General features: G+C 68.5%; 57 protein-coding genes (1 of these 57 running past the window's edge). 18 read left to right on the forward strand and 39 right to left on the reverse strand.

The genetic code is table 11. The annotated features are described in order from the left end of the window. Positions 1-1271: lipopolysaccharide biosynthesis protein (locus AX709_RS00780; protein ID WP_066545733.1), on the reverse strand; the 1271-nt coding region annotated here is incomplete at its 3' end. A gap of 92 nt (positions 1272-1363) precedes the next feature. Between AX709_RS00780 and AX709_RS00785 the strand changes: the two genes are divergently transcribed. Both AX709_RS00785 and AX709_RS00790 read left to right on the forward strand, forming a co-directional pair. After that, positions 1364-1900: a GNAT family N-acetyltransferase gene (locus AX709_RS00785; RefSeq protein ID WP_066545734.1), complete on the forward strand. Its 537-nt coding sequence runs from the start codon at positions 1364-1366 to the stop codon at positions 1898-1900. 29 nt (positions 1901-1929) lie between these two features. Further along, a complete protein-coding gene (locus tag AX709_RS00790) occupies positions 1930-3279 on the forward strand; it encodes a cytochrome P450 (protein ID WP_066545736.1) in 1350 nt (449 codons plus the stop codon). 178 nt (positions 3280-3457) lie between these two features. Here the strand turns inward: AX709_RS00790 and AX709_RS00795 are convergent, their stop codons facing one another. From AX709_RS00795 to AX709_RS00855, 13 genes are all read right to left on the reverse strand, one after another. After that, positions 3458-4867 (reverse strand): UdgX family uracil-DNA binding protein, encoded by a 1410-nt coding sequence (locus tag AX709_RS00795; protein ID WP_066545747.1) that lies wholly within the window; start codon positions 4865-4867, stop codon positions 3458-3460. 11 nt (positions 4868-4878) lie between these two features. Then, entirely contained in the window at positions 4879-6126 is a 1248-nt protein-coding gene (locus tag AX709_RS00800) for a putative DNA modification/repair radical SAM protein (RefSeq protein ID WP_066545749.1), read from the reverse strand. 46 nt (positions 6127-6172) lie between these two features. Further along, positions 6173-6694, reverse strand: coding sequence for a DUF2306 domain-containing protein (locus AX709_RS00805; RefSeq protein ID WP_066545751.1), 522 nt, complete (start codon positions 6692-6694; stop codon positions 6173-6175). Between the two features lie 62 nt (positions 6695-6756). Continuing rightward, positions 6757-7158 carry a hypothetical protein gene (locus AX709_RS00810; protein WP_066481498.1) on the reverse strand — a complete coding sequence of 134 codons (402 nt, stop codon included), beginning with the start codon at positions 7156-7158 and terminating at the stop codon, positions 6757-6759. Between the two features lie 39 nt (positions 7159-7197). Then, complete coding sequence (locus AX709_RS00815; protein WP_066545758.1) at positions 7198-7734, reverse strand: demethoxyubiquinone hydroxylase family protein; 537 nt, start codon at positions 7732-7734, stop codon at positions 7198-7200. Beyond that, positions 7731-8207 (reverse strand): disulfide bond formation protein B, encoded by a 477-nt coding sequence (locus tag AX709_RS00820; RefSeq protein ID WP_066545761.1) that lies wholly within the window; start codon positions 8205-8207, stop codon positions 7731-7733. Before AX709_RS00820 ends, AX709_RS00815 begins: the two co-directional genes overlap by 4 nt. Positions 8208-8226: 19 nt before the next feature. Continuing rightward, on the reverse strand, positions 8227-9606 hold the full coding sequence (locus tag AX709_RS00825; RefSeq protein ID WP_066481492.1) for a S41 family peptidase: 1380 nt from the start codon (positions 9604-9606) through the stop codon (positions 8227-8229). 100 nt (positions 9607-9706) lie between these two features. Continuing rightward, entirely contained in the window at positions 9707-10903 is a 1197-nt protein-coding gene (locus tag AX709_RS00830; RefSeq protein WP_082731562.1) for a murein hydrolase activator EnvC family protein, read from the reverse strand. A gap of 6 nt (positions 10904-10909) precedes the next feature. After that, complete coding sequence (locus AX709_RS00835; RefSeq protein WP_066545764.1) at positions 10910-11332, reverse strand: 23S rRNA (pseudouridine(1915)-N(3))-methyltransferase RlmH; 423 nt, start codon at positions 11330-11332, stop codon at positions 10910-10912. Between the two features lie 22 nt (positions 11333-11354). Then, positions 11355-11675 carry a ribosome silencing factor gene (gene rsfS, locus AX709_RS00840; protein ID WP_066481486.1) on the reverse strand — a complete coding sequence of 107 codons (321 nt, stop codon included), beginning with the start codon at positions 11673-11675 and terminating at the stop codon, positions 11355-11357. Between the two features lie 77 nt (positions 11676-11752). Next, positions 11753-12397, reverse strand: a complete 645-nt coding sequence (locus AX709_RS00845; RefSeq protein ID WP_269450290.1) for a nicotinate-nucleotide adenylyltransferase — start codon at positions 12395-12397, stop codon at positions 11753-11755. Positions 12398-12553: 156 nt separating this feature from the next. After that, positions 12554-13591 carry an aldo/keto reductase gene (locus tag AX709_RS00850; RefSeq protein ID WP_066545769.1) on the reverse strand — a complete coding sequence of 346 codons (1038 nt, stop codon included), beginning with the start codon at positions 13589-13591 and terminating at the stop codon, positions 12554-12556. A gap of 117 nt (positions 13592-13708) precedes the next feature. Then, positions 13709-14986, reverse strand: coding sequence for a glutamate-5-semialdehyde dehydrogenase (locus AX709_RS00855; protein ID WP_443026160.1), 1278 nt, complete (start codon positions 14984-14986; stop codon positions 13709-13711). Between the two features lie 35 nt (positions 14987-15021). On the opposite strand from AX709_RS00855, the gene AX709_RS00860 reads away from it, so the two are divergent. Continuing rightward, positions 15022-16098, forward strand: a complete 1077-nt coding sequence (locus tag AX709_RS00860) for a DUF3667 domain-containing protein (RefSeq protein ID WP_066545775.1) — start codon at positions 15022-15024, stop codon at positions 16096-16098. A gap of 33 nt (positions 16099-16131) precedes the next feature. Here AX709_RS00860 and AX709_RS00865 read toward each other — a convergent pair whose 3' ends face one another. The 6 genes from AX709_RS00865 to galE all read right to left on the reverse strand — a co-directional run bounded on the left by AX709_RS00865 (position 16132) and on the right by galE (position 21968). Beyond that, the gene (locus AX709_RS00865; RefSeq protein WP_231727375.1) at positions 16132-16527 is read right to left on the reverse strand and encodes a hypothetical protein; all 396 of its coding nucleotides are present in this window, start codon (positions 16525-16527) and stop codon (positions 16132-16134) included. Positions 16528-16586: 59 nt separating this feature from the next. After that, entirely contained in the window at positions 16587-16907 is a 321-nt protein-coding gene (locus AX709_RS00870) for a hypothetical protein (RefSeq protein WP_156454088.1), read from the reverse strand. An 86-nt stretch (positions 16908-16993) separates the two neighbouring features. After that, entirely contained in the window at positions 16994-18946 is a 1953-nt protein-coding gene (gene ftsH / locus AX709_RS00875; protein ID WP_066545781.1) for an ATP-dependent zinc metalloprotease FtsH, read from the reverse strand. Between the two features lie 67 nt (positions 18947-19013). Next, a complete protein-coding gene (gene tilS / locus AX709_RS00880; RefSeq protein ID WP_066545784.1) occupies positions 19014-20015 on the reverse strand; it encodes a tRNA lysidine(34) synthetase TilS in 1002 nt (333 codons plus the stop codon). Between the two features lie 4 nt (positions 20016-20019). Continuing rightward, positions 20020-20907 (reverse strand): tetratricopeptide repeat protein, encoded by an 888-nt coding sequence (locus tag AX709_RS00885; protein WP_082731564.1) that lies wholly within the window; start codon positions 20905-20907, stop codon positions 20020-20022. Positions 20908-20966: 59 nt separating this feature from the next. After that, positions 20967-21968, reverse strand: a complete 1002-nt coding sequence (gene galE / locus AX709_RS00890) for a UDP-glucose 4-epimerase GalE (protein ID WP_066545842.1) — start codon at positions 21966-21968, stop codon at positions 20967-20969. A gap of 237 nt (positions 21969-22205) precedes the next feature. On the opposite strand from galE, the gene msrA reads away from it, so the two are divergent. Continuing rightward, positions 22206-22751 carry a peptide-methionine (S)-S-oxide reductase MsrA gene (gene msrA / locus AX709_RS00895; protein WP_066545789.1) on the forward strand — a complete coding sequence of 182 codons (546 nt, stop codon included), beginning with the start codon at positions 22206-22208 and terminating at the stop codon, positions 22749-22751. A 78-nt stretch (positions 22752-22829) separates the two neighbouring features. Then, positions 22830-23105 (forward strand): hypothetical protein, encoded by a 276-nt coding sequence (locus AX709_RS00900; RefSeq protein WP_066481452.1) that lies wholly within the window; start codon positions 22830-22832, stop codon positions 23103-23105. A gap of 17 nt (positions 23106-23122) precedes the next feature. On the opposite strand, the gene AX709_RS00905 is transcribed toward AX709_RS00900, so the two are convergent. Beyond that, positions 23123-24058 (reverse strand): L-threonylcarbamoyladenylate synthase, encoded by a 936-nt coding sequence (locus tag AX709_RS00905; protein ID WP_066545790.1) that lies wholly within the window; start codon positions 24056-24058, stop codon positions 23123-23125. A 45-nt stretch (positions 24059-24103) separates the two neighbouring features. On the opposite strand from AX709_RS00905, the gene AX709_RS00910 reads away from it, so the two are divergent. Beyond that, positions 24104-25828 (forward strand): acyl-CoA dehydrogenase, encoded by a 1725-nt coding sequence (locus AX709_RS00910; RefSeq protein WP_066545792.1) that lies wholly within the window; start codon positions 24104-24106, stop codon positions 25826-25828. 25 nt (positions 25829-25853) lie between these two features. Beyond that, positions 25854-26174, forward strand: coding sequence for a quaternary ammonium compound efflux SMR transporter SugE (gene sugE / locus AX709_RS00915; RefSeq protein ID WP_066545794.1), 321 nt, complete (start codon positions 25854-25856; stop codon positions 26172-26174). Between the two features lie 12 nt (positions 26175-26186). Here sugE and AX709_RS00920 read toward each other — a convergent pair whose 3' ends face one another. From AX709_RS00920 to AX709_RS00930, 3 genes are all read right to left on the reverse strand, one after another. After that, positions 26187-26414, reverse strand: coding sequence for a hypothetical protein (locus tag AX709_RS00920; protein WP_066481434.1), 228 nt, complete (start codon positions 26412-26414; stop codon positions 26187-26189). 116 nt (positions 26415-26530) lie between these two features. Beyond that, complete coding sequence (locus AX709_RS00925) at positions 26531-26887, reverse strand: GntR family transcriptional regulator (protein ID WP_066481431.1); 357 nt, start codon at positions 26885-26887, stop codon at positions 26531-26533. 38 nt (positions 26888-26925) lie between these two features. Then, positions 26926-27507 carry a nitroreductase family protein gene (locus AX709_RS00930; RefSeq protein ID WP_197418941.1) on the reverse strand — a complete coding sequence of 194 codons (582 nt, stop codon included), beginning with the start codon at positions 27505-27507 and terminating at the stop codon, positions 26926-26928. 115 nt (positions 27508-27622) lie between these two features. On the opposite strand from AX709_RS00930, the gene AX709_RS00935 reads away from it, so the two are divergent. The 6 genes from AX709_RS00935 to AX709_RS00960 all read left to right on the forward strand — a co-directional run bounded on the left by AX709_RS00935 (position 27623) and on the right by AX709_RS00960 (position 35389). Then, the gene (locus AX709_RS00935; protein ID WP_066481429.1) at positions 27623-29422 is read left to right on the forward strand and encodes a peptide MFS transporter; all 1800 of its coding nucleotides are present in this window, start codon (positions 27623-27625) and stop codon (positions 29420-29422) included. Between the two features lie 37 nt (positions 29423-29459). Beyond that, positions 29460-30146: an NnrU family protein gene (locus AX709_RS00940; protein ID WP_066545796.1), complete on the forward strand. Its 687-nt coding sequence runs from the start codon at positions 29460-29462 to the stop codon at positions 30144-30146. 94 nt (positions 30147-30240) lie between these two features. Further along, positions 30241-31734, forward strand: a complete 1494-nt coding sequence (locus AX709_RS00945) for an efflux transporter outer membrane subunit (protein ID WP_066545804.1) — start codon at positions 30241-30243, stop codon at positions 31732-31734. After that, a complete protein-coding gene (locus AX709_RS00950) occupies positions 31734-33140 on the forward strand; it encodes an efflux RND transporter periplasmic adaptor subunit (RefSeq protein ID WP_066481418.1) in 1407 nt (468 codons plus the stop codon). Before AX709_RS00945 ends, AX709_RS00950 begins: the two co-directional genes overlap by 1 nt. After that, positions 33130-33852: an ABC transporter ATP-binding protein gene (locus AX709_RS00955; protein ID WP_082730919.1), complete on the forward strand. Its 723-nt coding sequence runs from the start codon at positions 33130-33132 to the stop codon at positions 33850-33852. The genes AX709_RS00950 and AX709_RS00955 overlap by 11 nt, the downstream gene beginning before the upstream one ends. Before the next feature lie 328 nt (positions 33853-34180). Next, on the forward strand, positions 34181-35389 hold the full coding sequence (locus AX709_RS00960; protein WP_066481415.1) for an ABC transporter permease: 1209 nt from the start codon (positions 34181-34183) through the stop codon (positions 35387-35389). A gap of 27 nt (positions 35390-35416) precedes the next feature. Here the strand turns inward: AX709_RS00960 and AX709_RS00965 are convergent, their stop codons facing one another. After that, on the reverse strand, positions 35417-36277 hold the full coding sequence (locus AX709_RS00965; RefSeq protein WP_066481414.1) for a DMT family transporter: 861 nt from the start codon (positions 36275-36277) through the stop codon (positions 35417-35419). 132 nt (positions 36278-36409) lie between these two features. On the opposite strand from AX709_RS00965, the gene AX709_RS00970 reads away from it, so the two are divergent. Further along, a complete protein-coding gene (locus AX709_RS00970; RefSeq protein WP_082731563.1) occupies positions 36410-37465 on the forward strand; it encodes a glycerophosphodiester phosphodiesterase in 1056 nt (351 codons plus the stop codon). A 15-nt stretch (positions 37466-37480) separates the two neighbouring features. Then, positions 37481-37738: a hypothetical protein gene (locus AX709_RS00975; protein ID WP_066481411.1), complete on the forward strand. Its 258-nt coding sequence runs from the start codon at positions 37481-37483 to the stop codon at positions 37736-37738. On the opposite strand, the gene pulA is transcribed toward AX709_RS00975, so the two are convergent. The 6 genes from pulA to AX709_RS01005 all read right to left on the reverse strand — a co-directional run bounded on the left by pulA (position 37735) and on the right by AX709_RS01005 (position 45311). Beyond that, positions 37735-40416 carry a pullulanase-type alpha-1,6-glucosidase gene (gene pulA, locus AX709_RS00980; RefSeq protein ID WP_197432002.1) on the reverse strand — a complete coding sequence of 894 codons (2682 nt, stop codon included), beginning with the start codon at positions 40414-40416 and terminating at the stop codon, positions 37735-37737. The genes AX709_RS00975 and pulA overlap by 4 nt on opposite strands. 159 nt (positions 40417-40575) lie before the next feature. After that, a complete protein-coding gene (locus AX709_RS00985) occupies positions 40576-41046 on the reverse strand; it encodes a GNAT family N-acetyltransferase (protein ID WP_197418969.1) in 471 nt (156 codons plus the stop codon). A 192-nt stretch (positions 41047-41238) separates the two neighbouring features. Next, positions 41239-42000: a FadR/GntR family transcriptional regulator gene (locus tag AX709_RS00990; RefSeq protein WP_066545813.1), complete on the reverse strand. Its 762-nt coding sequence runs from the start codon at positions 41998-42000 to the stop codon at positions 41239-41241. After that, entirely contained in the window at positions 41997-43127 is a 1131-nt protein-coding gene (locus AX709_RS00995) for a CaiB/BaiF CoA transferase family protein (RefSeq protein WP_066545815.1), read from the reverse strand. Before AX709_RS00995 ends, AX709_RS00990 begins: the two co-directional genes overlap by 4 nt. 6 nt (positions 43128-43133) lie before the next feature. Next, on the reverse strand, positions 43134-44294 hold the full coding sequence (locus AX709_RS01000; RefSeq protein WP_066545816.1) for an acetyl-CoA C-acetyltransferase: 1161 nt from the start codon (positions 44292-44294) through the stop codon (positions 43134-43136). Between the two features lie 102 nt (positions 44295-44396). Then, positions 44397-45311, reverse strand: a complete 915-nt coding sequence (locus tag AX709_RS01005; protein WP_331709692.1) for an ROK family protein — start codon at positions 45309-45311, stop codon at positions 44397-44399. A 122-nt stretch (positions 45312-45433) separates the two neighbouring features. Here AX709_RS01005 and AX709_RS01010 point away from each other — a divergent pair, with 122 nt between their 5' ends. After that, complete coding sequence (locus tag AX709_RS01010) at positions 45434-46438, forward strand: LacI family DNA-binding transcriptional regulator (RefSeq protein ID WP_066545817.1); 1005 nt, start codon at positions 45434-45436, stop codon at positions 46436-46438. 6 nt (positions 46439-46444) lie between these two features. Here AX709_RS01010 and AX709_RS01015 read toward each other — a convergent pair whose 3' ends face one another. The 7 genes from AX709_RS01015 to AX709_RS01045 all read right to left on the reverse strand — a co-directional run bounded on the left by AX709_RS01015 (position 46445) and on the right by AX709_RS01045 (position 53495). Beyond that, complete coding sequence (locus tag AX709_RS01015) at positions 46445-47569, reverse strand: glycoside hydrolase family 68 protein (protein WP_066545857.1); 1125 nt, start codon at positions 47567-47569, stop codon at positions 46445-46447. A 35-nt stretch (positions 47570-47604) separates the two neighbouring features. After that, positions 47605-48945: an MFS transporter gene (locus AX709_RS01020; protein ID WP_066545820.1), complete on the reverse strand. Its 1341-nt coding sequence runs from the start codon at positions 48943-48945 to the stop codon at positions 47605-47607. 107 nt (positions 48946-49052) lie between these two features. Further along, the gene (locus AX709_RS01025; protein ID WP_066545822.1) at positions 49053-49505 is read right to left on the reverse strand and encodes a MaoC family dehydratase; all 453 of its coding nucleotides are present in this window, start codon (positions 49503-49505) and stop codon (positions 49053-49055) included. A 19-nt stretch (positions 49506-49524) separates the two neighbouring features. Beyond that, positions 49525-50487 carry an NAD-dependent epimerase/dehydratase family protein gene (locus AX709_RS01030; protein WP_066545824.1) on the reverse strand — a complete coding sequence of 321 codons (963 nt, stop codon included), beginning with the start codon at positions 50485-50487 and terminating at the stop codon, positions 49525-49527. A 5-nt stretch (positions 50488-50492) separates the two neighbouring features. Beyond that, on the reverse strand, positions 50493-50951 hold the full coding sequence (locus AX709_RS01035) for a GNAT family N-acetyltransferase (protein ID WP_066545826.1): 459 nt from the start codon (positions 50949-50951) through the stop codon (positions 50493-50495). A gap of 127 nt (positions 50952-51078) precedes the next feature. After that, a complete protein-coding gene (locus tag AX709_RS01040) occupies positions 51079-53016 on the reverse strand; it encodes an acetyl/propionyl/methylcrotonyl-CoA carboxylase subunit alpha (protein WP_066545828.1) in 1938 nt (645 codons plus the stop codon). Further along, positions 53013-53495 carry a hypothetical protein gene (locus AX709_RS01045; RefSeq protein ID WP_066545831.1) on the reverse strand — a complete coding sequence of 161 codons (483 nt, stop codon included), beginning with the start codon at positions 53493-53495 and terminating at the stop codon, positions 53013-53015. Before AX709_RS01045 ends, AX709_RS01040 begins: the two co-directional genes overlap by 4 nt. A gap of 167 nt (positions 53496-53662) precedes the next feature. On the opposite strand from AX709_RS01045, the gene AX709_RS01050 reads away from it, so the two are divergent. Beyond that, a complete protein-coding gene (locus AX709_RS01050; protein ID WP_066545832.1) occupies positions 53663-54088 on the forward strand; it encodes an endonuclease domain-containing protein in 426 nt (141 codons plus the stop codon). Between the two features lie 14 nt (positions 54089-54102). Here AX709_RS01050 and AX709_RS01055 read toward each other — a convergent pair whose 3' ends face one another. Next, a complete protein-coding gene (locus tag AX709_RS01055) occupies positions 54103-55881 on the reverse strand; it encodes a carboxyl transferase domain-containing protein (RefSeq protein WP_443026169.1) in 1779 nt (592 codons plus the stop codon). A 16-nt stretch (positions 55882-55897) separates the two neighbouring features. Here AX709_RS01055 and AX709_RS01060 point away from each other — a divergent pair, with 16 nt between their 5' ends. After that, a protein-coding gene (locus AX709_RS01060; protein WP_066545833.1) for a hypothetical protein crosses the window boundary here: on the forward strand, positions 55898-55994 show its beginning. Its footprint extends 251 nt past the window's final position; the window shows 97 of its 348 coding nt (coding positions 1-97); it begins with the start codon at positions 55898-55900; its stop codon lies off the right edge, out of view.

Below are 55994 nucleotides of genomic sequence, written 5' to 3' on the forward strand. Positions count from 1 at the left end.
GCGACCACCGATCCGGCCAACACACCGATACTCGCCCCCAACGCCCCCGCGCGCGGCAGCAGGGCGAAGGTCAGGCCAAGCTGAACGATCACCGCGACCATGCGGGCCGCCAGCGCCAGTCCCGCGCGATGCACCGCCATCAGCACTGGCTCGAACCCCACGACCGCGAGGTCGACGCACCCCGCTGCCGCCAACCAGAGCAGCAACACATAGGCGCCGGCATATTCCGGCCCGCCGACCAGGACGAGCACCGGCCGCCCCGCCAGCGCGACGAGCGCGAGGATCGCGACCGCTGCGATCGACGATGCCGCGAACACGCGGCCGAGCATCGCCGACAGCCGAGCGGGATCGGCGGCACGTGCAATCCGCACGACTTCGGGAAAGGCGGCGCGCGCGATCAGCTGGGACAATTTGGCGAGCGCGTTGGCCAGCTGCACCGCCAGCCGAAACGCGCCTGCCGCGGCCGGGCCGACATAGCCGCCGACCAGCAGCAGCGGCAGCTGCTTGGCTGACAGGCCCAGCGTCGCGTTGAGGTTGGTGCTGGCAACGAAGCGCAGCAGCCCCGGATTTTCAGCCGCCAGCCGTCCGGTCGGCGGCGGGCGGCGGAACAGCGCAAGGTCGCCGGTACGCGCCAGGATCCGCCAATAGGCCGCGGCCGTCGCCAGCTCGGCGAGTGCCCAGGCGATCAGGAAGCCGGTCACCGTCGGCATCGCGATTGCCGCCGCCAGCGCACCCGCAAAGCGCACCGCCGGCGTCACGCTGTCGGCCAGCGCCGACAGTGCAAAGCGGTCCTTCAGCCGCAGCAGGCCGAGCGGGGTGGCACGGATCGTCACCAGCTGCACCAGCGTGAAGGCGATCGTCGCCCCGGCCAACTCGGGCGTGATGCCCATGCGCGGGCCGAACGCCGCGACGATGCCGATCGCCACCGCCGCGCCCACTCCCGCGCTCAGGATGTCGAGCCCCAGACAGGCGCGCATCAGCCGAGCGAGCGCGGGCCGGTCGTCGCGGGCGAGATGGTCGACGCCATAGCGCACGATCACCTGCCATGTCTGGAAGCCGACCAGCACCGCGATCGTCTGGCCCGCCCCGACGATCAGCGCGAAACGCCCGAAGTCCGCGATGCCCAGCGTGCGTGCCGCCACCGCCAGATAGACGAGCGACAGCACCGCCAGCACGCCGCGGCTGGCGAGCAGCCAGCCAAGATTGCGCGCGACCGCGCGCGCGGCGGATGTCAGCGGCGCATCGGGGGCGGAGGGCGGCGGCAGAGCCATGATCGCCCCCGCCTATCCGCGCCGCCGGTTGCGGACAAGGGTCGCGGCGGGATCCTTGAGCTGCGGCACCAGATACGGGCATAGCGTGCGCCATGCCCATCGACACGCCCAGCCTGCGCATCGCCACCGCCGCCGACGTCGCCGCACTGCATCGGCTGGTCGAGGGCGCCTATCGCGGCGACAGCGCGCGGCGCGGCTGGACGCACGAAGCCGACCTGCTCGACGGCCAGCGCACCGATCCGCAGGTGCTGGCCGACATGATCGCCGACCCGCACCAGCGTGTGCTGCTCACCGAGGTCAACGGTGCGCTGATCGGCTGTGTCGGCGTGCGCTTCGAGCCGCCCGCGATCGGCTATCTCGGGATGCTGAGCGTCGATCCCGCGCACCAGGCGGCTGGGACCGGGCGTCAACTGATCGCCGCGGCGGAGGCGCTGGCGCGCGACATTTTCGGCGCGACGGTGATGGAGATGACGGTGATCCGCCAGCGCGGCGACCTGATCGCCTATTACGAGCGGCGCGGTTATCGGCTGACCGGCGAGACGCGCGCGTTTCCGCTCGACGACCCGAGCTTCGGCATTCCGCGCACCCGCGACCTCGTCTTTGTCGTGCTCGCGAAACCGCTCGCCTGAAGCCGGGGCGACGCAGTAGGGTCAAAGCCATGGAGTCGCCCGCGTTCGTGCCCGTCCACCCGCCGCGAACCGACCGGCTCGCGCCCGTCTGGGCGGCGTTTTTCGGCGAACGGTCGCGCAATTCGATCATGGGGTGGAGCCATGCCGCCTTCGACGGCTGGTATGTCCGCCGCCAGGTACTGGGGATGACCGTCCACATCCCCCGACACCCCGACATGATCGAACATGTGCTGCTCGGCAACGCCGCCAATTATACCAAGCCGCGCGTGGTCAAGCGGCTGATCGCGCCGCTGGTCGGCGAGGGGCTGCTGAGCGCCGACGGCGAGCTGTGGCGGACCCAGCGTCGCATCGTCGCGCCCACCTTTGCTCCCGGTGCGGTCGCGGCACTGACCCCGCTGATCGTTGCGGCGGCGCGCGCCGCGTCCGGCGGCTGGCCGGACACGGGCACGATCGACATCGCCCGCGCCGCGACCGACACGACGATGGCGATCATCGCCGATGCGTTGTTCTCGGGCGATCCGCGCCTCAAGACCGCGACCGCCAGCCGCCACATCTCGAACGCGCTCGAAGCCGCCGGGTCGGTGCGCCTCTCGGCGATCCTGGGGCTGCCGCAGATCGGCATCCGCCGCACGGTGCGGCTCGGCCAGCAGGGACGCGTCTTTCTGCGCGACACGCTGACCCGCATCGTGCGCGAACGCGGCCCTACCGGCGGCGACGATTTTCTGGGTCAGATGATCCGTGATCTCCATGCCCGTTTTCCGGCGACGCGCGCGACGATGCTGGCGATCGACAATGCCGCGACCTTCTATGTCGCCGGGCATGAGACGACGGCCAATGCGCTGACCTGGAGCGTCTATCTGCTCGCGGGCGACCCGGTGGCGCAGGCGCGCGCGCGGGCGGAGGCCGCCGATGCGCTGGCCGGCGATCCCGCGACCTTGCCCGACCGGCTGCCCTATCTGCGCCGCGTGCTGGACGAGGCGCTACGGCTCTATCCCCCCGCGCCGCGCTTCGACCGCGAGGCGGTGGCGGCCGACCGGCTGGGCGACCATGCGGTCGCGCCGGGCGACATCGTGTCGGTCTGGCCCTGGCTGATCCACCGTCACCGCCGGCTGTGGGAGGCGCCCGACCATTTCGATCCGGATCGCTTCGCCCCTGAGCGCGCGGAGGGCCGGCACCGCTTCCAGTATCTGCCCTTCGGCGCGGGTCCGCGCACCTGTGTGGGGATGCGCTTCGCCATCGTCGAGGCGCTGGTGATCCTGGCGCACTGGCTCGCCGCCTATCGCTTCGCGCTTGATCCCGCCCACCCGGTCGAACCGGTCGGCACGGTGACGCTACGCCCCGCCAATGGCCTGATGCTGCGCGTGGAGACGGTGGGCTAGCGGCCGGGGCCATATACGAAGGTCAATGCCCTGGCTCCGCCGTCACCCCGGCCTTGTGCCGGGGTCCACGTGGCCAAATGTCGCAACCGTCGGGACTGAGCGTCCCGGTGGACCCCGGCACAAGGCCGGGGTGACAATGATTTCGACGGCGGCGTCGGTGAATCTCGATCGTCCCCCCTTACCCCGCCGCAATTGCCCGTGCCGCGGCCAGATCGCGCACGAACGCGGCATATTCCGCGTCCGCACGCGCGCGATCGTCAATGCGCAGCAGGAAGCTCGGGTGGATCGTGATGAAGCCCGCCATGCCGCTCGCCAGCACAATCTGGCGTCCGCGCTCGCGTCCGATCGTCACCGCCCTGCCGGTCAGCGATCGCGCGGCGCTCGCGCCCAGTGCAACGATCAGGCGGGGCTGGACCAGCGCGATTTCCTGGTCGATCCACCAGCGGCACGCCTCGATCTCGCCCGCATCGGGCTTGGCATGGATGCGCCGCTTGCCGCGCGGCTCGAACTTGAAGTGCTTGACGGCGTTGGTGACATAGGTCTCCGCCCGCTCGATCCCGGCCTCTGCCAGCGCGCGGTCGAGCATCTGGCCCGCCGGACCCACGAACGGCCGACCGGCCAGGTCCTCCTGATCGCCGGGCTGTTCACCGACCAGCATCAGGCGGGCATCGCGCGGCCCTTCGCCGAACACCATCTGGGTCGCCGGCTGCCACAGCGGACAGCGGCGGCACGCGTCGGCCTCGGCACGCAGCAGCGACCACGGATCGCCATTGCCGGGCGCATCGGCGGGGCGGGCGGTCGTCGCGTCTGGGGAAGCCTCGATCATGGCATGCTCACGCTGGCGGGCCTCGGCGATCAGCCCCTTCACCAACGCGGTTTCCGGCATATTGTGCCAGTATTTACGCGGCATCTCCTTCATCATCGCGCCGATCTTCACGCGCGCGGGGTTGAACGTCGCGGCATAATAGGTCTTCCACGCCGCCTCGACCGGATCGTCGTCGGGTGCATCGCCGCGCGTCGCGCCCGGCCCTTCGCGCAGCGCGCGCGTGTCCCAGTCGATCGTGATTTCCGGCGTCAGGATCGTCCATCGCATCGTGTTGAACCGATCGACGAAGAAGCGCGCATTGTGACGGACGATGTGATGTTCGGGCTCGAACCAAGCGACGTAGCGTTCACCCTGATCGTCGACGAGCTGGCGAAAGCGGACAAAGGCCCGCATCTTGTGAATGTCGCGCCTCACGCCCTGCGCCATGCGCTCCAGCGTGCGCAGCGCCGGGTCGGCCCGGTCCTCGATCAGGCCAGGCTGTTCGGACAAGCGGATCAGCATCGCATAGAGCAGCGCGAAGCGTTCGGGCGCGGCGTGCATGACGACCGAGCGCGCGAGATCAAGGAAGCGGCGCGACACGCGCAACGCATCCGGCGCGATGCGCGCCGCGGGCAGCGCGGCATCGGCGGCAAACAGGTCGCCTGCCGCGTCACCCACGCGCCATGCCACCTCGCCCGGCGCAACGCCGGCCAGGGCGAGCGTGCGCGCGGCATGGCGCCAGCCGTCGAAATCATCGGGTGCGTCAAGGGTGATCTGATGCACGGCGCGCGTCTTCAGGCGGCGAACAGCTCGAGCTGACGCGTCGCCGCAGGCGGCGTTCGCGGCTGCAACGCGCGGTCGGCCAGCGCGACCGGCCGCCAATCCTCCGCGATCAGAAACGGGCGGACGCGTGCGACCGACACGGTCAGGCGCGCGACATCGTCCAGCCGCAACCGCCGCCAGCGCCGCGCGGTCACGATCGCGTTCACCGCCTTCACCCCCAGCCCCGGCACGCGCAGCAGAGCCTCGCGCGGGGCGCGGTTGACATCGACCGGAAACCAGTCGCGAAACTTGAGCGCCCAGGCGAGCTTGGGATCGATATCGAGCGGCAGCATTCCGGTCGCCCCGTCCGCCGCATCGGCCACTTCGCGCGGCTGAAATCCATAGAAGCGCATCAGCCAGTCGGACTGATACAGCCGGTGCTCGCGCATCAGCGGCGGACGCTGGAGCGGCAGCACCGCGCTTGCATCCGGGATTGGGCTGAATGCCGAATAATAGACGCGACGCAACGCAAAGCGGTCGTACAGCGACGCGGCCTTGCCGACGATGTCGCGATCGGTCGCCGCATCCGCCCCGATGATCATCTGGGTCGACTGGCCACCCGGCGCGAAGCGGGGCGCATGCCGGTAGCGCTTGCGCGCGTCGCGATGGTCGACGATCGCGTCGCGCATGTCGTGCATCGCGCCCTCGATCCGCGTGACGGATTTTTCGGGCGCCAGCCGGGCGAGCCCGCCTGCCGTCGGCAGCTCGACGTTGATCGATACCCGGTCGGCATGCCGCCCCGCCGCAGCGACCAATTCAGGGTCGGCGTCCGGGATCGTCTTCAAATGGATATAGCCGCGGAAATCATGGTCCTCGCGCAGCGACCGCGCGACCTCTACCAGCTGCTCCATCGTGTAATCGGAGGTGCGGATGATGCCCGAGGACAGGAACAGCCCCTCGATATAATTGCGCTTGTAGAAATCGAGGGTCAGGTCGACGACCTCGCGCGCGGTGAAGCGGGCGCGCCGCACGTTCGAGCTTTTGCGATTGATGCAATAATGACAGTCGAAGATGCAGCTGTTGGTCAGCAGGATCTTGAGCAGGCTGATGCAGCGGCCGTCCGGCGCATAAGCGTGGCAGATGCCCATGCCTTCGGTCGAGCCCAGCCCCCTGCCCCCGCGCGAATTGCGCTTGGCCGTGCCGGAGGATGCGCAGGACGCATCATATTTGGCCGCGTCGGCCAGGATTTCGAGCTTCTGCCGGATGTCGAGCTGCGCCATGCGTTCCTTTTATGTTCGCATCGCGCGCCTGTCGAGCACGAAGCGATCAACCGAACAACCACTGACCGAGCAAACGGTTGAACGGAAAGGTGAAAAAACCGGCGATCAAGAGCGCGCCGGTTACCATCGAACGGACCGCGCGGCGGTGGCGCGCGACGCGGTGGGTACGCGCCGTCCACCAGATCAGCGGTGCCTGGATCAACGTCCAGGCCGACAGCGCGTGGATGAAGCTGAACCGCCCGTCATTAGCGTCGCGAATCCCGAAGCTGATCAGCGCCGTCGCGTTCAGCGCGACGACCCATATCCGCCCGAGCCAGCGATGCCGCTGGTCCCCGCGCCGGCCGAGCAGCATCAGCGGGGTCAGCCCCAGGGCGACCAGGATCGTCCCCAGATGCAGCCACACGAACGGCGGCACCCGGCCCCACTGGGTGGCACCGCGAGCGAGCGCGACCAGCACCGCCGCCAGCAGCACCAGCGCCGCGATCGCCAGAAATTTTTCGTAACCGTCTGCCGCCAGCGGCCGGGCGCGGTTCGCCCCGAACGGCTGTGCATTCGCCTGTGTCGCCATGATCGTCCCCCCGACGATGTTGCCCCGTGGCGAAGCCTATGCCGGGTGCAGGCGAAGCGCAATCACGGCAGCGGGATGTTCGATTCCGCCTTCTTGCGCGCGCGGCGCTCGGCGCGATAGGCATCGGCGCGCTCGCCATAGCATCCCGTCGCCCCGCCCAGCCCGACCGCCGAGCAGCTGCCGATGCCGGCCTCGGTCGCCTCGACGCCAGTTTCCTGCTGCTGCGCCCAGCTTTCGTTCTCCGGCGTCACCTCGAACTCGCGCAACTCCTTGGGGATGCGGAAACGCTCGGCCTCGTCGCGGCGGACGCAGACATAGATTTCCTGGCCCGCATCGTTCGTCGGGCACTTGTCATCGCCATAGATCACCAGCGTACCGCCGCGCACCTGCGCATGGGCCGGCGCGGCCAGCGGTGGCACCGCCATCATGCCGGCGAGGAGCAGCGAATTGACGATCAGCTTCATGGTCTACTCCTCGAACGCGCCGGCCAGTGTCCGACGATGTCAGATACGTTTGGATACCGCAATCGCGGCACGACATCCCGCCCGGATTACGGCGGACAGCACCGGATAGCCGGGGGTGCGTTCGGCGCCCGCCTGAAGCGCGGCCTCCTTGTGCTCCAGCTCCTCGTCGCGGAACGCCGCGACGGCGGCGGCGAGCTCGGGATCGGTATCGCCGATCTGGTCGAGCTGTTCGCGGTAATGCGCGTCGATCTCGGTCTCGACCGCGACCGTGCAGGCCATCGCGGCCTCCGGCCCGATCGCGGCGGTCACCACGCCCAGCGCATATCCCGCCACGTCCCACACCGGCTGCAACAGCGTCGGCCGCACGCCGCGCTCGGCGATCAGCCGGTCGAAAAAGGCGCGGTGACGCTCTTCCTGGCTTGCCATGCCGGCGATCTCGCGCGCGGCGGGGTGGCGTTCGCCCATCACCGCCAGCTGCCCGGCATAGATGCGGGTCGCGCCATATTCCCCCGCCTGGTTGACGCGGATCATCGCGGCGACATCGATACCGCGGTCGCCCGGCTTTGCGGCGTTCATCCCCGTCTCCTTTGTCGCAACAACATCCATATGGCGATCGCGCCGCCCAGCGAAAAGAGGGCGTTGAATCCCGCCAGCGAGATTCCGAAAAGCGTCCATTGCGGCGCGTCGCAACGCACCAGCGGCGCGTTGAGGATCGCGGTCAGCGTGTCCTGACCCGGCGTGAAGCTGGCCGTGCAGGCGGTGATCCCTTCCCACCAGTGATATTCGACCCCCGCGTGGAAAATGCCGATCGCACCGCTGATCGCGATCCCGACCGCCGCCAGCGCGACCAACGCCCGCCTGTTGACCCGGCCGGGAACGGCATAGGCCATCGCGGCGAGCACGATGGCGGCATAATGCGGCCAGCGTTGCCAATGGCACATCTCGCACGGATACAGGCCACCCAGATATTGCGAGCCGAGCGCGCCCGCCATCAGGGCAAGCGGCAACAGGAGCGCGAGCGTGCGCGCGGGGGCCAGACCGTCCGTCATTGCGTTGATCGCGCGGGGATCAGCGCGTCCCCGCCTTTGCCTTGGCCGCGGGCTTGGCCGCCGGCTTGACCGGGGCCTTGGCCGGCGCCGCGGCAAGCGCGGTCTTCGGGCCGAGCCGGCTCACCGACTGAAGCGCATAGTGCAGCTGGAAATCCTTGATGCCCTGCTTTTCGAGTTGATCGGGCGTCGCGCTGAACCGCGGATCGTCCTTGGCGTCTTCCTCCAGCACCTTGTTGTCGACCTTGGCCTCGTTGATCAGGTGACGGCGCAGGTCCGCCTCGCGGAACACCGGGCGCGACTTATAATCCGGATCGGACAGCTGCGGCACGACCAGATCGGGCTCGATTCCGCCCTCCTGCACCGACCGCCCCGACGGGGTGTAGTAGCGCGCGGTGGTGAGCCGCAGCGCGGTTTGCGGGCCCAGCTGCTGCAGCGTCTGGACCGACCCCTTGCCGAAGGTGCGCTCGCCCATCACGACGCCGCGGTGATGATCCTGGATCGCACCCGCGACGATTTCGGACGCCGAAGCGGTGCCCGCATCGACCAGCACGACCACCGGCAACCCGCCGGTCAGGTCGCCGGGCTCGGCATAGAAACGTTCGATGTCGTTCTTCTCGCGCCCGCGCTGCGACACGATCTCGCCATGATCCAGGAACGCGTCGGAAACCTCGATCGCCTGGCTCAGCAGCCCGCCGCCATTGTCGCGCAGGTCGATGACATAGCCGAGCGGCTTCCGGCCCAGCGACTTCTCGATCGCCAGGATCGCGGCGCGCGTATCGGCGCCCGTGGACGCGGAGAAAGTGTTGATGTTGATGACGCCGACATTGTCCTTCACTTCCCACTTCACGGGCTTCTGGACGATGATCTCGCGCACCATCGAGACTTCGATCGGCTTGTCCTGTCCGGCGCGGACCAGCGTCAGCGACACCTTCGTCCCGGGGGGGCCGCGCATCTCGCCGATCGCTGCGTCCAGCGTTTCGCCGAAGATCAGCTTGCCGTTGATGTGGGTGATGTAATCGCCCGCCTTCACGCCCGCGCGGAACGCCGGCGTGTCCTCGGTCGGCGAGATGACCTTTACCGCGCCGTCCTCCTGCGTGACCGTCAGCCCCAGCCCGCCATAATTGCCCTCGGTCTGGATGCGGAGATTCTCGAAATCGAGCGCATCGACATAGGAGCTGTGCGGATCCAGCGCAGCCAGCATCCCCTGGATCGCGCCCTTCATCAGCGTCTTGTCGTCGACCTTGTCGACATAGCTCGACTTGACGCGGCTATAGACGTCCATGAACGCGTCGAGCTCGCGGAAACTGTCGGTATCGACCTGCGCCATCGCGCTGGTCGCCACCGGAACCAGCGCGAGCGCGCCGACGATCGCGGTTGCCTGAAGAAGCGGGCGGAACATGGCGATGACTTTCAACCTGTTGGCGTGACGGCGCACGATAGCGCCATTCATCCCGCCTAGCAAAGGCGCGTGATGCTGAACACAGGCTGAAAACCGCGCCTCAACCGACCAGTGCCGCGACATCGACCGGCACGCCGTTGCGGCGCAGCTCCAGCATGATCCGGCCGTCGTCGCGCGCGCCCGCCCGGCCGACCGCCGCCCCCGCCCCGACATGATCGCCGCGCGCGACGTCGATCGCGTCCATTCCCGCGATCAGCGTCGTCCAGCCCGATCCGTGATCGAGGATGACGATGCGGCCATAGCTCCGGAACGGGCCGGCGAAGATCACCTGGCCGGCGGCGGGTGCGACGACGCCCGCACCCGGCGCAACCGCCAGCGTCAAACCGCGCGCGCGCACCCCGGCATCGGAGGCCGCACCCAGCCCGCCGACGACGCGGCCGACAACAGGCAAGCGATAGACGCCGCGTTCGACGGCGCCCGGATCGCCCTCCCCTGCCTGCCGCGGCCGGGGCAGCGGGCCCGCGAGCGCGCTCAGGTCGGCCGCGATCTCGCCCGCGGACCGGGTTTCGTCGATCGTTTCGACCAGCTCGCGTGCTTCCTCGGCCAGCGCAAGCGCGCGATCCGATTCGCGCAGCGCGCTTTGCGCCAGGCGGCGCGATCGCAGCCGCTGCTCGGCCTCCAGCGCGACCAGTTCCAGCCGCCGCGCGTCGAGCCGGTCGCGGCTGGCGGTCAGCGCCGCGACGGCGCGCCCGGCATCGCCGCGCAGCCGGCGCACCTGTTCGACCTCGCGACGGACATCGGCGCTGCGCGCGGCGATGACCGGGGTCACCGTGCCCAGCACCGCGCGGACATGGACGATGTCGCTCGTCGACCCCGGCTGCGCGATGCTGAGCACGCTGGGGCGGCTGGCGAGCGATTGCAGCGCGGCGACCAGCCGCACGATCACGCCCTGCCGATCCGCCAGCCGGTCGCGCGCATCCGCCAAAGCGCGTTCGACCAGCACGATCCGCGCGCGCCCGGCGGCGATGTCGGCCTGTGCAGCACGGATCCGCGCCTCGGTTGCGGCCTGGCGCGCGGCGGCGGCGCGGGCCCCGTCGCGGGCTGCGGCGGCCAACCGGTCGAGCTCGCGTGCGCGTGCATCGGCGGCGGCGGCTTGCGCCTTGGCGGTGCGCAGCCGGTCGCGCTGGGCATCGAGCGACGGCCCCGCCACCGGCGGCTGGGTCGCGAGCGCGAGACCCGCCGCGCCGGTCGCGGTGGCGGCGATGGCAAGGCAGGACAGGGCGACGAGGCGGCGCATCACGCGTCAGCCTTCGCGATGATAAGGGTGGTTGGCAAGGATGCTGACCGCGCGCCACAGTTGTTCGGCCAGCATCGCGCGCGCCATCAAATGCGGCCAGGTCAGGCGGCCGAAGGAGAGGAGCAGATCTGCGTCGGCCCGCGCGGCATCGTCGAAACCGTCGGCCGCGCCGAGCATGAACCGCGTTTCGCGCACACCCGCGTCGCGCCAGTCGCCCAATCGCTGCGCCAGGTCGCGCGAGGGCAGGTTCACGCCCTTTTCATCGAGCCGGACGAGGCGGCTGTTCGCCTCGCGCGGCGGCGGTCGCCCCCCGGTGTCGGGCAATTCGGTGACCCGCACGGGCCAGGTGACGCGCTTCAGATAGCGGTCGACCAGCTCGGCCTCCGGCCCGCGCCCGATGCGCCCGCGCGCGACGATGTGCAGCAGCACGGCGGGCAGTGCCGGGCGCGGGTCAGGCGGTGCCGGCGACCGGCGTCGTGTCCCCAAACGCCCACATCCGCTCGAGATTATAGAAGCTGCGCACTTCCGGGCGGAACAGATGGACGATGACGTCGCCCGCATCGATCAGCACCCAATCGGCGGTCGGCAGCCCTTCGACGCGGGCCGACCGGCCGAACTGCGCCTTGATCTTCTCGGCGAGCTTGGTCGCCATCGACGCGACCTGGCGCGTCGACTTGCCCGACGCGATCACCATGTAATCGGCGATGCTCGATTTGCCCGCGAGCGGGATCGACACGGTTTCGACCGCCTGGTCATCGTCGAGCGACGACATCACGAGTTGATGCAGCGCCGCGACCGGGTCGGGGTCGGACGAGGGGGACGCCTGAACGGGTATAGCCAAGGGAGCTCCTAGGGTTGGGATGATCGCGTGCCGGATGTTGGGGACGGCAAAAATTGCCGGTGCCAGGCGGGATCCGCGGCACGAAGCCGGGTCGCGGAAGTCGGATCAGGGCGGAAGCGCAACAGCACGAGTGCCGGCAATCTCCAACGCGTCCAATGCTTTGCCTGGCCTGCGGGCCGCACGGAGCGCCGCAGCCAACCCATCGCAACACCTGCATGGGCATCCGCATCATAGCCTGGCCGCGCGATTACCGCAATCGGAACCTGTCGCGCGATATCGCGCCAGCCCCGCCATTCGTGGAAATGGACCAGATTGTCCGCGCCCATCAGCCAGATGAAGCGATGGCGCGGGTAAAGTCCCGGCAGCTTGTCGAGCGTGTCGACGGTATAGCGGGTCTTCAGCCGCCGCTCGATCGCACTGACCCGGATCGGCGCGTGGCGCGCCATCCGCCGCGCCGACGCCAGCCGCGCCTCGAACGGCGCCATGTCGCTGACCCCCGATTTCAACGGATTGCCGGGCGAAACGAGCCACCACACCTCGTCCAGACCCAGCGCCCGCAGCGCGTGGAGCGACAGGTTGCGGTGGCCGCGATGCGCGGGATTGAACGACCCGCCCAGCAATCCGATGCGCTTCATCGCCCGCCGGGATGCCAGTGCGCGTGCGCGCGCGCAAGAAGAGGTGCATTACCAAGGAAAGGTGAACCGTCACCCCGGCCTTGCGCAGGGGTCCCGCTCCTCTTCTGCAAGCACGGAAAAGCGGGACCCCGGGTCAAGCCCGGGGTGACGACCGAATTGTCGACGACGCCCGCCTTACGCCCCATGCGGGGGCTGGGCGAGCATTTCGGCGCGGTAGCGGCCCTGCATGGTGAACATCCAGCCGGGATATTCGGGCGGCAGCGCGCTCACCGCGTCGAGCGCCGCCAGTTCGTCGCGCGTCAGCTCCAGCGTCGCGGCGGCCAGATTATCGTCAAGCTGGTCGACGCGCTTCGCCCCCATGATGACGGTGGTCACGACCGGCTGATGGAGCAGCCAGGCGAGCGCGACCTGCGCGATCGAGCGGCCATGCGCGTCGGCAATCGGCGCCATCGCCTCGACGACGCGGTCGGCCCGGGTCTTGTCGAGCGGAGGAAAATCGAAATTGACCCGCCGGCCCTCGGCTTCGGCCCCGCGATATTTGCCGGACAGATAGCCGCCCGACAACGGGCTCCACACCATCAGCCCGACTTGTTCCGAACGCAGCATCGGCACGATCTCGCGCTCCAGGTCGCGGCCGCCGATGGTGTAATAGGCCTGGAGCGTCTCGAAGCGGGCAAGGCCCTGCCGCTCGGAAATGCCCAGCGCCTTCATCACCTGCCACGCCGCCCAGTTGGAGACGCCGATATAGCGGACATGCCCGTGCTGGACGAGCGTATCGAGCGCGCGCAGCTGCTCTTCGATCGGGGTGACCGGGTCCCAGCCGTGAATCTGGTACAGGTCGATATAGTCGGTATCGAGCCGCTTCAGGCTCTGCTTGACCTGTTCCATGATGTGCGCGCGCGACGCGCCGCGGCCGTTGGGGCCATCGCCCATCTGGCCGAACACCTTGGTCGCCAGGACGACCTCGTCGCGCTTCAGGCCAAGGTTGCGGATTGCGCGGCCGGTGATCTCTTCCGACACACCCGCCGAATAGACATTGGCGGTGTCGATGAAATTCACCCCGGCATCGACCGCCCGTCGCACCAGCGCGTCGGCGTCATCCTGCTGGAGATTGCCGATCGGCTCCCAGAAACCGCCCCCGCCAAAGGTCATGGTGCCAAGGCAGAGTTCGGAAACGAACAGGCCGGTATTGCCGAGACGATTGTAGCGCATGGGTGATGCTCCCGCGAAAAGAGGTCCAGGAATCAAGATTCGAGCTGGAGGAACGGGCCGGGCGGCCCGACCAAAAGATGGGGATCGCGGCGGCCGCTCGCAAGGCGGCGTACCTGATCAGGCGCGCACTTGGCCGCTGCCGATCACCAGCCATTTGTAAGTCGTCAGCCCCTCGAGCGCGACGGGTCCGCGCGCGTGCAGCCGCCCGGTTGAAATGCCGATTTCCGCGCCGAGCCCGAACTCGCCGCCATCGGCAAACTGGGTGGAGGCGTTCCACATCACGATCGCCGAATCGACCCCGGCCAGGAAGCGGCGGGCGGTGGCTTCATCGGCGGTGATGATCGCGTCGGTGTGGTGCGACCCGTGCCGGGCGATATGCGCCATCGCGCCGTCGACGCCATCGACGAAGCGTGCCGACAGGATCGCGTCGAGATATTCGGTGTCCCAGTCCGCATCCCCGGCAGGCCGCGCACGCGGCTCGAGCGCGCAGACCGCACTGTCGCCGCGCAGCTCGCAGCCGCTGGCGACGATGGCGGCAAGCAGCGGCGCAGGTGCCGGATAGGCGCGGTCGATCAGCAGCGTCTCGGTCGCGCCGCAAATGCCGGTGCGGCGCATCTTGGCGTTGACGACGATCCGCTCGGCCATCGCAGGGTCGGCGGCGGCATCGACATAGCTGTGGTTGATGCCGTCCAGGTGCGCGAGCACCGGCACGCGCGCCTCCGCCTGGACGCGCGCGACCAGCGACTTGCCGCCGCGCGGGACGATCATGTCGATCCGCCCGGCCGCGCGCAGCATCGCGCCCACCGCGGCGCGATCGGTGGTCGGCACGAGCTGGACCGCGTCGACGGGCAGCCCCGCGCTGGCCAGTCCCTCAACCAGCGCGGCGTGGATGGCACGGTTGCTGTCGCGGGCCTCCGATCCGCCGCGCAGGATCGCGGCGTTGCCCGACATGACGCACAGCGCACCCGCATCCGCGGTCACATTCGGCCGGCTTTCGAAGACGATGCCAATGACGCCGATCGGCACGCGCACGCGCCGAAGCTGCAGGCCGGTGGGCGCGGTGCGCGAATCGATCGTCTCACCAACGGGATCGGCGAGGCCGGCGACCACTGCGACCGCATCCGCCATCGCGGCAACCCGCGCGGAATCGAGCCGCAACCGGTCGAGCATCGCACCCGACAATCCCGCCACGGCACCCCGCGCCATGTCCTCGCTGTTCGCGGCGACGATCGCATCCGACGCCGCGCGGATCGCGTCAGCACCCGCGCGCAGCCCGGCGGCCTTGGCGTCGGTCGCCATGCCCGCAAGCGCGAGCGACGCGGCGCGTGCCCGTGCCGCCATGTCGTCGATCAGTGCATCCACATCCATTGGGCGCAATCCCGTTCCATTCGACACTCGCATCGCGCGGATGGCGATGATAGTCCAGCGTCATGGGGGATTTGGAAGCAGCGGCCGACATCGCCACCGGCGGCCTGATCGGCCATACGATCGAGCCGCGCGCGGGCGACGCCACAAGTGCGCATGCGGGCGCGCACGGGGCCTGCCTCAATTGCGGCACCGCGCTGACCGGTGCCTTCTGTCACGCCTGTGGACAGCAGGCGCACGTCCACCGCACGCTGGGTGCGATCTGGCATGACATCCTGCACGGCGTGCTGCATTTCGACGGCAAATTATGGCGCACGCTGCCGATGCTGGCCTGGCGACCGGGCGAGCTGACCCGGCGTTACATCGCCGGCGAGCGCGCGCGCTTCGTGTCGCCGATGGCGCTCTTCCTGTTCTCGGTATTCACGATGTTCGCGGTGTTCTCGATCGTCGGCCTGTCGCCGCCGACCGACATTTCGTCCGACACCGCCATCCGCGCGGGTATCGAGGAAACGCGCAAGCGGATCGCGGACAATCGCCGCGAGGCGATCGAGGATCGCGACAAGCTGGGCGCGGCCGACCCGAAGCGCGCCGAACTCACCAAACAGATCGCGGACTATGAGCGCGACTATCGCGAGCTTGGCCGGATGCTGCCGGTCATCGACGCACGCGGCAGCGGCAACCGGATCATCGGCGGGATCGAGACCGGGTGGAAGCGGCTCGACAAGGGGATCGAAAAAGCGAACAAGAACCCGGGCCTCGCGCTCTACAAGCTGCAGTCGAACGGCTACAAGTTTTCCTGGTTGCTGATCCCGCTGTCGCTGCCGTTCGTCTGGATCATGTTTGCATGGCGGCGGCAATATCATGGCTATGACCATGCCGTGTTCGTCACTTATTCGATCGCGGCGATGTCGATCCTGTTCACGATCCTGTCGGTCGCCGCGACGATCGGGCTCGGCGATGGGTGGATCTTCGCGATCGCGACCTTCGTCCCGATCCTCCACATGTATCGCCAGCTTCGCGGCGCCTATCCCTCGACGCGGTTCCGGACGATCGTGCGCACCCTGTTCCTCAGCCTGATGATCGTTTCCTTCATCTTCCCGCTATTCCTCGTGGCGCTCCTGGGGCTGGGGTTGCTCGGCTGAGCGCGACGGGTCCGGCGCGTCACTTGGCCGAAGCTACTTGGCCGGGCAGGGGAAGCGCTTTTTCATCATCGCATAGAACGCGGCCTTGACGCTGGTGGTGCGTGCGGTCGCGGCGGGGATCGCCTCGAACTCGGCGATCAGGTCACGCGCGTTGACATTGGCCTTGCCCGCCGGGGGCGGACAACTACGCGCCTGACGGCCCGCCGCCTTGTCGCGCGCCAGGTCGGCACGATAGTCGGCACCCGCTGCCACAACCTCGTCCCTCAGCAGCTTGATGTCGGGCGACCCCATCGCCAGCAGGCCCTTGGCGCGCAACGCCCGCGACTTTGTCAGAAACTGCTCGACCGTCATCGCCTGGGCCGCAACCGGCATCGACAACGATCCGCAGATCAGGATCGCGAGGGACCGGCGCAAACGCAATTTGCCCATGATGAAGCTCCGTTTCGCAAGGCCCGGCGCAAGCCGGGATCGCGGAGGTGGTTGCGAGGTCAGCAGGGGTAGCGGATCGCCATCAGGCGGAACAGGCCGTCCTGGACCGGAATCCGCCGCGCCTCCTCGGGCAGCGTCTCGATCAGCGGGATCAGCTCGCGCGACGTCAGCGTCACCTGGCCCTTGGGCGGCGGGCAGCTGTGGCGCGGCTGGCCCGGGGCCGGCCCGGCGTCGATCATCGCGCGATAGGCCGCACCCGCCGCCCCCAGCTCGCGGTTGAGCAGGTCGACATCGGCCGGGTCGGGCGTACCCGGCGCTTCGACGCGTTTGAGCACCGGCAGCAGGCCGTCGAGCGTCAACGACTGGGCCAGGACGGGCACCGGCGATGCCAGCAGGGCAAGAAAAAGCCCTCCCACGGCGAGTACCGCGGGAGGGCGATTGTCGGTCACGGCCACCACCGGTGGGGTCACGCGCCCTGCGGGGCCGGATTGCCGAACGGCCCCTTGGGACGCCGCGTCTTGGGGATCGACGTGCCGGCTACGCCCGTCGGCGTCGCCACCGCGCCGGTATCCGGACGACCGATATCGTCACCGGCGACCAGCCGCTTGATCTCGTCGCCCGACAGCGTTTCATATTCTAGCAGCGCGCCGGCCAGCGTGTGGAGCTGATCGACATGATCGGTCAGCAGCTGCTTGGCCTTGTCATAGCCCTGCTCGACGATACGCTTGATCTCTGCATCGATGGCGAGCGCGGTTTCGTTCGACATCGACGCATTCTGGTTGCGCGAATAGCCGAGGAACACTTCCTCCTCGCCCTCCGAATACATCAGCGGGCCGAGCTTGTCGGACATCCCCCAGCGCGTCACCATGTCGCGCGCCAGCTTGGTCGCATACTGGATATCTCCGCTCGCGCCCGACGACACCTTGTCATAACCGAAGATGATCTCCTCGGCGACGCGGCCGCCCATCGACACCGCCAGGTTCGCGTACATCTTGTCGCGATGATAGCTGTAGCTGTCCCGCTCGGGCAGGCGCATCACCATGCCCAGCGCGCGGCCGCGCGGGATGATCGTCGCCTTGTGGATCGGGTCGGACGCCGGCTCATGCAGTGCGACGATCGCGTGGCCCGCCTCGTGATAGGCGGTCATGCGCTTCTCGTCCTCGGTCATCACCATGGAGCGGCGTTCCGCGCCCATCATGACCTTGTCCTTGGCTTCCTCGAATTCCTGCATCGCGACCAGGCGCTTGCCCTTGCGGGCGGCCATCAGCGCGGCCTCGTTGACGAGGTTCGCAAGATCGGCACCCGAAAAGCCCGGCGTGCCGCGCGCGATGGTGCGCGCCTCGACATCGGGGGCCAGCGGCACCTTCTTCATGTGAACCTGCAGGATCTTCACGCGTCCGTCGATGTCGGGACGCGGCACGACGACCTGCCGATCGAAACGGCCCGGACGCAGCAGCGCAGGATCGAGCACGTCGGGGCGATTGGTCGCGGCGATGATGATGATGCCTTCGTTCGCCTCGAACCCGTCCATCTCGACGAGCAGCTGGTTGAGCGTCTGTTCGCGCTCGTCATTGCCGTTGCCCAGGCCCGCGCCGCGATGGCGGCCGACCGCGTCGATTTCGTCGATGAAGACGATGCACGGCGCGGACTTCTTGGCCTGCTCGAACATGTCGCGGACGCGAGACGCACCGACGCCGACGAACATCTCGACAAAGTCCGAGCCCGAGATGGTGAAGAACGGCACGCCCGCCTCGCCCGCGATTGCGCGGGCGAGCAGGGTCTTGCCGGTGCCGGGCGAACCGACGAGCAGCGCGCCCTTGGGGATCTTGCCGCCCAGCCGGGCGAACTTGGTCGGATCCTTCAGGAACTCGACGATTTCCTGCAGCTCCTCGCGCGCTTCGTCGATGCCGGCCACGTCGTCAAAGGTGACCTTGCCCTCCTTTTGCGTCAGCAGCCGCGCGCGCGACTTGCCGAAGCCCATCGCGCCCGAGCCCGAATTCTTCTGCATCTGGCGGATCACGAAGAAGGCGATGCCGAGCAGCAGCAGGAACGGCAGCGAGTTATACAGCAGTACCATCCAGATCGACGTGCTCTCCCGGGGCTGACCGTTGATCACGACCCCGGCCTCGCGCAGCCGGTTTGTCAGCTGCGGGTCCTGGATTGCGACGGTGCGGAACCGCTGGTCGTTCGAGAAGCTGCCGGTGATCACGTCAGGCGACACGTTGACCGACTTGACCTGTCCTTCCTCGATCCGGTCGAGGAAGGTCGAATAGGGGATCGATTCGCCCGAACCCTGCGAGCTGCGCGTGTCGAGCAGCGACACGAACAGCGCGAGCGCGAGCAGAACGCCGACCCAGATCAGCAGGCTCTTCATCCAGGGATTGGTGCCGTTGTCGGGCTGCTTGTCGTTGTCATTCATGGGGCGCGATACCTTTCAGTCCCCCAAGATAAGCGCGCGCGGGTTAATGGCAATGGAACAAAGCCGATCAGCCTGATCGACGCGACGGTTCTGTCCGAAATTGCCAGATCGCGCCGCGCGGCGTCACCAGAACCCCGCCCTGATTGGCCGGCGCGCCCGACTCGACCATGTCGAGCAGCGATTCGATGCGAGTCGCGGTGTCGAATTCCGGGCCTTCCACGCCCGCACGTTCGCGCACCGCCAAAATCGCACGCCGGACGAGGCGGCGGCGCAGTTCGCGCGGCAGGCCCGTCAGGTCGAGCGCACAGTCGGCTGCGTCGCCCCCCGCACGCTGCCGGTCGGCCCACAGCCAGTCGGTGATCGCGGCCAGTTCGTCATCGACCTCGGCCAGTGCCCGCGCGCTGCGCGCCAGGCGGTCGGGGTCGAGCCACGCCTCGCGGACCAGCAGCGCGCGCACCCGCGCCCGCTCGAACCGTTGATCGGCGTTGCTGGGGTCGTCGACAAAGGGAATGGCGGCGGCCTCGACCAGCGCGCGCAGCGCCTGTCGCCGCCAGCCCAGCAGCGGACGGAGGACCGCGACCTCGCCCGGCACATGGCGTGCCGCCGGAATGCCGCGCAGCCCCGGCAGGCCGGTACCGCGCGCCAGTCGCATCAGCAGCGTTTCGGCCTGGTCGTCGGCGTGATGCGCGGTCAGCAAGACAATGACACTCTCCGCGTGCGCCCAATCGCCCAGCAGTCGATAGCGCAGCGCGCGCGCCGCCGCTTGCGCGCTGCCGGCGTCGGGCGCGTCCCGCGGCGTGAGAATCGCGTGGGGCACGTCATGCGCGGTGCACCAGTCGGCGACCATCCGCGCTTCGTCCGCGGCGGCGGCGCGCAGCCGGTGGTCGACGGTGGCGGCACGGACCTGCCCCGGCCACGCCGCGACTGCCAGCGCCAGCATCGCCATGCTGTCCGCGCCGCCCGACACCGCCAGCCCGATCCGGTCGCCGGCCATGAAGTCGCGGCCAAACAGCGCGGTCACGTCGCCCCGGAACCGCTCGACCGCCTGCGGATCGAGCGCCGCGGTCACGCGCTCACTTGCACTTGGCGGCCGCCTTGCCGCGATCGACCTCGGCCTGCTGCTCCAAGCTGATCTTGCCCGGATATTCGCTCTCGAGCGCGGTATAGACCTTGCAGATCTCCGCGGGTGCAGCCTTCAGCGATTGCAGCGCCTTGCTGAGGTAGAACAGGCTGTCGGCGGCGCGGTCGCCGGTCGGCAGCTTAACGTAATTGTCGTAGAACGCCTTGGCGGCATCCTGCGGCTTGCCGCCGTCGAGATAGGCGCGGCCGAGCAGGTTGCGGGCATAGCTGGCGCGGCGATGGTCGGGATGGGCCGCGACGGCCTTTTTCAGCTGCGTCTGGGCGGCCGGATACTGTTTCGCCGCCCACAGGCGATAGCCGTAGATATAGTCGTCCTCGCCCGCGTCGCCGGTGTCGGGCTTCTCGACTGCGGAGGCCGCCGCCGTGCCGGTTGCGGCGGCGGGCGCGGCCGCGCCCACCGTCGGCACGATCGCGGGCGCGTCCACCGGGACGGCGGCGCGTTCGAGCGCGGTCAGGCGCGCGTCCGTCGCCTTCTTATAGGCGTTGAACTGCTCCTCGATCTGGCGCAGCCGGAACTGGGTTTGTTCGATCTGGCCGGTCAGCGTGGTGAACTGACCTTCCAGCGCATCGACGCGCGCCTCGAGATTGGCGATCGGGCTGGCGATCGGCGCGCCCGGCGGTGCGGTCGTGGTCTGTGGCGCGGTGATCTGCGGCTCGACGGTCGGCGCGGCACCATTGGGGAATACCTTGCGCTGGACTGCGCGCATCTCGCGCTCCAGCCGGTCGACCCGGGGTTCGAGACCGGACTGGGCAGCCGCCGGCGGGGCGACGCCGATGGCGAGCAGGAGCAACGCGGCACGGGCGGGGATCGAAATCATCATGGCACCGGTCATAGCCAGAAGCGCGGGCGGCTGAACAGGGGGGATCGATCCGCCCGACGTCATGCCGTCGCGCGCTCGGCCAGCACCCGCTCCCATGCCAGCGCATCGCGCACGATCCGGTCGAGATCGTCATGGCGCGGCCGCCACGGCAACGCCGCCAGGATCGCCCGGTTGTCGGCGACCAGCGCCGGCGGGTCGCCAGCACGCCGCCCCTCCAGCCGCCGCTCGATCTTCACATTGGTGACGCGGTCGACCGCGTCCAGCACCTCGAGCACCGAATAGCCGCGCCCATAGCCGCAATTGAGCGTGTGGCTGGCCGCAGGATCGCCGATCAGCAGGTCGAGCGCATCGACATGCGCCGCCGCCAGGTCGCTGACATGGATATAGTCGCGCACCCCGGTGCCGTCGGGCGTTTCGAAGTCGGTCCCGAACACGCCGACATGGCCGCGCTTGCCCGTCGCGGCCTCGACCGCGACCTTGATGAGGTGGGTGGCCCCCGCGGTCGACTGGCCCGATCGCCCCTGGGGGTCGGCACCCGCCACGTTGAAATAGCGCAGCGCGCAATAGTTGATCGGATGGGCCGCCGCGACGTCGTTCAGCATGATCTCCGTCATCAGCTTCGACATGCCATAGGGATTGATCGGTGCCTTGGGCGCTTCCTCGCGCACCGGCACGACCTCTGGAATGCCATAGGTCGCCGCGGTCGACGAGAAGATGAAGTGGCGCACCCCGCACGCGACCGCACTTTCGATCAGCGAACGGCTCGCGGCGGTGTTGTTGCGGTAGTATTTGAGCGGATCGCTGACCGATTCGGGCACGACGACCGATCCGGCGAAGTGCATGATCGCGGTGATCGCATGTTCCCGAAGCGTCGCGCGCACCAGCGCCTCGTCCTCGATCGCGCCCTGCACCAGCGTCGCGCGTGGATCGACCGCCCAGGCAAAACCCGTGACGAGATTGTCGATCACCACCACCCGCCAGCCCGCATCGCAAAGCGCCAGCACCGCGTGGCTGCCGATATAGCCCGCGCCGCCCGTCACCAGCACCGCCCCGTCGCGCATCATCGCTCCTTCATTTCCGAATCCAGCCCAGTCCGATGATCCGGCCCTAGAGCGGAACGCCGCCGGATTGAAGCGGATCGCGGGGACTTTGGGGTTTTGCGGGAGCATTTTCCGGCCCCCGCATGAACCAGTTTCCTGCCCGCGCGCCCCGCGTATGGATTCGATGCCCGGACGATCCCGCTTTTCGGTGCCCCCGCCCGTTCCTATCTGAGAGGCCGAAGCGAAGGAGATTTCGACATGGCGACTGAATATGCCACTTTGGCCGGCGGCTGTTTCTGGTGCACCGAGGCGGTGTTCAAGGACGTGATCGGCGTGACGTCGGTGGAAAGCGGCTATATCGGCGGCCATGTCGCCAACCCGACCTATCGCCAGGTGTGCGGCGGCGATACCGGCCATGCCGAAGCGATCCGCGTCGGCTTCGATCCGGAACAGGTCAGCTACGCCGACCTGCTCGACATGTTCTTCGCCACGCACGACCCGACCCAGCTGAACCGCCAGGGCAACGACGTCGGCACGCAATATCGTTCCGCGATCTTTCCGCATTCGGCCGAGCAGGCCGATGCGGCGCGCGAAGCGATCGTGCGCAACGCGTCCGAATGGCCGGCGCCGATCGTCACCACGATCGAACCGCTGGGCGAATGGTATCCGGCGGAGGATTATCACCAGGAATATTGGCAGGGCGAAGGCCAGCGGAATCCTTACTGCCTGGCGGTAATTCCCCCCAAGCTCAAGAAGTTGCGCAAGAGCTTCGCCGACCGGGTGAAGGCTTCCGCGACCATCTGAGCGGAACCGCGCGGCCGGGTAAAGGGTTCACCGTCGTCCGCCACGCATCCTCGCGTGGGCGGCCGATGGAGAAACAAGATGCGCAAGCAACTGGCGGCCGTCATCGCCGCGACCCTGATCCTGCCGCTGGCTGCCTGTGGCGGCGATGGCGACGATGCGCTGGCCGAGCGCGCCGAGGAAGCGGCGGAGGCCAATGCCGAAGCGATGGAAGCCGCCGGTGCCAACGAAACGGTGACCGACCGGATCGAAGACGCGGGCGAAGCACGCGCCGACGCGATCGATGATGCCGACCCGGATGTCGACGAGATGACCAGCGATCAGCAGAACGCAATGGTCAGCGGCAACGCCATGTAAAAGCTGAAATGGCCGGCTCAGCGCGCTGCGGCGCGCGCGAGCCGGTCGTTGATCGCCTCGCCGATCCCGTGCGCCGGCACCGGCGCGACCGCAATCGCGCGGGCGTCGCTCGCATCCGCGCGGTGCAGGGCGTCAAACAGCCTCGCCGCCGCCTCGATCAGATCGCCCGACGCCGACAGGCTATCGTCGCCGGCAACCTCGCCGAAGCCGATCAGCCACTCGCCCGCGCGCGGCGCTGTCGCGTTCAGGCGCAGCGGCTTGGCCGGAGCGTAATGGCTGGCCAGCTGCCCCGGCGCACTGATCGCGGCATCCCCCGCCGCGCGCGCATAGCCCAGCGCCTCGCTCGAGATCGGGCCCGGCCGCAGCACCTGTCGTCGCGCCGGATCGACGATGGTGGATTCAAGTCCGCCCGGCGTCGCGCCGTCGTCCAGGATCAGCGGAATGCGTCCGCCCAGGCTGGCGGCGACATGCTCGGCGCGCGTCGGGCTGATCGTACCGCTGGCATTGGCCGACGGCGCAGCCAGCGGACGTCCGGCGGCGGCTAGCAGCGCGCGCATCGCCCGGTGCGCCGGGCTGCGGATCGCGACCGTGCCGAGACCGGCCGTCACCAGCGCGGCGACCGGCGCGTCGGTCGCCAGCGGCAGCACCAGGGTCAGTGGGCCCGGCCAGTATCGCTCGACCAGAGCCAGCGCCTCGTGATCGAAACGCGCAATTCCCTTTGCCTGATCAAGGTCGAGAACATGCACGATCAACGGATTGAAACTGGGTCGCCCCTTGGCGGCATAGATGCCCGCCACCGCGTGCGAATCGGTCGCGTCTGCGGCCAGACCATAGACAGTCTCGGTCGGCACCGCGACGCAGCCGCCGTCGGCGATCCCCCGTGCGGCGGTATCGATCGCCGCCGCGCCGTAGGGTAAGATGCGGGTCGCGAAACTGGGATTTGGCGCGCTCACCCGAGCGGCCTATAGCTGCGCCGAAGCCGCGACAAGAGAGGACCGATGACTTTCACCCCCGCCACCATCGAACAACGTTTCGTCCTGGATACCGTCGTCCGCATCGACGAATTGGCCGCCAGCGACCGCTTCGGCGCCGCCAGCCCTGACCTGGTCGACGCCGTGCTCGAAGGGGTCGGCCAGTTCGCGGCCGGGGAATGGGAGCCGCTCGACCGGGTCGGCGACACCGTGGGGGCAAAATGGACCGATCAGGGCGTGGTCATGCCCGCAGGCTTCCGTGCCGCGTACCAGGCCTATGTCGAGGGCGGCTGGGGCACGATCGGCTCGCCCGAGGCGTTCGGCGGCCAGGGCCTGCCCTTCGCATTGTCGACCGCGGTGCTGGAGACGCTGGGCACCGCCAATATGAGCTTCGCGCTGTGCCCGACGCTGACCGTCGGCGCGATCGAGGCGCTGGCGCATCACGGTTCGCCCGAGCAGCAGGCGCTCTATCTGCCCAAGCTCGCGACCGGCGAATGGACCGGGACGATGAACCTGACCGAACCGCAGGCGGGATCCGACGTCGGCGCGCTGCGATCGAAGGCGGAACCGCGCGACGACGGGACCTTCCGGATCACGGGCACGAAGATCTACATCAGCTTCGGCGACCATGACCTTGCCGACAACATCGTCCACCTGGTGCTCGCGCGCACCCCGGATGCGCCGCCGGGCACCAAGGGGCTGAGCCTGTTCCTGGTGCCCAAATATCGCCTCAACCCCGACGGCACGCCGGGCGCGTTCAACGATGTCCGCGTCGTGTCGATCGAGCACAAGATGGGGCTGCACGCCTCGCCCACCTGCGTCCTGTCGTTTGGCGACAATGGCGATTGCGTCGGCGAGCTGATCGGGGCCGAAGGCGGCGGCATGCGCGCGATGTTCACGATGATGAACAATGCGCGGCTGAACGTGGGTTTGCAGGGCGTCCAGGTCGCCGAGCGCGCGACGCAGAAAGCGGTGCACTACGCCCGCGACCGCATCCAGTCGGCGCGCGCCAACGGATCGAGCCGCGAGCCGGTGGCGATCATCGAGCATCCCGATGTCCGCCGCATGCTGATGCGGATGAAGGCGCAGACCCAGGCCGCCCGCGCGCTCGTCTATCTGGCGGCCGGCCAGGTCGACCGCGCGACGCTGGGCGACCGCGAGGCGCAGGCGATGCTCGACCTGCTCACCCCGCTCGCCAAGGCGCACGGCACCGACATCGGCAACGAGGTCGCAAGCCTGGGCATCCAGGTGCATGGCGGCATGGGCTATGTCGAGGAAACCGGCGCCGCCCAGCCGTTCCGCGATGCGCGTATCACGCCGATCTATGAAGGCACCAACGGCATCCAGGCCGCCGATCTGGTCGGCCGCAAGCTGAGCATGGACAATGGCGGCGTGTTCGAGCGCCTCATTCGCCAGATGCTCGACGAGGCCCGGGACGCGACGCTGCGCGACGTCATCCAGCTGGCGGGCGAAACCGGCCGCGCGCTGCTCGCCTCCGACGTCGATGACCGGTTGGCGGCGAGCTATCCGTTCCTGACGATGACGTCGATCGCGGTGTGCGGCTGGCTGATGGAAAAGCAGGCGCGCGCGGTCGAGAGCTTCAGCGGCGACCCGCAGTTCAAGGCGATGAAGCAGGCGGCGTGCCGCTTCTATGTCGAGCAGGTGGTGCCCGAAGCCTTCGGCCTCGCCCGCGCCGCGCGGGCGCCCGCGGCGGTGCTTTATTCGGTGCCGGCGGAAGCGTTTGCCGCCTGAGGCGGATCCGACAGGAGACGGGCGCATGACGAACCCATGGTTTCAGCTCGTGATCGCGGGGCTGCTGGAAGTCGCGTGGGCGATCGGGATGAAGCAGTCGGCGGGGTTCACCCGGCTGTGGCCGTCGGTGTTCACGATCGTGGCGATGATCGCCAGTTTCAGCCTGCTTGCCAATGCGATGCGGGCGCTGCCCGTCGGCACGGCCTATGGGGTGTGGACCGGGATCGGCGCGGTGGGCGCGGCGATCCTGGGAATCGTGTGGCTGGGGGAAAGCGCGTCGCTGCCGCGACTGGGCGGCATCGCGCTGATCATCGGCGGGATCGTGACGCTCAAGCTGACAGCCTGACGCGCGTGTCGTTCAGGCGGCGAGCGGTGCAGGCTGCGGCAGGTTGATCCGGATCAGCCCCGCCCCCCGCATGCCGCCATCGTTCAGCGGGATCGCGGTGGCGCAGAAGGCGCATTCCGCGGTGACGCGCCCGACCAGCCAGTGCGTCCGCCCGCAGCCCGGGCAATGATTGGCCTCGTTGGCATGATAGGCCACGCGATACCCGGCGCGGCCGGGCACGACCTTCGTGAATTCGTGCATGACGGCGACTCCTTACGATCGGATTCCATCCGACCAATCGGCAACGATGCGACGGAGCGAATGGTTCCGTCGGCGCGCCGAACATGCCGCCCGCCAGGCCGGCGCGAAAACGCGGATCAGACGGTGGCGTTGCCGACCAGTTGCCCGGCATCGAGCCCGAGCAGGCGGATCTGGTCGCGGATTCGCGGCCACCGCGATTCGAGGAAATATTTGCGCTCGGCCGCACGCAGGCGTTCCACCGCCCCGTCGAGCACGAACATGCCGACTCCCCGCCGCACCTCGACATAGCCTTCGTCCTGGAACCGCTGATAGGCCTTCGCCACGGTCAGCGGGTTGGCGCCGTGCTCGGCCGCCAGCGCGCGCACCGACGGAAGCTGGTCGCCGGCCCCGAACTCGCCGCGCAGGATCGCGGCGACGATGGTCGAGCGCAGCCGCAGATAGACTGGGCTCTCGTCGTCCTCATAAGCTGTCATGCTGCCTTAATACACTATTTGGCTCTCGGGTCCAGTGGTCATCCCGTCCAAACGCTGAGCAGCTGGTCGATATCGGGGCGCGGCCGCTCCTCGAGCGCGGCGCGCGGCGTGCCGATGAAAACGAAACCGGCGATGCGTTCGCCCGCCCCGCCGAACGCATCGCGCACCCGGTCGGAATAGGCCGCCCAGCCGGTGACCCAGCCGCCCGCAAACCCCAGCGCATGGGCGGCGTGGAGCAGGTTCATCGCCGCAGCGCCCACCGACAGCTCCTGCTCCCACACGGGAATATGGCTCTCGGCTCGCGGGCGCGAGACGACCACGACCAGTGCCGGCGCCTGGCGGGCAAAGGCGTCGACCGCCTCCAGCTCGACGCGCCCGGCGTCGGGCTTGTCGACCAGATATGCGTCGCGCAGCAGCGCGGCAAAGGCATCGCGTGCGCCGGTCGGCACCGCAACGAAGCGCCAGGGGCCAAGCTTGCCATGATCGGGCACCCGCGCCGCCATGGTCACGATATCGCGCAGTTGCGCCGCATCGGGCCCGGGTTCGATCAGGTCGCGCGGCCGCCCGGAGCGACGCGTGCGCAGATGTGTCAGCAGCGAGGAGGTGTCGTTGAGGATCATGCCGCCCCCTTATCGCGCGAAGGCAGATATTTACACCCGGACATTTGCCGCTAGGTTCCGCCGCAACCAAAATGGCGGCACGCGCCGCCGCGACAGTTCAGGGAGCCCAGGATAGATGGTCGACGCACCGACCGCGGATAACCCGCGCGAGCCGGATATTACCCATACCAATCCGGCCACCGGCGAAACCTGGTTCGGCCATCCGCGGCAGCTGGCCCGGCTGTTCACCACCGAAATGTGGGAACGCTTCGGCTATTACGGCATGCGGGCGCTGCTCACCCTCTATCTGACCCAGCATTTTCTGTTCGGCGATCGCCAGGCGACGGGCCTGTACGGTGGCTATACCGCACTCGTCTATCTGACGCCGCTGGTCGGCGGCTATCTGGCCGACCAGTATCTGGGATCTAAGCGCGCGGTGAAGTTCGGCGCGGTGCTGATGGCGCTGGGCTATCTGACCCTCTGTTTCGGCGGCGAGACCGCCAAGCCCTTCGCCACCATCGACGGCCAGCGCTACGAGGTGACGATCGAGCGCGACGCGACGACGGGTGCCGAAACGCGCTATGTCGTCGACGGCGCGAACAAGCTGGCGATCAAGGGCAATGACGACGGTACCGTCGCGCTGCTCGGCGCCGACGGCACCGCCACCCGCACGGTCGCCGCCGGCGGCTTTTCGTCCGACGGCGAACGCAGCCCGTTCCACGTCACCTTGATGCTGGTGGCGCTGTGCATGGTCTCGGTCGGCAACGGGTTCTTCAAGCCCAACATCTCGACGATGGTCGGCGAGCTGTATGAACAGGGCGATCGCCGCCGCGATGCGGGCTTCACCATCTTCTACATGGGCATCAATCTGGGTTCGCTCGGATCGCAGATCCTGTGCCCGTGGCTCGCGGTGGCGGTCGGCTGGTGGGCGGGCTTCGGTCTCGCTGCCTTCGGCATGATGCTGTCATGGCTGCTGATCCAGTTCGACGGCGGCAAGCTCAACGGCTATGGCGAGCCGCCCGCTGACCAGCCCGCCAACCGGGCGATCGGCATCTTTGCGCTGGCGACGATCGGGGTGCCGGTCTTCTACCTGCTGTTCGTCAACCTGATGAACGCGCCCGAGCCGGTGCCGGGATCGGGCATCGTCGGCTACATCCTGTCGCTGCCGCTGATGGGCAAGCTGTTGTTCGGCACCTTCCTGGTCTCGGTGCCTGGCATCCTCATCTGGTCGGCCAGCGTCGGCGACCGGCGCGAGTTTCAGATGATGCTGGCGGCGATGACGCTGATCGTGTTCAACGTCGTGTTCTGGACCCTGTTCGAACAGGCGGGATCGAGCCTGACGCTGTTCGCCGACCGCAACACCGACCTGTCGGTATTCGGGCTGTTCTCGATCACGGCCGGCCAGACACAGTTCTTCAACGCCTTCTTCATCGTCGTCTTCGCGCCGATTCTGTCGGTGCTGTGGACCCGGCTGGCAGCCCGCGGGATCGAACCGTCGATTCCGGTCAAGTTCGGCATCGCCCTGATCGGCGTCGGGCTCGGTTTCCTGTTCCTCGTCCTCGGCGCGCAATATGCGGGGCCGGATTTCAAGGTCGCGATCTGGTGGCTCGCCGGCCTGTACCTGATCCACAGCCTCGCCGAGCTGTGCATCAGTCCGGTGGGGCTCAGCATGGTCACCAAATTGTCGATCGCGCGCGTCGTCGGCCTGATGATGGGCGTGTGGTTCCTGTCGATCTCCGTCGCGCAATATGTCGCCGGGGTCGTTGCCCAGGTCGCGTCGGTTGAGACGGTTGGCGGCCAGGTGACCAATCTGAAGGTCAGCCTGGACACCTATAACGGCGTGTTCTGGACGATCGGGCTGATCTCGGCGGGAATCGGGCTGCTGCTGCTCGCGCTGTCGCCGCTGATCCGCAAATGGATGCACGGGGTGCAGTAAGCCGCGCGGGGCCGCCGCGACGAAAGGGGGGACGGCCATGTCCATGCTGATCATCGCGATCACCGCATTCGTCGGCTCGCATTTCGCGTTGTCGCACCCGTTGCGCGCGCCGCTGGTGCGGGCGCTCGGGCAGCAGGGGTTCATGCTGGTCTATGCGCTCGTCGCCTTTGCGACGCTGGGCTGGACCGCGCATGTCTATCAGGCGATGCCCGCCCAGCCCCTGCTCTGGCCGGTCGGCGACGTCTTGTGGGCGGCGGCGACCGTGCTGATGCTGTTCGCGTCGGTGCTGTTCGTCGGGTCGCTGATCGGCAATCCGGCGCTGCCCGATCCAAAGGCGACAGCGAAACCGGTGCCGGCGGCGCGCGGCGTGTTCGCGATCACGCGCCATCCGATGATGTGGAGCTTCGCGATCTGGGCCTTGGTCCATATCGCCATCTATCCGACGCCCGGCAATATCGCGCTGTGCTTGGGCATCCTCGTCCTGGCGCTGCTCGGTTCGGCGCTGCAGGACCGCAAGAAGCGCGATCTGCAACCGGAGTTCTGGCCGCAATGGCAATCGGCGACATCCTATTGGCCGTTCGGCGCGATCGCGGCCGGGCGCACGCGGCTGGGCGGCTTTCGCGGACATGATCTGGCGGGGGGTGTGGTCGTCTGGCTGGTCGCGACATGGGCGCATCTGCCGCTCGCCGGCTGGGCGGCGGGGATCTGGCGCTGGATCGGCTGAACGCGTCCAAACCGGATCGATCAGTGGCGCGCTGTTACAAAGTGCGACAGCTTCGCTGTGGACGCCGCGCGGCAAGCCCGCCATCAGGGCAATCATGACGTTGCGGTTCCGATCCATGATGCTGGCCGGCCTCGTTCCGCTCGCGGGGTGTGCGGCCGGTCCCGATTATCGCCCTGCCCCGCCGGCGGCCCTCGGCGTGCCGGAGGGCTATTCCGTCCCTGCCCAGGCGACGCCCCAGCCCGACCTGACGCGCTGGTGGGCGAGCTTCGACGATCCCATGCTCGGCGAACTGGTCCAGCAGGCGGCGACCGAAAATCTCGACGTCGGCCAGGCCGTGACCCGCCTGCGCCAGGCGCGCGCGCAGCTCGCCCAGTCGCGCGCGGCGCTGCTGCCCAGCCTGACCGGGGGCGTCAACTATACGCGCAACCAGACGTTGCGCGGCGGCGCGGGCGTCAACACCCTGCCCGACGGCACGATCATCTCGACCGGCGGCGGCGGATCCAGCGACAGCTACTCGCTCGGCCCCGATGTCAGCTATCAAGTCGACCTGTTCGGCCGCAACGCCCGCACGATCGAGAGCGCACGCGCCAATTACGAAGCGAGCGGCTTCGACTATGCGAGCGTGCTGATCGCCACCCAGGGCGAGATCGCCCGCAATTACGTGCTCGCGCGACTGGCGCAGCAGCAGCTGGCCAATGCCCGGCGTTCGCTGGACATCCAGTCGGAAAATCTGGAGATCGCAGGCTTCCGGGTGCAGGCGGGGCTCGTCTCGTCGCTCGACCAGGAACAGGCGCGCGCGCAGCGGGCACAGACCGCCGCGACGGTGCCCCAGATCGAACAGAGCTATAATCAGGCGGTTTCGCGCCTCGGCGTGCTGACCGGCCGCGCGCCGGGGGCGCTCAAGGCGCAGCTGGAGCAGACCCGGCCGATTCCGCGCGGCCCCGCCGCCGTCGCAGTCGGCATCCCCGCCGACACGCTGCGCCAGCGCCCCGACGTGCGCAGCGCCGAACGCCAGCTGGCCGCCGCCACCGCCCAGATCGGCGTGGCGGAGGCCCAGCTTTATCCCGCGCTCAGCATCGGGGGCAGCATCGACACCAACGCCAACGCCATTTCCGACCTGTTCGACATCATCACCGGCCGCATCTTCCTCGGCCTCTCACAGACGATCTTCGACAATGGCCGGCTGCGCGGCCAGCTGCGGTCGGCGCGTGCGGCGGCGGACGGCGCGTTCCTCGCCTACAAATCCTCGGTGCTGACCGCGCTCGAGGATGTCGAGAATGCGATCGTGGCGCTGCGCACCGCACAGGCACGCGAGGCGGAATTCCGCATCGCCTATGACGCCGCCGATGCCCAGGCGCTGCTGGCGCGCACGCAATATCGCTCGGGCCTGACCGATTTCACCACGCTCAACCAGTCGGAAAGCCAGCTGTTCGCCGCCGCCAACAGCCTGGCCCAGGCGCAGGCCGATCAGGCCAATGCGCTCGTTCAGCTCTACGGCGCGCTCGGCGGCGGGTGGGACAGCGCGACGGTCCCGCAAGTCGATCAACTGGCGGAAAGCACCGCCCTTCAAGCCAATCGGAACAAGTGATGGCCGACCAGTCCAGCCCCGATCTCGACACGTTCCTGGGTGCAAAGCAACGCCCGCGCTGGCGCACCCGCCTCTACTGGGCGCTGGCGGCCGTCGGTGTCCTGCTGCTCATCCTGGCAGCGATGCGCTTGTTCAGCGGCCCCGAAGCGCCGCGCTATTCGACGCAGACGGTGACGCGCGGCAATCTGGAGGTCAGTGTTTCGGCGACCGGCAAGCTGGCACCCACCAATCAGGTCACGGTCGGCTCCGAATTGTCGGGGCTGGTCACGCGCGTGCTGGTCGACGTCAACGACCGGGTCGCCAAGGGCCAGCCGCTGGCGCTGATCGACCCCGCCCAGCTGGACGACCAGATCCGCCAGACCCAGGCACAGCTTGCCGCCAACCGCGCGGCGGTGGCCCAGCAGCGCGCGACGCTGACCGAGGCGCAGGCGACGCTGACCCGGTTCGAGGAGGTGAGCCGCCTGTCGGGCGGGCGGGTGCCGGCGAAGACCGAACTCGACACCGCGCGCGCCGCGGTCGGGCGCGCGATCGCGAATGTCCGTGCCGCCGAGGCCAATGTCCAGGCGACGAGCGCCCAGCTTTCGTCCAACCAGACGCAGCGGTCGCGCGCCGTCATCCGCTCGCCCGTGAACGGCGTCGTGCTGGCGCGCCAGGTCGATGCCGGCCAGACCGTCGCCGCTTCGTTCAATACGCCGACCCTGTTCGTCATCGCCGAGGATCTGAGCGCGATGAAGCTGGAGGTCGCGATCGACGAAGCCGATGTCGGCCAGGTCCAGCAGGGCCAGCGCGCGACCTTCACCGTCGATGCCTTTCCCGGCGAGCGTTTCCCGGCACAGATCACCCGCGTCGATGTCGGCTCCAACCTGTCGGCACAGGAGGCGTCGGCTGCGACGACGAGCACCACCACGTCCGCCAATCAGGTCGTGTCCTATGCCGCCGTGCTCAGCGTCGACAATCCCGGGCAGCGGCTACGCCCCGGCATGACCGCGACGGCGGAGATCGTAACGAGTTCGGCGGGCAATGTCCTGCTGGTGCCCAACGCGGCGTTGCGCTTCACCCCGCAGGCCGAGGGTGCGGGCGGCCAGGATGCGGGCAGCGGCGTTGCCGGGGCGCTGATCCCGCGCGGCCGTCGCTTCGGCCGCGGCGCCGAGAAGACCGCCGAGATCGGCCGCGGTTCGCAGCAGACCGTCTATGTGCTCGGCGCCGACGGCAAGCCGCAGCAGGTCAAGATCACGACCGGCAACAGCAATGGCCAGATGACCCAGGTGACCGGCGGCGATCTGCGCCCGGGCATGAAGGTGATCGTCGGCCAGCTGTCGGGTGGCGAGGAAGCCCGGTCAGGCGGCGGTGGTGGCCGGCGCCAGGGTGGTGGCGGTCCCGGCGGCGGGGGGCGGCGTGGCCAGTAACCCGCCCGACCCCATCATCCGCCTGCGCGGCGTCACCAAGACCTATGGCGAAGGACCGACCGCGTTCCAGGCGCTGAAGGGGGTCGACCTCGACATCTCCGCTGGTGATTTCGTCGCGGTGATGGGACCCTCCGGGTCGGGCAAGTCGACGACGATGAACATGCTCGGTTGCCTCGACGTGCCGTCGAGCGGGACCTTCGAGTTCAAGGGCGTCCATGTCGAACGGCTGGACCGCGACCAGCGCGCGCTGCTTCGCCGCAAATATCTCGGCTTCGTGTTTCAGGGCTTCAACCTCCTGGCGCGCACCAGCGCGCTCGAGAATGTCGAGCTGCCGCTGCTCTATCGCGGTGAGCCGCGCAAGGAACGGCAACAGGCAGGCATGGCCGCGCTCGAACAGGTCGGGCTTGCGCCATGGTGGAAGAACACGCCTGCCGAACTGTCGGGCGGTCAGCAGCAGCGCGTGGCGATCGCACGCGCCATCGTGACCAACCCCGACGTCCTGCTCGCCGACGAACCGACCGGCAATCTCGACAGCGAACGCTCGATCGAGATCATGGAGCTGCTCACGCGCCTGAATCAGGAGCGCGGCATCACCGTGCTGATGGTCACGCACGAAGCCGACATGGCGGCATTCGCGCGCACGATCGTCCATTTCAAGGACGGTCTGGTCGAACGGATCGATACCGGGCACCGCGCCGGGGTGCCGGTATGAGGGTGATGCGGTCTTTGCGTGCCCCTCGCGCCGTTTGGGCTGAGCGTGTCGAAGCCCCGTTCTTCTTCATTGATCACTGCAAAGAAGAACCGTTCTTCGACAAGCTCAGGACAAACGGATCGGGTTTCGGAGGGAGAAACCCGTTTATCCAACCCCTCTCCCCTTGTGGGAGAGGGATGCGCAGACTTGGCAGCTTGCTGCCTAGTCGGAGCTGGGTGAGGGGAGAGCGCCGCCCGATCATCGCGAGCCGCGACCCTCTCCAAGCTCCACTAGCCGCTTACGCGGCAAGTTTCGCTATCCTCCCCCGTCGAGGAGGAGGGAGGTAATCATGCTCGGCACCACCTTCACGCTGGCCGTCCGGTCGATCCTGCGCCACAAGCTGCGCTCGTTCCTGACCACGCTGGGCATCATCATCGGCGTCGCCGCGGTCGTCACGATGGTGACGCTGGGCAAGGCGACGACGGTCGCCGTGCAGCAGCAGATCGCCGCGCTCGGCACCAACATTCTCCAGGTGCTGCCCGGTCAGGGCTTCGGACGCGGCGGCGGCGGCCCGCGCCCGCCGGATTTCGAGATGGCCGACGTCGAGGCGATCCGCGAGCAGATCGCCGGCGTCGCCGCCGTCGCGCCGACCGCGCAGGCGAGCGCGACCGCGATCTTCAACGGCGCCAACTGGTCGACCCAGATCAACGGCACCACCAACGCCTTTTTCCAGATCCAGCCCTGGAAGCTGTCCGACGGCCGGCTGTTCAGCCCGGCGGAGGAACAGGCAGGCAAGGCGGTGTGCATCCTGGGCAATACCGTCGTCACCAACCTGTTCCGCAGCGGCGGCGCGGTGGGCAGCCGCATCCGCGTCGGCAACGTGTCGTGCGACGTCGTCGCCACGCTCCAGCCGCGCGGCCAAGCCGGCTTCGGCGGCGATCAGGACAATGTCATCATCATGCCGATCAAGACGGTGCAGCGCCGCTTCACCGGCAATCGCGACATTCGCGCCATCCTGGTCGGCGTCGACGCCGATTACCAGACGTCGGCGGTGCAGGCGTCGCTGACCAGCCTGTTGCAGGAGCGCCGCCGGATCCAGCCCGGCCAGGACGACAATTTCTTCATCTTCGACAGCCGCCAGTTCACCGACACCTTTACCCAGACGACGCAGCTGCTGACCACGATCGTGACCGCGGTGGCCGCGATCAGCCTGATCGTCGGCGGCATCGGCATCATGAACATCATGCTGGTCAGCGTGACCGAACGCACCCGCGAAATCGGCATCCGGCTGGCGATCGGCGCGGTCGGGCGCGAGGTGCTGACCCAGTTCCTGGTCGAGGCGATCGTGCTGTCGATGCTGGGCGGCATCATGGGGCTGCTGCTCGCCCAACTCGCCATCGGGCTGATCGCGCCGCTCGCCAAGCTGCCCTGGCTGTTCGATCCGGCGATCAACATCGGCGCCTTTGCCATTTCCGCATTGATCGGGGTCGTGTTCGGCTTCTTTCCCGCCCGACGCGCCGCCGCGCTCAACCCGATCGACGCGCTCCGCCACGAATAGGGGCAACCGGGCTGGACCTGGCTCGGCTCAACCCGCGAACTGCAGCAGGATCAGGCCGGCCACCAGCATGACCGCGGCCGCGATCCGCCGTGCGCCCGACCCCTCGCGCAACAGGCGCGCGCCGAACACGGCCGCCCATACCACCGCGGTTTCGCGCAGCGCCGCGACCTTGGCGGTTTCGATCAGCGAAAAAGCGTAGAGCGCCGACCCGAACGACAGAACCGACAGTGCGCCTGCCGCGAGGCCATAGCGCCAGCGCGCCGCTACAACTGCCATCACCTGTCCGCGCCGCACCGCCAGCGCGGTGATCGTCACCAGCACCCAGTCGACCATGAACAGCCAGACGATATAGGTGACCGGCGTCGGCGCGATGCGCACGCCGCGTGCGTCCGCCACGCTGTAGAGCGCAACCCCGATCGCCGTCGCGCCAGCCCAGCCGAGCGCCGCGGCGTCGGGATGCGACCGCCAGCCGCCACCCTGTCGCGGCCAGGCGAAGGCGATCACCGCGACCGTCGCGATCGCGAGCCCCAGCCAGCCGATCGCGCTCAGCCGTTCGCCCAGAATCACCGCGGCGGCGAGCGCGGTCAGCAGCGGCGCAGTGCCCCGCATGATCGGAAAGACGAGCGAGAAGTCGCCCCGCTCGAGCGCGCGGATCAGGCAGACCTGATAAGCGAAATGCACGGGTATCGCCCAGCCGAGCGCAGCCAGCGTCGCTGCGTCGGGCCATGGCACGACCAGCGCGAAGGGCGCGACCATCAATGCCGAGCTGGTCGACAGCACCGCGCGCCCGACCAGGATGTCGCTGCCCAGCTTGACCGCCAGATTGGCCGTCGCCAGCGTGATCGCCGAAAACAGTCCGAGCGCGATCGCGAGTGTCGTCGCGTTCATCGCAACCGGCCGCGTCGGGCAACCACTCGCACGGTGCGCGGCATGATCGACATCATCCCCCCGATAGCGTGCGCCTGGCACGAGACTGTAACATCGGGTGCCTAGCGCAGTTCGAGGCAGGGAGAGTGCAAAATGTTGCAGATCATCGTGGCGCTATCGCTGGCGGGGGTGCAGGAGATGCCGATGCGCGACGCCCCGCTCCACCCCCCGATCGTCATCGCCCATCGCGGCGCCAGCGGCGAACGGCCCGAACACACGATCGCGGCCTATACGCTCGCGATCGAACAGGGTGCGGATTTCATCGAACCCGATCTGGTGCCGACCAAGGACGGCGTGCTGGTCGCGCGGCATGAGAACAACATCACCGATACGACCGACGTCGCCACGCATCCCGAGTTCGCCGATCGCAGGACGACCCGGACGATCGACGGCGAGACGATGACTGGATGGTTCACCGAGGATTTCACGCTCGCCGAGCTGAAGACGCTGCGCGCACGCGAGCGCCTGCCCCGGCTGCGTCCCGACAATGTCCGCCATGACGGCCGGTTCGAGGTGCCGACGCTGGCCGAAGTGATCGCGCTCGCCCAGCAGCACACGGCAAAGACCGGGCGGCGGATCGGCATCTATCCCGAAACCAAGCATCCGGGATACTTCGCGTCGATCGGCCTGCCGATCGAACCGGCGCTGGTCGCGCAGCTGAACGCGGCAGGCTGGGACGATGCCGACGCGCCGGTGTTCATCCAGTCGTTCGAGGTCGAAAACCTGAAGCGGCTGAAGGGCATGACCCGGGTCCGGCTGATCCAGCTGATCGCCGATCAGGGAGCGCCCGCCGACGGCAGCTATCCGAGCTATGCCGCGATGACGACGCCGGACGCGCTGCGACGGATCGCGGCCTATGCCTGGGGTATCGGACCAGCCAAGGGGCTGGTGCAGCCAGGCGACGGCCCCGTGACGACGCTGGTGCGCGATGCCCATGCCGCCGGGCTTGGTGTCCATCCCTGGACCTTTCGCGCCGAGAACTTCTTTCTGCCCGCCAGCCTGAGGCGCGGCGACGATCCCGCCGCGCACGGCGACCTCTCCGCCGAAATCGCCCGCTTCCTCGACCTCGGCGTGGATGGCGTTTTCTCCGACTTCCCCTATGCTGCCGTTCGGGCGCGGGATGCGGCACGGGGCCGCTCGCCCGAGTAAGGAGCGCGAGGGATCATGCGCGTGCGTACCGGTCTGGCGGTGCTTGCCGCCCTGGCAACCCCTGGCTGCATTGCCAAGACTGCGGTCGACATCGTCACCCTGCCCGTCAAGGCGGGCGCACAGGTCGTCGACTGGTCGACGACCAGCCAGGACGAGGCCGACCGCAATTACGGCCGCGAGATGCGCAAGCTCGCCAAGCGGTGCCGCAAGGACCCCGATGATGCGGAATGCGACCGGCTCGATCGCGATCGCTATCCCGCGCGCGACGATTAGCGGACGGCGATCCGGCCACTGCGTGCCGGCCGGGCAACCCATATGGCGGTCGTCAGCGCGGGCACCTCGAAGCGGCCGGTCCGCCACGTGGCCGAACGCAGCACCGCATCGTCCGACGCGCGCTGCACGCGATGCAGCGTGTAGCGTGCCCCGGCGGGCGCGGGCACGGACCGCGCCTCGCGGCTCGCATTGATCGTGACGACCATGTCGGGCCGCGCGGAATCGCCCAGCGCCATGACGATCAGGCCGGGCTGGCGTTCGACGCCCGCGCCCTCGAAATGAACCTGCGCGCGTACCTGCGCGCCGGTGCGCAGCCGCAACAAGGGCGAGGCGCGCCGGATTTTCAACAGCTCGTGCAGGTGCGCCTGCGCCCGCGCGATGTCGCCCGCGTCGACCCGCAGGCGCGGGTCGGCGAGCAGCGGGCCGGCGATCGGCCAGTCCTCGCCATTTTCGACCCGCGGGGGAAGTCCGCGCGCCCAGCCATTGTCGCGCGCATCCGCGTCGAGCAGATTGAACCAGTCGCCTGAATCGAACGAGTTGCGATCCAGCGACTTCGAGCGCAGCCGCTCCTGGCCGGCATGGATGAACGGCACCCCCTGCGCGAGCAGGATGACCGATGTCGCAATGTTCTGCCACCGCACCCGTTCCGCGGCGGTGATGCCGGGCGGCAATTTATAGGCGTTCGAATCGAACAGCGTGTGGTTGTCGTGCGCCTCGGCATAGTTGATCGTTTCCTGAGGGTCGGAGACATAGCCGAAGGGCGCGCCGTGATAGTCAAGCTCGCGCGCGGCGCGCGTCGTGCCATCCGCCAGGACCAGCCGATAGTCGGACAGGCTGGCGGCAAGCCCCGCGCGCACCTGATCCGCGGCGGCGAGTGCGGCGACGCGCGCGGCATCGTCCGCCGGCCGCGCCGCGTTGGGGGCGGTGAACAGCCCGCTCGCGAAGCCCTGGGTGCGGACGAGCGTCGCGCCGTGGTCCGCGGGGCCGCCGCCGCGCAGCGCATCGCGCAGCCGGTCGTTGAACGTGCCGACGCCGGTGCCGGCCCCCATGTGCCGCTGGGTCGCCTGAACGAAGCGCGCGTCGTCGGCGACCTCGCCGAAATTCCAGCCCTCCCCGTAAATATAGAGGCGCGCGCCATCGACGCCGTCCTTCGCCAGCGTGAGCCGCGCCAGGCGATCGCGCGCGCGCAGGATCGTGTCGCGGCCATGATGCCCCATCAGGTCGAAGCGGAAACCCGCGACCTTGTAGTCGCGCGCCCAAACGACCATCGCATCGATCATCAGCCGCTCCATCATCCGCCGTTCGCTGGCGGTGTTGGCGCAGCAGGTGCTGGTGGTCACCGCGCCCTTGTCATCCAGACGGTGATAATAGCCCGGCACGATGCGATCGAGCACCGATCGCGGATGCTGGCCCGACGCGGTGGTGTGGTTGAACACGACGTCGAGGACGGTGCCGAGCCCGGCATCGGCAAGCGCGGCGACCATCCGGCGAAACTCGCGGATGCGCGCGATGCCGTCGGGATCGGTCGCATAGCTGCCCTCGGGCACCAGATAATGCCACGGGTCATAGCACCAGTTGAACCCGTCCTTCGCATGCGCCGCCTCGACCGCCGCTTGCTGGCGGTCGCTGTCGGGCGGCAGGTCGCTCAGGTCGCCGGGCTCGCGCCGGTCGCGCGCGCGCTCCGCGATCGTGGCGCAGTCATAGGTCGGCAGCAGGTGCACGTCGCTCAACCCCGACCGGGCGAGCGCGCGCAGCCGTCGCATGCCGGCGCTGCGCGGATCGGCAAAGCCCAGATAGCCCCCGCGGTGCGCCGCGGCCACGCTGCGGTCCGCGATCGAGAAATCGCGGACATGCAGCTCGTAGAAGACGCGGTCCTCGGGCGCCTCGGGCAGCACGCGGGCGATGCGGTCCCAGCCGGCGGGCTTGGTGTCGGCATCGGCCAGATCGACGATCTGGCTGCGCGCGCTGTCGGCGGCGAGCGACAGCGAATAGGGATCGGTGACCAGATTGGTCTCGACCCTGCCCGTCGCCGGCACGAACACCTCGACCTCGTAGAGATAATAGCGACGGTTCCAGTCGCGTTCGCCGGTGATGTGCCAGACACCGGTCGCGGCATCCCCGGTCATCGCCAGCACCTTGTGCGCGGCGCCGCTCGGCCCGTCGAACAGATGCAGGCGCACCGCACGCGCGGTCGGTGCCCACAAGGCGAGCGTCGGGCGACCATCGGCGAACCCGACGCCGAGCGGCGCGTCGGTTGCGAACAGCGCGTCGATCACCCCGCCGGTCTGGACCCCGGTTCGATCGACGATGCGTCCGGCCGCATCGCGCGCCACCACCGCCACCGGCCCCTTGAGCCAGCCGCGCACGCGCGCGGGGTCCACGCCCGCGATCCGCCAGAGCGGCAGGCCGCGCAGATGCGGATAGGCGGTCGCCAGGTCGCCGCTCAGCGTGCCCGCCGCGATCAGCGGGATCAGTGCCGCCCTATCGACCTCGATCACGGGCCGGGCACCGGCGACGGGGCGCCAGGCGATCAGGTCGGCGGTCAGCCAGTGCGCACGTGCCTCGACGGGGCGGGCGGGTGCTTCGACGGGGACCGCCGCCGGGATCGCGACCGGCGTCGCCGTTGATGCAAACGGCAGGAGTATCGCGACCAAGGCCAGGATCATGCGCCGCGACATCACTTCCTCCCGCGCGTCGACGCGCACTGATTTTGGGGCATCGTCGGCGGCGGGCGGCCGCGTGGCAAGCATTCGCGGCTGAATACGTATGTCCGGCGATACATGGGGAAAGGGGTGGTCGCGCCGGTCAGGCGCGACCACCCCCCTGTCGGCGCGCGGCTAGCCGATCTGCTTCCAGAACAGGATCTTGTCCTCGCCCGTGTCATAGAAGTCGCGGATCCGCGCCTCGCGGGCAAAGCCCAGCCCGTCGTAGAAGGCACGCGTCGCCGCATAATCGGGCAGCGACGAGGTTTCGACGATCAGGACGCGCCCGCCCGACTGGCCGAGCCGGGACTCGAGCGCCGCGATGATCGCGGTGCCGACGCCCTGCCCCTGCAACTCGGGGCGCACCGCGATCGCCAGCAGGTTGAAGGTGCCGATGGTCATCCGCTCAGGCTCGCAATAGCCAAAGCCGATCACCTCCCCTTCTCGTTCGGCGACCAGCCAGTGATGCGGTGCCTGGCCCGCAAGCCAGGGTTCGGCCATCTCCGCCAGCATTTCGGCGGGGAACAGCCCGGTGTCGTCCAGCACGCGTGCGATCGCATGCAGGTCGGCACGCGCCATGGCGCGCACATTGATGTTCTCGTTCAACTCGGATTTCCTTTTGATCGCCCGCGCATTGGCGGGCATGTCCGCAGGACGCACCGCGTCAGCCGGCTGACGCCGGGGCGGTGGGTCGGAAAGCTCCCGCCACGGGGAGCCGAACGTCAGGCGGTCATCAAATCTCCATCGCCGGCCGGTTCGGGCGCGACAGGGCAAGCATGCGGCCGGGGCCGGACATCGTCAAGCCATCGCGTCGGGGCTCAACGGTCGCGCGGCACCCTCGCGGCCCAGCCAGGCGCGGTTGGCATTGGTCAGGTGCAGCCGCCAATGGGCTTCCGCCCCGTCCGCATTGCCCGCCTCGACCAGCTCGATCAGCCGCAGCACCGATTTCAGACCCGACCGGACGTAACGCTGGCGCTCCTCGTCGCCGAGGCGGTGGGTGGCCAGCCATTCGCGCTGATAGGCGCGATATTGCCGCTGCAGGATGTCGGTCATCAGCAACAATGTGCGCTGGCCGCTGACCTCTGCGATCGCGCGATGGAACCGGTCGAGCCCGGCGATGAAGTCGCCATAATGCCCGCCGTCGATCAGCCGGACGAGCCGGCGATATTCGCCGCGCAGCCGCTCGATCGCAGCGGACGCACGCTGCTGGGCGATGGCGCGGACCAGGAAAGGCTCGATCGCCAGCCGCGCGGCATAGGCGTCGCCGATCGTCGCACCGGCCGCCTGCAGCGCATAGCCCGCCTGGCGCGCCACCCCCGCGCTGCCCGGCCGGCGGATCAGCGCGCCGCTGCGCGACCCCCGCATGATGCGCAGGAACCCCTCGCCCTCCAGCACCCGCAGCGCCTCGCGCAATGTCGGGCGCGAGACGCCCAATGTCGCGACCAGCTGCGCCTCGGGCGGTAGCGTGTCGCCGTCCTTCAGCTCGCCCGACAGGATGCGCCGCCGCACCCGCTCGGCGACGAGCTCCGACGCCTTGGGCAGGTAGACGCGCTCGCTCAACCCACCACGCCCGCCGCGCGCAGCCGCGCGATCGCCGCGGCGTCATGGCCCAGCTCGCCCAGGATCGCGTCGCTGTCCGCGCCTGCCGGGCCGGCCCCGCGCGGGGGCGGGGCGGGGGTCACGGCAAAGCGCGGGTGCGGCGCGGGCTGGATCGCGCCGTTGACGGTCGCAAAGGTGCCGCGCGCGATATTGTGGGGATGCGCCGGCGCCTCGGTGAGCGACAGGACCGGCGCGAAGCAGATGTCCGTCCCCTCCATCACCGCGCACCATTCGTCGCGGCTGCGGCTGCGGAAGATGTCGGCGATCCGCGCCTTCAGCTCGGGCCAGGTCGCGGGATTGAGCTGGACGTCGAAGGCGGGATCGTCGGCGATGTCCAATGCCTCGCGCAGCTGGCGGTAAAAAGGCGCTTCGATCGAACCGATCGCGACATATTTGCCGTCCGCGCACGCGAACGTGTCGTAGAAATGCGCGCCGCCGTCGAGCACATTGACGCCGCGTTCGTCGCGCCACCGCCCGCTGGCGTGAAAGGCATAGGTCATCGCGGCGATCAGCGCCGACCCGTCGGACATTGCGGCGTCGACCACCTGCCCCGGCCGGCCCATCCGCACCGCCAGCAGCGCGCTGACCATGCCGAACGCCAGCATCATCGCGCCGCCGCCGAAATCGCCGACATAATTGACCGGCGGCACCGGGTTGTCCCCCGCCGGCCCGACCGTGTGCAGCACGCCCGACAGCGCGATGTAATTGATGTCGTGCCCGGCGGCCTGCGCCAGCGGTCCGTCCTGACCCCATCCGGTCATGCGGCCATAGACCAGCCGAGGATTGTCGCCAGTCAGCGCGTCCGGTCCCAGCCCCAGCCGCTCCATCACGCCGGGGCGGAACCCCTCGATCAGCCCGTCGGCGGTCCCGCACAGCGCGCGGGCGATGTCGCGCCCCTCCGGCGACTTGATGTCGAGGCAGATCGAGCGGCGCGAGCGCGACAGCGCATCGACCGGGTCGAGCCGCGCGCCCGGCCGGTCGATCCGGATCACCTCCGCGCCGTGATCGGCCAGCATCATGCCGCAGAACGGGCCCGGCCCGATGCCGGCGAACTCGATGATGCGGATGCCGTCCAGCGCCCCCGGCATCGCGGCCTACAGCGCCTCGATAATCGTCACATTGGCGACGCCGCCGCCCTCGCACATCGTCTGCAGCCCGTACCGCTTGCCCCGCGCGCGCAGCGCGTGGACCAACGTCGCCATCAGCTTGGTGCCGCTTGCGCCCAGCGGGTGGCCGAGCGCGATCGCGCCGCCATTGACGTTCAGCCGTTCGGGGTCCGCGCCGACATGGCGCAGCCAGGCCAGCGGCACCGGCGCGAACGCTTCGTTGACTTCATACAGGTCGATCTCGTCGATCTTCATGCCGGCGCGCTTCAGCGCCCGGTCGGTCGCGAACAGCGGCTCCTCCAGCATCACCACCGGGTCGCCCGCCGTCACCGTCAGGTTGACGATGCGCGCCAGCGGGGTCAGGCCATGATCCTTCAGCGCCTGTTCGGACACGACCAGCACCGCCGATGATCCGTCGCAGATCTGGCTGGCATTGCCGGCGGTAATCACGCCGCCCTCGGCCAGGGTCTTTAGGCTCGCCAGCCCCTCCAGGCTCGCGTCCGCACGGATGCCCTCGTCGCGGTCATGCATCACCGGCCCTTCGGACGTCTCCACCTCCACCGCGACGATCTCACCGGCGAACGCACCAGCTTCGGTGGCGGCAGCGGCGCGGCGATGGCTCTCCAGCGAATAGGCGTCGAGCATTTCGCGGTCGAAGCCGTATTTGCGCGCGATCATCTCCGCGCCGGTGAACTGGCTGAACCCGCGTACATTGAAACGATCGAGCACCTTTTGCGAAAAGGGCTTGGCCCCGGTTTCGCGCAGCGCGGTCGAGCCCATCGGCACGCGGCTCATGCTTTCGACGCCCGCGGCGATCACCACGTCCTGGGTGCCCGACATCACCGCCTGGGCGGCGAACTGGATCGCCTGCTGGGACGATCCGCACTGACGGTCGATCGACACCGCCGGCACCGATTGCGGCAGCGACGATGCCAGCACCGCATTGCGGCCGATGTGCAGCGCCTGCTCGCCCGCCTGGCCGACACAGCCCATGATGACGTCCTCGATCGCGGCGGGGTCGATCCCGCTGCGTTCGGCGACGGCGGTCAGGATCAGCCCGCCCAGGTCATTGGCATGGATGCCCGACAGGCGTCCGTTGCGTTTGCCGCCGGCGGTGCGCGCGGCGTCGACGATATAGGCTGCGGCCATGGCATCTGCTCCAGCTTCATGGCCCGGCGCGATTCCCGGGCGATTTTCCCGCATTGTGGCACGGCGACGCCGCGCCGCGCCAGCCGCAATCGCATGACCTGTCTAACCAGGTGCGCGTTCATCCAGCGCGATTTGCGCCAGGGCGAGCGCGCCAAGCGGCCCGGCCCGGTCGCCTAGCCCCGCCAGCCGGACCTGCGCATCGATCGTGTCCGCCGTGACGAAGGGCAGATAGCCCGCCAGCTTCGCCAGCATGCCCCGGCGGATCGCCGGCAGCAGCGCGGGCCGGTTCACCGCGACGCCGCCGCCGATCAGGATGCGGTCGGGTGCCAGCGTCTGCATCAGGATCGCGAAACCGCCCGCCAGCGCGTCGGCGACGGGCACCCAAAGGGGATCGTCGTCGGCGATCGCGTCGCCCGGCCGTCCACCCGCGCGCGCAACGATCGCGGGGCCGCTCGCCAGCCCCTCCAGACAATCGCCGTGAAAGGGGCAGACCCCGGCGAAATCGTCGCCTGGAAGGCGACGGACGGCGACATGGCCGGCCTCCGGATGCATTTGTCCGGTCACCGCTCGCCCGTCGGCAATGATGCCCATTCCGATGCCGGTGCCGATCGTGACATAGACCAGATCGCGCGACCCGACCGCCGCGCCCCAGCGTTGCTCGGCCAGCGCCGCGCCGGTGACGTCGGTGTGGATCATCGCGGGCCCGTCGACCATCGCCGCCAGCGGGTCGAGGATCACCGCCCCCGCCCAGCCGGGCTTGGGCGTGGGCAGCATCCGGCCATAATCCGCACGACCCGGCAGCACGCCCACCGGCCCGAAGCTCGCCACGCCCAGTGCGGCGGGCGCATGCGTCGCGCGCCAGCGGCCGAGCGCGGCGGCGAGCGGACCCAGCGTCGCATCGGGCGTCGTGGTCGGCACCGTCACTTGGTCGATGATCCGGTCGCCCTGGCCGATCAGCGCGATCGACTTGGTCCCACCGAGTTCGATGCCGGCCAATACCGGCGCAGTCGTCACCACGCGCAAATCCCCCCTTGCCCCAAAAGGCCACCGCGTCCGCCTAGCAACGCCGCCGGTACGCGTTCAAGCGACGATCGCGCACCGGCCCTTGATCGTTCGTCCGCAAACAGGTCAAAGGGGGCATGACCACGCGGGTGCGCAACATCGCCGATCTTGCCAAGCTGGCCGGGGTGTCCGCCGGAACCGTGTCGCGCGCGCTTGCCAACAAGTCGCTGGTCAACCCCGAAACTCGTGAGCGCATCCAGGCACTGGCACGCGAGCATGAATTCCGTCCCAACCAGATGGCGCGCCGCCTGCGCACGCAGAGCACGCGGATGATCGGCGTCGTCATCCCGCTTGGCCATGAACGGCGCCAGCACCTGTCCGACCCGTTCTTCATGACGATGATCGGTGCGCTGGCGGACGAACTGACCGAAAAGGGTTATGACCTGGTCCTCTCGCGCGTCATCCCGGACGGCGACGACTGGCTCGACCGCATCGTCGATTCGGGGATGCTCGACGGCGTCATCCTGATCGGCCAGTCCAACCAGTTTGCCGTGATCGAACGCGTCGCCGGACGCTATCGCCCGCTCGTCGCATGGGGCTCGCATCTCGACGGCCAGGTGCACTGTTCGATCGGCACCGACAATCGTCACGGCGGCTGGATCGCGGGCCAGCATCTGATCGCCCGCGGGGCGCGGCGGCTGGCCTTTCTGGGCGACGTCGAGGCCCCCGAGTTCCGGTTGCGCTTCGAGGGATTGTGCGACGCAGCCGCCGCCGCCGGACTGGCCGAACCGACGCTGTTCGCCACCCATCTGGCGGTCGAGTTCCAGGAACGCGACCTTCAGACGCACCTGGGCGACATCACGGGCGGCTATGACGGCCTGTTCGCCGCGACCGACATGATTGCGATGGCGACGTTGCGCGTGCTCGCCGACCATGGTGTGCGCGTGCCCGACGATGTCCGCCTGATCGGCTATGACGACCTGCCCATCACCGGCCAGACGGTGCCGCGGCTGTCGACGATCCGCCGGGATATCCGCGAAGGCGCCCAGTTGATGGTGCGCGCGCTGTTCGCGCGGATGGGGGGCCAGGAAACCGCCGCTGTCCAAATGCAGCCGCTGTTGATCCCGCGCGATTCGACCTGATCGCATTCAGGCGATCGTCACGCGGTCGCCGTCGAACGCCAGCGCGAACCAGGGCGCGGCGGTGCCGCCAAACTGCGCGCGCGCCACGCCTGGCGCGTTGGGATCGCGCCCCGCCAGGCCCCACAGGTCGATGAAGCTGATCACGCGATGTTCGGCGGTTACCCACCAGCAATAGGCCTGAAAGGGCTCGGCCACCGGGTTGGCGGCGACCAGCCCGCTGCCATTGACCGGCCGCCACGGTCCGGCCATGCGGTCGGCGACCATTGCATACAGGCCCGTCCGCCCCGGCACGCCCGGCGCGAAACGATGCGCCCAGGTCGACCAGAACAGATAATAGCGCCCCCCCGCCATCACGATGTGCGGACGTTCGAGCTCGCGGTTGACGCCGGTGGCATCGACGATCGGGGGAAGCAGCCGCCAGGCACCCGCATCGCGCGCCGCAATGCCGATCACGCCATCGAACGCCGCCGGGTCGGGTGACGCGGAACCCGTGAACAACAGATATTCCCGGCTGTCAGCGGGATCGCGGAACCATGCGGGGTCGCGAAAGCCCTTGATGCCGCCCGCCTCCGCCTCGTCCTGGACCGCCGCGACATAATGCACGCCGTCAGGACGGATGCTTTCCACCGGCGGGGTCCAGTTGTCGATCATCGCCTCACCGGTATCGTCGTGGAGCCGGCGACGCGTCTCGAACAGCCGCTGTGCGAAGCGCGGGCCCCCGGCGCGATGACCGGCGGCGGTGAAATAGAGCGTGATCATGCCGCCCGCGTCGTCGAGCACGGCGAAGCCCGACCATTCGCGGCTGCCCGGGGAGAAGCCGTCGGGCAACGCGTTGCCCAGGTCGCGCCAGCCGTCGGGTCCGTGGCTGAGCGCGCGAATGCGGGCATGATCGTGGCGCGCGCCCGGATCGGCCATGCGCGGCGCGGCCAGGAAAAACCACAGGCTGCGTCCGTCGCGGACCACCAGCCGCCCGTCGCTATGCTGGAGCTGCCACATGTCCCACAGGTCCATGCCGGGGATCATCGGCTGCACATCGGCCGCGCCGATCAGGGGCAGGTCGGCACCCGATTGCGTCGCGATCCGACGGACATGATCGACGGTCCAGGGCGTGGTCGGGATGACAGGCGGCATGGTGCGTTCCAGCGGCGACGGCACGGACGCGCGGCTCAGGCCGTCTGCATCAGGGGCGCGACATAGCCCGCGCGCCCTTCACGCACCCACAGCACCGCGAACGCGCCGCCCAGCATCAGCACCCCGCCTAGCATGAGGACGTTGCGCGGATCGCCGCCCAGCACCGGACCGTAGAGGAACGGCACGGTGAGCGAGAACAGCATCATGGGGATGACGATCATCATGTTGAAGATACCCATATAAACGCCGGTACGCTCCGGCGGGATCGATCCCGCCAGGATGATGTAGGGGTTGCCCATGATGCTGCCCCAGCCGAGCCCGATGCCGATCGCAGGCAGAAACAGCATCGCCTTCTGCGTGATGTGCGGCAGGGTGAGCATCGCCGCCCCCGCCGCGGTCAGGCAAAGCGCGTGCATGACCCCCGCCCCGAAGCGCCGCGACAGCGGCACCATCGCAAAGGCGGCGACGAAGGCGACGAAATTGTAGAACGCCGCCACTTCGCCGTTGGTCAGGACCGCGCTGCGGAAGCCGTCGGACGTCGCGTCGGCGGTGCCATAGACCGACCGCGCGATCGCGTAGATGACATAGTACCAATAGGCCGCCATCGCATACCATTGGCACAGGCTCATGATCGCGAGCTTGCGCATCGCGACCGGCATGTCGCGGATCGCATCGACGATTTCGGCAAGCGTTGCCGCGACTCCGCCTGGCTGCGCCTGGATCCGCGCGCGCTCGGCTTCGGTCAGCGGCAGTTCGGGGACGCGCCAAACCGACCACAGGATGGTCACGAGCGCCAGCACCGATCCGATCATGAACGCGGCACGCGCGGTGTACGGGATGTTGTGGCTGTCGACCCAGTTCTGATCCATCCCCGCCCAGACCAGCAACGACGGCGTCAGATATGCCAGCATTTGTGCCAGACCGGTAAAGGCTGCCTGAGTCAGGAAACCGATCTGGTGTTGGCTCTGATCGAGGCGGTCTGAAACATAGGCGCGATAGGGCTCCATGGTGATATTGTTGCCGGCATCAAGGATCCACAGCAGCGACACTGCCATCAGCAGGGATGCGCTCAAAGGCATGAAGAACAGCCCGAGCGAGCAGATCACCGCGCCGATCAGAAAATAGGGGGTGCGTCGGCCCCATTTCGATGCGGTGCGATCGCTCATCGCGCCGATGACCGGCTGGACCAGCAACCCCGTGACCGGCCCGGCGAGCAGCAGGAGCGGCAGCGACGCCTCCTCCGCGCCGAGATAGCTGTAGATCGGCGCCATATTGCCCTGCTGGAGCCCGAAGCTGAACTGGAGCCCCAGAAAACCGAGATTCATCTCGAGCACCCGGGGCACCGAAAGTCGCGGTTTGGCAATGGCTTGGTTCATCGACACTGGCTCCTGCCCCGCTCAAGGCCCCGCACGCTCGTGCGCTGTATCGTCTACCCTATCCTGCTCGCTCGCCCACGACAACAATCGATTGCAGTTGATAACGCTCAGCCCGACTTGCGTTTGAGCAACGCGGTGCGCAGGCATTGGCAGACGATCTGGTCCCGCTGGTTCACCAGGACATGGGTAAAGGTGACGATGCCCGCGTCGGGACGCGAGCGGCTGTCGCGCAGCTCGGTCACTTCGGTCTCGGCGCGCATCGTGTCGCCGATGAACACCGGGTGCGGCATGACCAGCTTGTCATAGCCCAGATTGGCGACGAGCGTGCCGAGCGTCGTGTCGCCGACCGACAACCCGACCATCAGCGCGAAGGTGAAGGTGCCGTTGACGAGGATCTGGCCGAACTCACTCGCCCTTGCCGCCTCGACATCCAGGTGGAGCGGCTGGGGATTGTGCGTCATGGTCGAGAACAGGAGGTTGTCGGTCTCCGTCACGGTGCGGCGGATGTCGTGGACGATCCGGTCGCCGACCCGCCATTCGTCGAAATATCTGCCCGCCAAGACGCTCTTCCTTTCCGGTTCAGCCCGCGCGCAACGCCGCCATGCCGGCGGCGCGGTCGACCACCGGCATATAGCCGAGCTCGCGCCGCGCACGCGCATCGTCGAGCGTGCAGTCGCGCGACATCACCATGGCGGCGTGGCGGGTGAGCGGCGGTTCGCCCCTCAGTCCGAACGCACGCCACACGCCCTCGCTCGCCCCGCCGAGCAGGTCGGCAAGCCAGCGCGGAATCGACTTGTCGGGCAGGGTCAGCCCCGCCGACCCCGCCAGCCCGCCGAACATCTCGCGCATCGTCACCGTACCGTCGTCGAGCACGAAATAGGCCGCGCCCGGCGTACCGCGAGTCAGCGCAAGCTCGATCGCATGGGCCAGATTGGCGATGTGGGTAGTCGAGGTGACAGCGCGCCCGCCATTCACCCACACCCAGCTGCCCGCCCGCGCCATTTCGGTCAACGTCGGCAGCAGCGTCGTGTCGCCCGGCCCCCAGATGAGGCGCGGGCGCAGCACGATCGTCGCGAAGCCCGGCGCGTTGGCGGCGCGCACCCGCGCCTCCGCCTGCGCCTTGGTCGCGCAATAGGGATAGGGGGAATCGGGGGCGAGCGGCACGTCCTCGTCAGCGTCGTGCACGTCCTGACCGCGCACGATCGCGGCCTCGGTGCCGATATGGACGAAGCGCGCGACGCTCGCGGCCCTTGCGGCGTCGAGCACCGCCTGGGTGCCGAGCACATTCGCCTTGAACCACGCGTTCTTCGGCCCCCAGGATTCGACGAAGGCGGCGGCGTGAACCACCGCATCGACTCCGGCGAGATGGGCGGGCGCGATCGTCCCGAGGTCGCAACGCACGGGGGTCGCCCCGGTTGCCACGACCTTCGCATCCGACGCGGCCGAGCGCGACATGGCGGATACCCGGTGCCCGGCGGCGACGAGATGGCGCGCGGCCGCCCCGCCCACGAAACCCGAAGCGCCGGTGATGAACACGTGCATGATCGTCAATCCCCGCGCAGGCGCAGCTTGAAGCCGGCATGGCTCTTCACCCAGCCGAGCCGTTCATAAAAGCGATGCGCGTCGGGCCGGGCGAGGTTCGACGTCAATTGCACCATGTAGCAGCCGCGCGCGCGGCATTGATCGACCGCCCAGTCGATCATCGCCGCGCCCAGCCCCTGGCCGCGCAGCGGCTCCGCAATCCGCACCGCCTCGATCTGCCCGCGCCAAGCCCCCCGGAACGACAGGCCGGGGATGAACGTGAGCTGGAGCGTGCCGATGACCGCACCGTCAAGCTCGGCGGCGACCAGCATCTGGTTCGGATCCCGATCGATCGCGTCGAACGCAGCGGCATAGCACGGGTCGGCGGGATCGGTTTCGCGGCCGACCGGCACCGTTTCCTTTGCCAGCAGGGCGAGAATCGCGGGCAGGTCGGCGCGGGTGGCGGGGCGCAGGTGGAGGCTCATTGAAGCCCCACCCCTTCCGGAAAGGCATCGGGGGCGAAGCCTTTCGACAGGCGGGTCGCCAAACGCACTGCCCCACCCCAACCCCTCCCCTGAAGGGGCGGGGCTTTGGCCTGGCGCGCGCCGACGGTCACGCCGCCGCCTCGATCCGCACCAGCACCGCGTCGACCTGAACCTGCGCGCCGGCGGTGGCGTTGAGTTCGGCCACCACCCCGTCGAAGGGCGCGGTCAGCGAATGCTCCATCTTCATCGCTTCGAGGGTGAGCAGCCGCTGGCCCTTGGTGACGCTGGCCCCGGCAGTGACTTCGACAGCGGTGACGCGGCCGGGCATGGGTGCGAGGATCGCGCCGTCGGCCGCTATGCCTGCTGCGACGCCCCGAACGGCGGGCACAGTGAACCGCCATGTTGCACCTTGAAACGTGGCATATACGTCGGCCCCCACCGGCGTCACGATAGGGTAAGCTCGCTGGTCGTAGCTGGTACGGCTATCGACGCGTCCGGTGAACGCTTGCCCCCGGTCCATGAGACGGACCTCTGTATTGATGGGTGCGTTCAAGCGGAAGCCGCGTGCAATCGGCACCTCCGAAGCTTCGACCATCGCCTCGGCAACGGGGTCGAGTAGCCATTGCGGAGGTTCCATCTCGAAGATCACATCTTCGTGGTGAGCATCGATGAAGCCGGTATGCACATCTCCCCTCATAAAGTCGGGGTCAACGAGCAGTGCGTGTAGAAAGGTGGCGTTCGTTTTGAGCGGCCAAATTTCCGCGTTAGCGACGATCTTAGCAAGGCCAAGTGCCGCCGCTCTTCGTTCTGGAGCGTGACAGATTAGTTTGGCGATCATCGGATCATAGAAAGAAGAAACTTCGGCGCCTTCCGCAACGCCCGTCTCGATCCGCCCGGTGCCGGGATAGTCATTCTCAAATTGGACCCCTCTCACTTCGTCCCGCCAGCGGGTTGGGCGGATGAGATTGGTAAGGTGGAACCGTTCCAACCGCCCCACGCTCGGCAAAAACCCCTTCGCCGGGTCCTCCGCATAGAGCCGCGCCTCGATCGCCCAGCCGTTGATGCTCAGCTCCTCCTGCCGCTTCGGCAGCTTCTCGCCGCTGGCCACGCGGAGCTGCCATTCGACTAGGTCGACCCCAGTGATCTCCTCGGTCACCGGATGTTCGACCTGCAGCCGCGTGTTCATTTCCATGAACCAGGTGCGGTCGGCGCGCAGGCCTTCGCTCGCGTCCGCAATGAACTCGATCGTGCCCGCGCCGACATAGTCGACCGCCGTTGCCGCGCGGACGGCGGCGGCGCAGATCGCTTCGCGGGCTTCGGGCGTCATGCCGGGCGCGGGGGCTTCCTCGATCACCTTCTGGTGGCGGCGCTGGAGCGAGCAGTCGCGTTCGAACAGGTGGACGACGTTGCCATGCGTGTCGCCGAACACCTGCACTTCGATATGGCGCGGCGACAGGATGTATTTTTCGATGATGACGCGGTCGTCGCCGAAGCTGGAGGCGGCTTCGCGTTTGCAGCTTGCCAGCGCGTCGGCGAAGTCGGCGCTGGCGTCGACGCGGCGCATCCCCTTGCCGCCGCCGCCCGCCACCGCCTTGATGAGCACGGGATAGCCGATCTTGTCGGCTTCGGCCGCCAGCACTTCGGGCGACTGGTCGTCGCCCAGATAGCCCGGCGTCACCGGCACGCCGGCGTCCGCCATCAACCGCTTGGCGGCGTCCTTCAGCCCCATCGCGCGGATCGAGTGCGGCGTCGCGCCAACCCAGATGAGGCCAGCGGCCGCCACGGCCTCGGCGAACTCGGCATTTTCGGACAGGAAGCCATAGCCGGGGTGGATCGCCTCCGCGCCAGTCGCCTGCGCCGCGGCGATGATCCTGTCGCCGCGCAGATAGCTCTCGCGCGCCGGCGAAGGGCCGATATGGACGGCCTCGTCTGCCTGGCGGACGTGTAGCGCGTTCGCATCGGCATCCGAATAAACCGCGACGGTGCGGATACCCATCGCGCGTGCGGTGCGGATGATGCGGCAGGCGATCTCGCCGCGATTGGCGATGAGCAGCGACTGGATCATGGTTCGGGGCATTCCGTGGTGCGCTGGGTCCAGGTTACGCTTTCGATGCGCCAGCGGCCCTCGGCGCGGGTCAGGCTGTAATGGTTGGTGCCGCAATGATTGCGCTTGCCGTCGATCAGGAAGATGTAGGGCGCCCACACCATCGCCATGTCGCCGTCGATTTCGATCGCCGGGCGGAACTGGCGCTCCTCGACGCGGTCGGTCGATGCCCCGACCATCGCCGCGAACTCGGCAAAGGTGCGGCGGCGCGTCGTGCTGGTGCCATCGGGGGCGATGACGACGCCAGTCGCCGCCGCCTCCGGCCGCGCGGCCTGGGCCAGGATGGTGGGCGCGTCGTGGGTGGCGAGCGCACCGAGCATCCGGTCGATCGGGGCCATCACCGCGGCTTCCTCGGTGCCCGGCGGCGGCAGCGCGGTGCCCGGCGGCAGCGGTGGGCTGGCGGTGGTGGACTGGAGGAGGAGAAAGATGGGAAGGATCATGGGAGGGCCTTCATTGCGGGCGTGAGGGCGTGCGCGGATGGCTTCTCCGCTATCGGGCGAATGTTCACCCTCATCGAGAGAGACGCGGGGAGAAATTTGGCGGGAAATCCTCCCCGAGCTTGTCTCGGGGAGGTGGCAGTGCGAAGCACTGACGGAGGGGCATTGCGATGCTTAAAAATGTTGCGCCCAAGCCCGGAGTAGGCGCGGCCAAACGCGCCAGACAATTCCGGCGTGAGATGTCGTTGCCCGAAGTGCTGTTGTGGCAGGCGCTGCGCACACGGCCGGACGGGATCAAGTTCCGCCGCCAGCATCCCAGTGGGCCCTATGTGCTCGATTTCTTCTGCAGCGATGCGCGGCTGGCGATCGAGGTGGATGGCGAAGCGCATGATCACGGTGAGCGGCCAGCGCGGGACGCCGATCGAGATGCCTGGTTTGCGAATGCCCCGATCTTGACGATGCGGATCGTAGCGCGTGACGTGCTTGGCGACCTGGATGCGGTCGTGAGGGGGATTGTCGCGGCGGCGCGGGCGCGATTGCCCCTCCACCACCCTGCGGGTGGTTCCCCTCCCCGAGGCAAGCTCGGGGAGGAATAGGCGCGCTGTCTTCATCACATCCGGAACACGCCGAAGCCGCGATCCTCCACCGGGGCCGCCAGCGTCGCGGCGAGCGCCAGGCCGAGGACGTCGCGGGTCTGGACGGGGTCGATGATGCCGTCGTCCCACAGCCGGCTGGTGGCGTGCCAGGGATTGCCCTCGTCCTCATAACGCTGGCGGATCGGGGCCTTGAAGGCTTCGGCCTCCTCCGGCGACCATTGGTCCGCGTCGCGGTGAACCGTCGCCAGCACGCTGGCGGCCTGTTCCCCGCCCATCACGCTGATCCGGCTGTTGGGCCAGGTGAACAGGAAGCGCGGGCCATAGGCGCGGCCGCACATGCCGTAATTGCCCGCGCCGAAGCTGCCGCCGATCAGCACGGTCAGCTTGGGCACCGTGGCGGTCGCGACGGCGGTGACGAGCTTCGCGCCGTGCTTGGCGATCCCCTCCGCCTCATATTTGCCGCCGACCATGAAGCCGGAGATGTTCTGGAGGAACAGCAAGGGCACGCCGCGTTGCTGGGCGAGCTGGATGAAGTGCGCGCCCTTGACCGCGCTTTCGCTGAACAGCACGCCGTTGTTGGCGAGGATCGCGACCGGCATCCCCCAGATATGCGCGAAGCCGCAGACCAGCGACGGGCCGTAGAGCGCCTTGAATTCGTGAAACTCGGATGCGTCGACCAGCCGAGCGATCACCTCGTGCACGTCATAGGGCGCGCGGACGTCGGTCGGGATGATGCCGTAGAGCTCTTCGGCCGGATATTTGGGGGGGCGCGGCGCTTGTATCCCGTTCGTGTCGAGCGAAGTCGAGACGCGCTTCTCGACTGCGCTCGAAGCGAACGGGTTGGGAGATCGGGCGAAGGGACCGGCCAAGTGGCTGACGATATCGCGTACGATGGTCAGCGCATGCGCGTCATTCTCGGCGACATGATCGACCACGCCCGACTTGCGGCCGTGCAGGTCGCCGCCGCCCAGATCCTCGGCGCTGATCTCCTCGCCGGTCGCGGCCTTGACCAGTGGGGGGCCGGCGAGGAAGATCGTGCCTTGATTGCGCACGATCACGCTTTCGTCGGACATGGCGGGGACGTACGCACCGCCGGCGGTGCAGCTGCCCATGACGCACGCGATCTGGGGAATGCCGCGCGCGGACATGTTCGCCTGGTTGAAGAAGATGCGGCCGAAATGGTCGCGGTCGGGAAAAACATCGGCCTGGTGCGGCAGATTCGCGCCGCCCGAATCGACCAGGTAGATGCACGGCAAGCGGTTCTCGATCGCGATTTCCTGGGCGCGCAGATGCTTTTTCACCGTCATCGGGAAATAGGTGCCGCCCTTCACCGTCGCGTCGTTGGCGAGGATCATCACCTGCCGGCCCGACACCCGGCCGATACCAGCGATCAGCCCCGCGCCGGGGACTTCGCCGTCGTAAAGGTCGAAGGCAGCGAGCTGGCCGATCTCGAGAAAGGGCGAGCCGGGATCGAGCAGCCGTTCGACCCGGTCGCGGGGCAGCAGCTTGCCGCGCGCGACATGCCTGGCGCGGGCGCTCTCGCTGCCGCCGAGCGCGGCCTGCGCGACATCGGCGCGGAGCTTCTCCGCCAGCGCACGATTATGTGCGGCGTTGGCGGCAAAGGCCGCATCATTTGCGGCAATCCGGGTTTCGAGCACCGGCGCGCTCATCATGGCATCCCCTGTCGTTTTGACGCTGACTAGCTGGCGCGCCGGCGCATGGGAAGCCCGCCGCATCGCTGCCGATTGCGTACCGTACCGACCCGGGCTAGAGAAATGTAGCAAGTGCCACATTTCTGGGGAAACGAGGATGGCCCTGTTCCGGTTGTTGCTGCTGGCGATGCTGGCGGTGATCCTGGTCTATACCGGTTGGGTCGGCGCAACGCATGGCTGGAATCTGATCCCCC

This window comes from Sphingomonas sp. CCH15-F11, assembly GCF_001557005.1.
Taxonomy (GTDB): Bacteria; Pseudomonadota; Alphaproteobacteria; order Sphingomonadales; family Sphingomonadaceae; genus Sphingomonas.

Coding starts and splice junctions, on each gene's coding strand:
- AX709_RS00785 (WP_066545734.1), top strand. CDS start 1,364: ATGCCCATCGACACGCCCAGCCTGCGCATCGCCACCGCCGCCGACGTC.
- AX709_RS00790 (WP_066545736.1), top strand. CDS start 1,930: ATGGAGTCGCCCGCGTTCGTGCCCGTCCACCCGCCGCGAACCGACCGG.
- AX709_RS00800 (WP_066545749.1), bottom strand. CDS start 6,126: ATGGCGCAGCTCGACATCCGGCAGAAGCTCGAAATCCTGGCCGACGCG.
- AX709_RS00805 (WP_066545751.1), bottom strand. CDS start 6,694: ATGGCGACACAGGCGAATGCACAGCCGTTCGGGGCGAACCGCGCCCGG.
- AX709_RS00810 (WP_066481498.1), bottom strand. CDS start 7,158: ATGAAGCTGATCGTCAATTCGCTGCTCCTCGCCGGCATGATGGCGGTG.
- AX709_RS00815 (WP_066545758.1), bottom strand. CDS start 7,734: ATGAACGCCGCAAAGCCGGGCGACCGCGGTATCGATGTCGCCGCGATG.
- AX709_RS00820 (WP_066545761.1), bottom strand. CDS start 8,207: ATGACGGACGGTCTGGCCCCCGCGCGCACGCTCGCGCTCCTGTTGCCG.
- AX709_RS00825 (WP_066481492.1), bottom strand. CDS start 9,606: ATGTTCCGCCCGCTTCTTCAGGCAACCGCGATCGTCGGCGCGCTCGCG.
- AX709_RS00830 (WP_082731562.1), bottom strand. CDS start 10,903: ATGCGCCGCCTCGTCGCCCTGTCCTGCCTTGCCATCGCCGCCACCGCG.
- rsfS (WP_066481486.1), bottom strand. CDS start 11,675: ATGTCGTCGCTCGACGATGACCAGGCGGTCGAAACCGTGTCGATCCCG.
- AX709_RS00850 (WP_066545769.1), bottom strand. CDS start 13,591: ATGCGCTACAATCGTCTCGGCAATACCGGCCTGTTCGTTTCCGAACTC.
- AX709_RS00860 (WP_066545775.1), top strand. CDS start 15,022: ATGGGGGATTTGGAAGCAGCGGCCGACATCGCCACCGGCGGCCTGATC.
- AX709_RS00865 (WP_231727375.1), bottom strand. CDS start 16,527: ATGGGCAAATTGCGTTTGCGCCGGTCCCTCGCGATCCTGATCTGCGGA.
- ftsH (WP_066545781.1), bottom strand. CDS start 18,946: ATGAATGACAACGACAAGCAGCCCGACAACGGCACCAATCCCTGGATG.
- AX709_RS00885 (WP_082731564.1), bottom strand. CDS start 20,907: ATGATGATTTCGATCCCCGCCCGTGCCGCGTTGCTCCTGCTCGCCATC.
- galE (WP_066545842.1), bottom strand. CDS start 21,968: ATGCGCGACGGGGCGGTGCTGGTGACGGGCGGCGCGGGCTATATCGGC.
- msrA (WP_066545789.1), top strand. CDS start 22,206: ATGGCGACTGAATATGCCACTTTGGCCGGCGGCTGTTTCTGGTGCACC.
- AX709_RS00900 (WP_066481452.1), top strand. CDS start 22,830: ATGCGCAAGCAACTGGCGGCCGTCATCGCCGCGACCCTGATCCTGCCG.
- AX709_RS00910 (WP_066545792.1), top strand. CDS start 24,104: ATGACTTTCACCCCCGCCACCATCGAACAACGTTTCGTCCTGGATACC.
- sugE (WP_066545794.1), top strand. CDS start 25,854: ATGACGAACCCATGGTTTCAGCTCGTGATCGCGGGGCTGCTGGAAGTC.
- AX709_RS00920 (WP_066481434.1), bottom strand. CDS start 26,414: ATGCACGAATTCACGAAGGTCGTGCCCGGCCGCGCCGGGTATCGCGTG.
- AX709_RS00925 (WP_066481431.1), bottom strand. CDS start 26,887: ATGACAGCTTATGAGGACGACGAGAGCCCAGTCTATCTGCGGCTGCGC.
- AX709_RS00930 (WP_197418941.1), bottom strand. CDS start 27,507: ATGATCCTCAACGACACCTCCTCGCTGCTGACACATCTGCGCACGCGT.
- AX709_RS00935 (WP_066481429.1), top strand. CDS start 27,623: ATGGTCGACGCACCGACCGCGGATAACCCGCGCGAGCCGGATATTACC.
- AX709_RS00940 (WP_066545796.1), top strand. CDS start 29,460: ATGTCCATGCTGATCATCGCGATCACCGCATTCGTCGGCTCGCATTTC.
- AX709_RS00945 (WP_066545804.1), top strand. CDS start 30,241: ATGACGTTGCGGTTCCGATCCATGATGCTGGCCGGCCTCGTTCCGCTC.
- AX709_RS00950 (WP_066481418.1), top strand. CDS start 31,734: ATGGCCGACCAGTCCAGCCCCGATCTCGACACGTTCCTGGGTGCAAAG.
- AX709_RS00960 (WP_066481415.1), top strand. CDS start 34,181: ATGCTCGGCACCACCTTCACGCTGGCCGTCCGGTCGATCCTGCGCCAC.
- AX709_RS00965 (WP_066481414.1), bottom strand. CDS start 36,277: ATGAACGCGACGACACTCGCGATCGCGCTCGGACTGTTTTCGGCGATC.
- AX709_RS00970 (WP_082731563.1), top strand. CDS start 36,410: ATGTTGCAGATCATCGTGGCGCTATCGCTGGCGGGGGTGCAGGAGATG.
- AX709_RS00975 (WP_066481411.1), top strand. CDS start 37,481: ATGCGCGTGCGTACCGGTCTGGCGGTGCTTGCCGCCCTGGCAACCCCT.
- pulA (WP_197432002.1), bottom strand. CDS start 40,416: ATGTCGCGGCGCATGATCCTGGCCTTGGTCGCGATACTCCTGCCGTTT.
- AX709_RS00995 (WP_066545815.1), bottom strand. CDS start 43,127: ATGCCGGGGGCGCTGGACGGCATCCGCATCATCGAGTTCGCCGGCATC.
- AX709_RS01000 (WP_066545816.1), bottom strand. CDS start 44,294: ATGGCCGCAGCCTATATCGTCGACGCCGCGCGCACCGCCGGCGGCAAA.
- AX709_RS01010 (WP_066545817.1), top strand. CDS start 45,434: ATGACCACGCGGGTGCGCAACATCGCCGATCTTGCCAAGCTGGCCGGG.
- AX709_RS01015 (WP_066545857.1), bottom strand. CDS start 47,569: ATGCCGCCTGTCATCCCGACCACGCCCTGGACCGTCGATCATGTCCGT.
- AX709_RS01020 (WP_066545820.1), bottom strand. CDS start 48,945: ATGAACCAAGCCATTGCCAAACCGCGACTTTCGGTGCCCCGGGTGCTC.
- AX709_RS01030 (WP_066545824.1), bottom strand. CDS start 50,487: ATGCACGTGTTCATCACCGGCGCTTCGGGTTTCGTGGGCGGGGCGGCC.
- AX709_RS01035 (WP_066545826.1), bottom strand. CDS start 50,951: ATGAGCCTCCACCTGCGCCCCGCCACCCGCGCCGACCTGCCCGCGATT.
- AX709_RS01040 (WP_066545828.1), bottom strand. CDS start 53,016: ATGATCCAGTCGCTGCTCATCGCCAATCGCGGCGAGATCGCCTGCCGC.
- AX709_RS01045 (WP_066545831.1), bottom strand. CDS start 53,495: ATGATCCTTCCCATCTTTCTCCTCCTCCAGTCCACCACCGCCAGCCCA.
- AX709_RS01050 (WP_066545832.1), top strand. CDS start 53,663: ATGCTTAAAAATGTTGCGCCCAAGCCCGGAGTAGGCGCGGCCAAACGC.
- AX709_RS01055 (WP_443026169.1), bottom strand. CDS start 55,881: ATGTGGCACTTGCTACATTTCTCTAGCCCGGGTCGGTACGGTACGCAA.